At 65.6% G+C, this 56174-nt stretch carries 54 protein-coding genes (1 of these 54 running past the window's edge); 28 read left to right on the top strand and 26 right to left on the bottom strand.

What is annotated here, in order from left to right:
- From dnaK to BM167_RS13730, 4 genes are all read left to right on the top strand, one after another.
- Positions 1–1445, top strand: partial view of a molecular chaperone DnaK gene (gene dnaK / locus BM167_RS13745; RefSeq protein WP_092893300.1) — the 3' portion only. It extends 472 nt beyond the left edge of the window; 1445 of the gene's 1917 nt are visible here — the last part of the coding sequence; the start codon falls outside the window, past its left edge; its stop codon occupies positions 1443–1445.
- A gap of 137 nt (positions 1446–1582) precedes the next feature.
- Positions 1583–2722, top strand: coding sequence for a molecular chaperone DnaJ (gene dnaJ, locus BM167_RS13740; protein ID WP_092893299.1), 1140 nt, complete (start codon positions 1583–1585; stop codon positions 2720–2722).
- Between the two features lie 81 nt (positions 2723–2803).
- Positions 2804–3124, top strand: a complete 321-nt coding sequence (locus BM167_RS13735; RefSeq protein ID WP_092893298.1) for a cupin domain-containing protein — start codon at positions 2804–2806, stop codon at positions 3122–3124.
- Positions 3125–3191: 67 nt separating this feature from the next.
- Entirely contained in the window at positions 3192–4328 is a 1137-nt protein-coding gene (locus BM167_RS13730) for a CobW family GTP-binding protein (RefSeq protein ID WP_092893297.1), read from the top strand.
- Here the strand turns inward: BM167_RS13730 and BM167_RS18580 are convergent.
- Positions 4303–4473, bottom strand: a complete 171-nt coding sequence (locus BM167_RS18580) for a hypothetical protein (RefSeq protein ID WP_177213378.1) — start codon at positions 4471–4473, stop codon at positions 4303–4305. The genes BM167_RS13730 and BM167_RS18580 overlap by 26 nt on opposite strands.
- A 96-nt stretch (positions 4474–4569) precedes the next feature.
- On the opposite strand from BM167_RS18580, the gene BM167_RS18575 reads away from it, so the two are divergent.
- A complete protein-coding gene (locus BM167_RS18575; protein WP_177213377.1) occupies positions 4570–4725 on the top strand; it encodes a hypothetical protein in 156 nt (51 codons plus the stop codon).
- A gap of 13 nt (positions 4726–4738) precedes the next feature.
- Here BM167_RS18575 and BM167_RS13720 read toward each other — a convergent pair whose 3' ends face one another.
- The gene (locus tag BM167_RS13720) at positions 4739–5905 is read right to left on the bottom strand and encodes a glutathione-independent formaldehyde dehydrogenase (protein ID WP_092893295.1); all 1167 of its coding nucleotides are present in this window, start codon (positions 5903–5905) and stop codon (positions 4739–4741) included.
- Positions 5906–6106: 201 nt separating this feature from the next.
- On the opposite strand from BM167_RS13720, the gene BM167_RS13715 reads away from it, so the two are divergent.
- A complete protein-coding gene (locus BM167_RS13715) occupies positions 6107–6853 on the top strand; it encodes an AMP-binding protein (protein ID WP_143095516.1) in 747 nt (248 codons plus the stop codon).
- Positions 6854–6877: 24 nt separating this feature from the next.
- Here the strand turns inward: BM167_RS13715 and BM167_RS13710 are convergent, their stop codons facing one another.
- A complete protein-coding gene (locus BM167_RS13710) occupies positions 6878–8860 on the bottom strand; it encodes an AMP-binding protein (protein ID WP_092893294.1) in 1983 nt (660 codons plus the stop codon).
- A gap of 129 nt (positions 8861–8989) precedes the next feature.
- Between BM167_RS13710 and BM167_RS13705 the strand changes: the two genes are divergently transcribed.
- Positions 8990–9604, top strand: coding sequence for a GNAT family N-acetyltransferase (locus BM167_RS13705; RefSeq protein WP_092893293.1), 615 nt, complete (start codon positions 8990–8992; stop codon positions 9602–9604).
- A 6-nt stretch (positions 9605–9610) separates the two neighbouring features.
- Here the strand turns inward: BM167_RS13705 and BM167_RS13700 are convergent, their stop codons facing one another.
- The gene (locus tag BM167_RS13700) at positions 9611–9877 is read right to left on the bottom strand and encodes a DUF8142 family protein (RefSeq protein WP_092893292.1); all 267 of its coding nucleotides are present in this window, start codon (positions 9875–9877) and stop codon (positions 9611–9613) included.
- Between the two features lie 49 nt (positions 9878–9926).
- Positions 9927–10226: a DUF7520 family protein gene (locus BM167_RS13695; RefSeq protein WP_092893291.1), complete on the bottom strand. Its 300-nt coding sequence runs from the start codon at positions 10224–10226 to the stop codon at positions 9927–9929.
- Between the two features lie 91 nt (positions 10227–10317).
- Here BM167_RS13695 and cdd point away from each other — a divergent pair, with 91 nt between their 5' ends.
- From cdd to BM167_RS13680, 3 genes are all read left to right on the top strand, one after another.
- Complete coding sequence (gene cdd, locus BM167_RS13690) at positions 10318–10737, top strand: cytidine deaminase (protein WP_092893290.1); 420 nt, start codon at positions 10318–10320, stop codon at positions 10735–10737.
- A gap of 76 nt (positions 10738–10813) precedes the next feature.
- Positions 10814–11632, top strand: coding sequence for a nucleoside phosphorylase (locus tag BM167_RS13685; RefSeq protein WP_092893289.1), 819 nt, complete (start codon positions 10814–10816; stop codon positions 11630–11632).
- A gap of 133 nt (positions 11633–11765) precedes the next feature.
- The gene (locus BM167_RS13680; RefSeq protein WP_092893288.1) at positions 11766–12956 is read left to right on the top strand and encodes an NAD(P)/FAD-dependent oxidoreductase; all 1191 of its coding nucleotides are present in this window, start codon (positions 11766–11768) and stop codon (positions 12954–12956) included.
- Between the two features lie 150 nt (positions 12957–13106).
- On the opposite strand, the gene BM167_RS13675 is transcribed toward BM167_RS13680, so the two are convergent.
- Positions 13107–13640 carry an Rrf2 family transcriptional regulator gene (locus BM167_RS13675; RefSeq protein ID WP_092893287.1) on the bottom strand — a complete coding sequence of 178 codons (534 nt, stop codon included), beginning with the start codon at positions 13638–13640 and terminating at the stop codon, positions 13107–13109.
- 173 nt (positions 13641–13813) lie between these two features.
- Between BM167_RS13675 and BM167_RS13670 the strand changes: the two genes are divergently transcribed.
- Positions 13814–14731 (top strand): NAD-dependent epimerase/dehydratase family protein, encoded by a 918-nt coding sequence (locus BM167_RS13670; protein WP_092893286.1) that lies wholly within the window; start codon positions 13814–13816, stop codon positions 14729–14731.
- On the opposite strand, the gene BM167_RS13665 is transcribed toward BM167_RS13670, so the two are convergent.
- Positions 14719–16110, bottom strand: a complete 1392-nt coding sequence (locus BM167_RS13665; protein ID WP_092893285.1) for a TIGR00341 family protein — start codon at positions 16108–16110, stop codon at positions 14719–14721. The genes BM167_RS13670 and BM167_RS13665 overlap by 13 nt on opposite strands.
- 141 nt (positions 16111–16251) lie before the next feature.
- Between BM167_RS13665 and BM167_RS13660 the strand changes: the two genes are divergently transcribed.
- Both BM167_RS13660 and rocF read left to right on the top strand, forming a co-directional pair.
- Positions 16252–17652 (top strand): DUF389 domain-containing protein, encoded by a 1401-nt coding sequence (locus tag BM167_RS13660; RefSeq protein WP_092893284.1) that lies wholly within the window; start codon positions 16252–16254, stop codon positions 17650–17652.
- Between the two features lie 39 nt (positions 17653–17691).
- The gene (gene rocF, locus BM167_RS13655) at positions 17692–18600 is read left to right on the top strand and encodes an arginase (RefSeq protein WP_092893283.1); all 909 of its coding nucleotides are present in this window, start codon (positions 17692–17694) and stop codon (positions 18598–18600) included.
- Positions 18601–18738: 138 nt separating this feature from the next.
- On the opposite strand, the gene gyrA is transcribed toward rocF, so the two are convergent.
- Positions 18739–21390: a DNA gyrase subunit A gene (gene gyrA / locus BM167_RS13650; RefSeq protein ID WP_092893282.1), complete on the bottom strand. Its 2652-nt coding sequence runs from the start codon at positions 21388–21390 to the stop codon at positions 18739–18741.
- Position 21391: 1 nt separating this feature from the next.
- Positions 21392–23305 (bottom strand): DNA topoisomerase (ATP-hydrolyzing) subunit B, encoded by a 1914-nt coding sequence (gene gyrB / locus BM167_RS13645; RefSeq protein ID WP_092893281.1) that lies wholly within the window; start codon positions 23303–23305, stop codon positions 21392–21394.
- 213 nt (positions 23306–23518) lie between these two features.
- On the opposite strand from gyrB, the gene BM167_RS13640 reads away from it, so the two are divergent.
- Both BM167_RS13640 and BM167_RS13635 read left to right on the top strand, forming a co-directional pair.
- Positions 23519–25939, top strand: coding sequence for a DNA topoisomerase VI subunit B (locus BM167_RS13640; RefSeq protein WP_092893280.1), 2421 nt, complete (start codon positions 23519–23521; stop codon positions 25937–25939).
- Between the two features lie 4 nt (positions 25940–25943).
- Complete coding sequence (locus BM167_RS13635; RefSeq protein WP_092893279.1) at positions 25944–27038, top strand: DNA topoisomerase IV subunit A; 1095 nt, start codon at positions 25944–25946, stop codon at positions 27036–27038.
- Between the two features lie 27 nt (positions 27039–27065).
- On the opposite strand, the gene BM167_RS13630 is transcribed toward BM167_RS13635, so the two are convergent.
- The 4 genes from BM167_RS13630 to ligA all read right to left on the bottom strand — a co-directional run bounded on the left by BM167_RS13630 (position 27066) and on the right by ligA (position 30863).
- Entirely contained in the window at positions 27066–27323 is a 258-nt protein-coding gene (locus BM167_RS13630) for a CDGSH iron-sulfur domain-containing protein (RefSeq protein ID WP_092893278.1), read from the bottom strand.
- A gap of 41 nt (positions 27324–27364) precedes the next feature.
- Positions 27365–28189, bottom strand: a complete 825-nt coding sequence (locus BM167_RS13625) for an alpha/beta fold hydrolase (RefSeq protein ID WP_092893277.1) — start codon at positions 28187–28189, stop codon at positions 27365–27367.
- A 65-nt stretch (positions 28190–28254) separates the two neighbouring features.
- Positions 28255–28971, bottom strand: a complete 717-nt coding sequence (locus tag BM167_RS13620; protein ID WP_092893276.1) for an MBL fold metallo-hydrolase — start codon at positions 28969–28971, stop codon at positions 28255–28257.
- Positions 28972–29063: 92 nt separating this feature from the next.
- Positions 29064–30863, bottom strand: a complete 1800-nt coding sequence (gene ligA / locus BM167_RS13615) for an ATP-dependent DNA ligase LigA (protein ID WP_092893275.1) — start codon at positions 30861–30863, stop codon at positions 29064–29066.
- A 162-nt stretch (positions 30864–31025) separates the two neighbouring features.
- Between ligA and BM167_RS13610 the strand changes: the two genes are divergently transcribed.
- Positions 31026–32558, top strand: a complete 1533-nt coding sequence (locus tag BM167_RS13610) for a glutamate-cysteine ligase family protein (RefSeq protein WP_092893274.1) — start codon at positions 31026–31028, stop codon at positions 32556–32558.
- A 36-nt stretch (positions 32559–32594) separates the two neighbouring features.
- Here the strand turns inward: BM167_RS13610 and psmB are convergent, their stop codons facing one another.
- Together psmB and BM167_RS13600 are read right to left on the bottom strand one after the other, a co-directional pair.
- Positions 32595–33323, bottom strand: coding sequence for an archaeal proteasome endopeptidase complex subunit beta (gene psmB, locus BM167_RS13605; RefSeq protein WP_092893273.1), 729 nt, complete (start codon positions 33321–33323; stop codon positions 32595–32597).
- Between the two features lie 164 nt (positions 33324–33487).
- Positions 33488–33667, bottom strand: a complete 180-nt coding sequence (locus BM167_RS13600) for a hypothetical protein (protein ID WP_394327245.1) — start codon at positions 33665–33667, stop codon at positions 33488–33490.
- A 358-nt stretch (positions 33668–34025) separates the two neighbouring features.
- Here BM167_RS13600 and BM167_RS13595 point away from each other — a divergent pair, with 358 nt between their 5' ends.
- Both BM167_RS13595 and BM167_RS13590 read left to right on the top strand, forming a co-directional pair.
- Complete coding sequence (locus tag BM167_RS13595) at positions 34026–34388, top strand: DUF555 domain-containing protein (RefSeq protein WP_092893411.1); 363 nt, start codon at positions 34026–34028, stop codon at positions 34386–34388.
- Between the two features lie 51 nt (positions 34389–34439).
- Positions 34440–34979 carry a CBS domain-containing protein gene (locus BM167_RS13590; protein ID WP_092893271.1) on the top strand — a complete coding sequence of 180 codons (540 nt, stop codon included), beginning with the start codon at positions 34440–34442 and terminating at the stop codon, positions 34977–34979.
- Between the two features lie 135 nt (positions 34980–35114).
- Here the strand turns inward: BM167_RS13590 and purM are convergent, their stop codons facing one another.
- The gene (gene purM, locus BM167_RS13585; RefSeq protein WP_092893270.1) at positions 35115–36119 is read right to left on the bottom strand and encodes a phosphoribosylformylglycinamidine cyclo-ligase; all 1005 of its coding nucleotides are present in this window, start codon (positions 36117–36119) and stop codon (positions 35115–35117) included.
- Positions 36120–36410: 291 nt separating this feature from the next.
- Between purM and BM167_RS13580 the strand changes: the two genes are divergently transcribed.
- Positions 36411–36659 carry a DUF8028 family protein gene (locus tag BM167_RS13580; RefSeq protein ID WP_092893269.1) on the top strand — a complete coding sequence of 83 codons (249 nt, stop codon included), beginning with the start codon at positions 36411–36413 and terminating at the stop codon, positions 36657–36659.
- A gap of 129 nt (positions 36660–36788) precedes the next feature.
- Here BM167_RS13580 and BM167_RS13575 read toward each other — a convergent pair whose 3' ends face one another.
- Positions 36789–37427 carry a zinc metalloprotease gene (locus BM167_RS13575; protein WP_092893268.1) on the bottom strand — a complete coding sequence of 213 codons (639 nt, stop codon included), beginning with the start codon at positions 37425–37427 and terminating at the stop codon, positions 36789–36791.
- Between the two features lie 52 nt (positions 37428–37479).
- Positions 37480–39150, bottom strand: a complete 1671-nt coding sequence (locus tag BM167_RS13570; RefSeq protein ID WP_092893267.1) for a TraB/GumN family protein — start codon at positions 39148–39150, stop codon at positions 37480–37482.
- A gap of 53 nt (positions 39151–39203) precedes the next feature.
- Between BM167_RS13570 and BM167_RS13565 the strand changes: the two genes are divergently transcribed.
- The 3 genes from BM167_RS13565 to BM167_RS13555 all read left to right on the top strand — a co-directional run bounded on the left by BM167_RS13565 (position 39204) and on the right by BM167_RS13555 (position 41749).
- Positions 39204–40556 carry a glycerate kinase type-2 family protein gene (locus tag BM167_RS13565; protein WP_092893266.1) on the top strand — a complete coding sequence of 451 codons (1353 nt, stop codon included), beginning with the start codon at positions 39204–39206 and terminating at the stop codon, positions 40554–40556.
- A gap of 49 nt (positions 40557–40605) precedes the next feature.
- Complete coding sequence (locus BM167_RS13560; RefSeq protein ID WP_092893265.1) at positions 40606–41211, top strand: ArsR/SmtB family transcription factor; 606 nt, start codon at positions 40606–40608, stop codon at positions 41209–41211.
- Between the two features lie 73 nt (positions 41212–41284).
- Positions 41285–41749 (top strand): bifunctional nuclease family protein, encoded by a 465-nt coding sequence (locus tag BM167_RS13555; protein ID WP_092893264.1) that lies wholly within the window; start codon positions 41285–41287, stop codon positions 41747–41749.
- A 4-nt stretch (positions 41750–41753) separates the two neighbouring features.
- On the opposite strand, the gene BM167_RS13550 is transcribed toward BM167_RS13555, so the two are convergent.
- Both BM167_RS13550 and BM167_RS13545 read right to left on the bottom strand, forming a co-directional pair.
- Entirely contained in the window at positions 41754–42215 is a 462-nt protein-coding gene (locus BM167_RS13550; protein WP_092893410.1) for an acyl-CoA thioesterase, read from the bottom strand.
- 74 nt (positions 42216–42289) lie between these two features.
- Positions 42290–43444 carry a S1C family serine protease gene (locus tag BM167_RS13545; protein ID WP_092893263.1) on the bottom strand — a complete coding sequence of 385 codons (1155 nt, stop codon included), beginning with the start codon at positions 43442–43444 and terminating at the stop codon, positions 42290–42292.
- Between the two features lie 80 nt (positions 43445–43524).
- Here BM167_RS13545 and BM167_RS13540 point away from each other — a divergent pair, with 80 nt between their 5' ends.
- On the top strand, positions 43525–43983 hold the full coding sequence (locus BM167_RS13540) for a DUF7992 family protein (RefSeq protein ID WP_092893409.1): 459 nt from the start codon (positions 43525–43527) through the stop codon (positions 43981–43983).
- Positions 43984–44065: 82 nt separating this feature from the next.
- Here the strand turns inward: BM167_RS13540 and BM167_RS13535 are convergent, their stop codons facing one another.
- The 3 genes from BM167_RS13535 to BM167_RS13525 form a co-directional block, all read right to left on the bottom strand.
- Positions 44066–45208, bottom strand: a complete 1143-nt coding sequence (locus BM167_RS13535) for a Kelch repeat-containing protein (protein WP_092893262.1) — start codon at positions 45206–45208, stop codon at positions 44066–44068.
- Positions 45209–45211: 3 nt separating this feature from the next.
- Positions 45212–47077, bottom strand: coding sequence for a VWA domain-containing protein (locus BM167_RS13530; RefSeq protein ID WP_092893261.1), 1866 nt, complete (start codon positions 47075–47077; stop codon positions 45212–45214).
- Between the two features lie 133 nt (positions 47078–47210).
- On the bottom strand, positions 47211–48005 hold the full coding sequence (locus tag BM167_RS13525) for a helix-turn-helix transcriptional regulator (RefSeq protein ID WP_143095515.1): 795 nt from the start codon (positions 48003–48005) through the stop codon (positions 47211–47213).
- Between the two features lie 179 nt (positions 48006–48184).
- Between BM167_RS13525 and BM167_RS13520 the strand changes: the two genes are divergently transcribed.
- From BM167_RS13520 to dhaM, 5 genes are all read left to right on the top strand, one after another.
- Positions 48185–48781: a hypothetical protein gene (locus tag BM167_RS13520; RefSeq protein WP_092893259.1), complete on the top strand. Its 597-nt coding sequence runs from the start codon at positions 48185–48187 to the stop codon at positions 48779–48781.
- 47 nt (positions 48782–48828) lie between these two features.
- Positions 48829–51960 carry an isoleucine--tRNA ligase gene (ileS, locus tag BM167_RS13515; protein WP_092893258.1) on the top strand — a complete coding sequence of 1044 codons (3132 nt, stop codon included), beginning with the start codon at positions 48829–48831 and terminating at the stop codon, positions 51958–51960.
- Positions 51961–52062: 102 nt separating this feature from the next.
- Positions 52063–53058, top strand: coding sequence for a dihydroxyacetone kinase subunit DhaK (dhaK, locus tag BM167_RS13510; protein WP_092893257.1), 996 nt, complete (start codon positions 52063–52065; stop codon positions 53056–53058).
- 69 nt (positions 53059–53127) lie between these two features.
- Positions 53128–53838 carry a dihydroxyacetone kinase subunit DhaL gene (gene dhaL / locus BM167_RS13505; protein ID WP_092893256.1) on the top strand — a complete coding sequence of 237 codons (711 nt, stop codon included), beginning with the start codon at positions 53128–53130 and terminating at the stop codon, positions 53836–53838.
- Positions 53835–54221: a dihydroxyacetone kinase phosphoryl donor subunit DhaM gene (dhaM, locus tag BM167_RS13500; protein WP_092893255.1), complete on the top strand. Its 387-nt coding sequence runs from the start codon at positions 53835–53837 to the stop codon at positions 54219–54221. The genes dhaL and dhaM overlap by 4 nt, the downstream gene beginning before the upstream one ends.
- A 27-nt stretch (positions 54222–54248) precedes the next feature.
- On the opposite strand, the gene ptsH1 is transcribed toward dhaM, so the two are convergent.
- The 3 genes from ptsH1 to BM167_RS13485 form a co-directional block, all read right to left on the bottom strand.
- On the bottom strand, positions 54249–54515 hold the full coding sequence (gene ptsH1, locus BM167_RS13495; RefSeq protein ID WP_092893254.1) for a phosphocarrier protein HPr: 267 nt from the start codon (positions 54513–54515) through the stop codon (positions 54249–54251).
- Between the two features lie 67 nt (positions 54516–54582).
- Positions 54583–55629 carry a DUF7973 family transport facilitator gene (locus BM167_RS13490; protein WP_092893253.1) on the bottom strand — a complete coding sequence of 349 codons (1047 nt, stop codon included), beginning with the start codon at positions 55627–55629 and terminating at the stop codon, positions 54583–54585.
- Between the two features lie 2 nt (positions 55630–55631).
- A partial coding sequence (locus tag BM167_RS13485) for an FGGY-family carbohydrate kinase (protein ID WP_245781368.1) occupies positions 55632–56174 on the bottom strand: 543 nt, incomplete at its 5' end.

Raw genomic sequence — 56174 nt, 5'->3', positions numbered from 1 at the left:
ACGGCCTCGACGACGACTCCGACCAGACGGTCCTCGTCTACGACCTCGGCGGCGGGACGTTCGACGTCTCGGTCCTTGACCTCGGCGGCGGCGTCTACGAAGTCGTCGCGACGAACGGGGACAACGACCTCGGCGGCGACGACTGGGACGACGCGGTCATCGAATGGCTCGCAGACGAGTTCGAGAACAACCACGGCATCGACCTCCGCGAGGACCGACAGGCTCTCCAGCGTCTGAAAGACGCCGCGGAAGAGGCGAAGATAGAGCTCTCCTCGCGCAAGGAAACGACCATCAACCTGCCGTTCATCACGGCGACGGACTCCGGCCCGGTCCACCTCGAAGAGAAACTGACGCGCGCGAAGTTCGAGTCGCTCACGTCCGACCTCATCGAACGGACCGTCGGCCCGACGGAGCAGGCCCTCGAAGACGCCGGGTACTCGAAGGACGAAATCGACGAGGTCATCCTCGTCGGCGGGTCCACACGGATGCCGCAGGTCCACGAGAAGGTGTCCGAGATAATCGGCTCGGAGCCGAAGAAGAACGTCAACCCCGACGAGGCCGTCGCACTCGGCGCGGCCATCCAAGGCGGCGTCCTCGGCGGCGAAGTCGACGACATCGTCCTGCTCGACGTGACGCCGCTTTCGCTCGGTATCGAGGTGAAGGGCGGTCTGTTCGAGCGTCTCATAGAGAAGAACACCACCATCCCCACGGAGGAGTCGAAGGTGTTCACCACGGCCGCGGACAACCAGACGTCCGTGCAGGTCCGCGTCTTCCAGGGCGAACGCGAAATCGCCGCGGAGAACGAACTGCTCGGCGAGTTCCAACTGACGGGCATCCCGCCCGCGCCCGCCGGAACGCCGCAGATCGAGGTCGGATTCAACATCGACGAGAACGGTATCGTCAACGTCGAAGCCGAGGACAAAGGCTCCGGTAACGCAGAATCCATCACCATCGAAGGCGGCGCCGGCCTCTCCGACGACCAGATAGAACAGATGCAAGAAGAGGCAGAACAGCACGCAGAAGAGGACCAACAGCGCCGCGAACGCATCGAGGCCCGAAACGAGGCCGAAAGCGCGGTTCAGCGCGCGGAAACCCTCCTCGAAGAGAACGAGGAGGAGGTCTCAGACGACGTCGTCGCCGACGTGGAAGCGGCGATGGACGACGTGGAGGACCTCCTCGAAGAGGAGGACGCCACGACGGAGGAACTCGAAGAGGCGACCGAAGCGCTCTCGACCGAACTCCAAGAGATCGGCAAGCAGATGTACCAAGAGCAGGCCCAAGCGGGCGCAGGCGGCGCCGGTGCCGGTGCCGGTGCCGGCGGAATGGGCGGCATGGGCGGTGCCGGTCCCGGCGGTGCGGGCGCAGGCCCCGACGCCGGCGCGGCGGACGGCGACGAGTACGTCGACGCCGACTTCGAGGACGTGGACGACGAAGACGAGCAGTAATCTGAGCGCCCGACGCTCCGACGCCGCATTTTTCGTTTCGGTGCCGTAATCTCCCGACGAGCGAGTTCGTTCGACGAAACCTGTCGTCCGCGAGGCGCGATTTTCAAGTGGGTCGCCGGATTATGGACGTGTAACCGATGAGTGAGGACTTCTACGACGTGCTCGGGGTCTCCCGGGACGCCGGCGAGGACGAGATAAAGAATGCGTATCGAAAGAAGGCCGCAGAGTACCACCCGGACGTCTCCGACGACCCCGACGCAGAAGAGAAGTTCAAGAAGGTCCAGAAGGCAAAGGAGGTGCTCTCGGACGACGAGAAGCGCCAGATGTACGACCAGATGGGCCACGACCGCTTCGAGCAAGCCGAGAAACGCGGCGGCGTCGGCGGCGGTGCCGGACGCGGCGGCATGGGCGGGATGGGCGGCGGCGGAAACCCCTTCGAGGACATCTTCAGCCAGTTCTTCGGCGGCGGCGGACAGGGCCGGAGTCGCAACCAACCCCGGCAGGGACAGAACATCCGCACGCGGGTATCGTTGGACCTCGAAGAGGCGTACGACGGCGTCGAAAAGAAGTTCACCGTCACGCGACCCGAACGGTGTCCGGAGTGCGACGGCGAGGGCCACCCGCCCGACGCCGACGTGAACACCTGCCCGCAGTGTAACGGCCAAGGCCAACAGACCACCGTCCGCGACACGCCGCTCGGCCGCGTCCAGCAGACCCAGACGTGTCGCGCCTGCGGCGGCGAGGGGCAGACGTACAGCGAGTCCTGCCCGGAGTGTAACGGCGACGGCACCGTCCGAAACGACGCGAAACTGTCGGTGGACATCCCCGCGGGTATCCGCGACGGGCAGACCCTCCGGATGGAACGCGAGGGCGCGCCCGGCGAGAACGGCGGGCCGAAAGGTGACCTCCTCATCGACGTCAACATCCGCGACCACGCTGAGTTCGACCGCGAGGGCGACGACCTACACCACCACCACCCGCTTTCGTTCCCGCAGGCCGTCTTCGGCGACACCGTCACGGTGCCGACGGTGGACGGCGAGGCGGAGGTCGACGTGCCCGCCGGAACCCAAAGCGGCGAGACGTTCCGCCTGAAGGGGAAGGGCATGCCCCACCTCCGCGGACGCGGAAGCGGCGACCTGTACGTACAGATGCAGGTGGTCACGCCCGAGCAACTCAACGAGGAACAGAGAGACGCCCTCGAAGCGTTCGCCGAGGCGGGCGGCGAAGAGGTAGACGTCAAGAAAGGCTTCTTCGAGAAGATAAAAAGCTCCTTCTGAGCCCCCGGCGAAGTCCCCACTCGCGTTTCGGTCGCCTCGTTCGCCCCTAGTTTGATTCGCGTCCCGACCGATGGTCCGCGTATGTCGCACACGACTGTCGCTTACGAAGACGTCGATCCGGTCGGCGGGGGACTGCACTTCCTCCGCGACGAACTCGACTGCGAGAACCTCGGGTTCTCGGTTCTGGAAGCCGACCCGGGATGGGTCGGCAAGGAACACGACCACGCCGAAGACGGCCAAGAAGAGGTGTACTTCCTCGTAGACGGCGAAGCGACGCTGACCGTCGACGGCGACGAGGTTCGGATGAAAGCGGGCGAGGCGGTCAGAATTCCCCCGGAGGCGACGCGCCAACTAGAGAACGGGTCTGTCGAGAGCACGTTCGTCCTCGCCGGCGCGCCCTGAGTCGCGGTCCTTTCACCGAATCTGACAGTTCGCAGAGATTATCCTCCGCGAACGAGTACGAGAGGCAATGCCACAGTTGGAGGACGATAGAATCCCGGTCACACTCGTCAGCGGAACGCTCGGCGCGGGGAAGACGACGCTCGTGAACAACGTGCTCAGGAACGCCGGAGAGTACGACGTGGCGGTTCTCGTCAACGACATGGGCGAGGTGAACATCGACGCGGAACTCATCGCCGGGTCCGCCGACGACGACGTGATAGACCTCACGAACGGCTGTATCTGCTGTCAGTTGCAGGGTGACCTGGTCTCGGAGGTGAACCGGTTGGCCAGAGAGCGGTCGTTCGACGTTCTCCTCGTCGAGGCGTCGGGAATCAGCGACCCCGTCCCCGTCGCTCGGACGTTCCTCGGCGACACGGCGGACGGCGAGGACCCGACTGCCCACTATCGGCTGGATACGGTCGTCAGCGTCGTCGACGCCTACGGGTTCTGGAAGGAGTTCGACCCCGACGCCGAGAGGCCCGCGGAGTTGGACGCCCCGGGCCGAACCCTCGCGGACGTCCTCGTCGACCAAGTGGAGTTCTGCGACGTGTTGGTGTTGAACAAGTGTGACCTCGTCCCCGACGACGAACTCGACGAGATGGAACGCGTCGTCCGAGAACTCCAACCGCGCGCGACCGTCTACCGGGAGACGTACGCCGACGTGAGTCCGGACGCGGTTCTCGCGACCGGACTGTTCGACTACGAGGAGGTGAGTCGCTCCAGCGGGTGGAAACGCCGTCTCAGAGAGGGTGACGGCGATGAGGGCCACGGCGGAGAGAGCCACGAGGGCCACGACCACGCGGACCACGACCACGCCGCGGCGCACGGCGTCACCTCGTTTCTCTACGAGTCCGACCGGCCGTTTCACCCCGGACGCCTCGACGACTACCTGACCGAGTGGCCCGACGGCGTCGTCAGGGCGAAGGGATTCTTCCGACTCGCCACGCGCCCGGAGACGGTGATGGGGTTGAACCGCGCGGGGCCGTCGGTCACCGCCGGTCCCATCGGTCGGTGGGGTGAGGGCGACGACAGGCGGACGCGACTCGTCTTCATCGGCAGGGACGTCCCCGAGGAGTCGGTTCGGAGCGCTCTCGACGACTGTCTGACGACGGAGGCGGAACTCGAAGACGCGGGCGAACTCAGCGACCCGTTCCCGTCGGAGTGACCTGCTCTTTCAGGTCGTCCCACGACTCGTCGAACCCGTAGTTCGACCGTTCGGCCTCCGCGGCGGCGAGAGCCTCTTGGTACACGTCGTCGTAGTCCAGTAGTTGCTCCCACCCCGAATCCCGCATGGCGCAGTAGAGACACATCGGTACCGATATTCTGCCCGCGTAGCGTCATAATCGTTTCGAGCGGATTACATCATGCTAGAAAAGACTATAATACGTGCTACCAAGACCCTCACGATGGCAAGAAAGATGATGTCGGGATTCCGAGCAACCGTCTCCGGTCGGTGCGACCACTGCGAGTGGGAAGCGCTCGCCACCTCGTACACCGAGATGGTGAAGATGTATCAGGACCACCTCCGGGGCGAACATCCGACCGCGTGGGTGCGGTCCTGAGTCGCCGCCTCGATTACGGTTCGAGGACGACTTTCGTCACGCCTTCTTCGCGTTGGTCGAACCGTTCGTACATCTCGGGCGCGTCGTCGAGACTGACGCGGTCGGAGACGACCCAACTCGGGTCGGCTTTGCCCTCGATTATCAGGTCGCGCAGTTCCCGGTTGTACTCTTTGACGTTACACTGGCCGGTTCCGAACTTGTGGCCCTTCTCGAACAGTTTCCCGAAGTCGATTCCGAGACGGCCCTGCGCGGCCATGTCGTCGGGCGCGCCGGGGTCCGAGGGAACGTACAGGCCGGGGACGCCGATTTGGCCCGTCGGTCGAACCGTCTGGACCAGTTGGTTGAGAACCACGGCCGGGTTCTCCCTCGCGGGGTCGTACGGTTCGTCGGGGTTCTCCCGCACCGATTCGGGGTCGACGGCCTGATAGCCGACGGCGTCTACGCCCTTATCGACGCCGCCGCCGTGTGCGTCCTTTATCTGGTCTACCGGGTCGCCCTCTTGGAAGTTGATGGCCGTCGCGTTCGCGTGTTCCTCCGCGAGGTCGAGGCGACTCTCGACTCGGTCGACGACGTATATCTCCGAGGCCCCCTTGATATCCGCGCTGTAGGCGGCCATCAGTCCGACCGGTCCCGCGCCGTAGATGGCTATCGACTCGCCCGGTTTTAGGTTCGCCAGTTCGGTGCCGTGCCACCCCGTCGGGAAGATGTCCGCCAGCATCGCGAACGCGTCCTCGTGTTCGTTGCCCTCGGGGAGTTTCAGGGCGTTGAAGTCCGCGTACGGGATGCGGAGTTGCTCCGCCTGTCCGCCCTGATACGGTCCCATCGCCACGTAGCCGTAGGCCCCGCCGGCGAACCCGGGGTTGACGTTGGTACAGAACCCCGTATAGCCGTTCTCGCAGTTCCGACAGAATCCGCAGGCGACGTTGAACGGGGCGACGACTCTGTCGCCCTCCTCTAGTGTGCTGACTCCGTCGCCCACTTCGGTGACGACGCCCATGTTCTCGTGTCCGAACACGAGGCCCGGGTCCGCGTCCGTTCGGCCCTCGTACATGTGCAGGTCGGACCCGCAGATGGCAGTCGTCGTGATGTCGATGACCACGTCGTTCGGGTGTTGAATCTCCGGTTCGTCCACGTCCTCTACGGCCACGTCCTTTGGCCCCTGATAAACTACTGCGCGCATTGTTACTTGGTACCTCTACCCATCTGTGGGTGCGGCCGTCAAATATATCATTTTAAATACAAAATAGACTGTCACTTCCTTTGTTATCAAATTATCATTTCGTTTTGCCAACCCCGTCCCTTCCGGCTATTTTTGCCCGTTTTCGGACGGCGACAGCGAGGCGACGACGGGATTTTGACCGCGGAGTGCGTCGTCTCGGACATGACCGCCAACGCCGGACCCGAACCGGTGACCGACCCCGATATCCTCGGCGACGTGGTGTCGCGTGACCGGCGCGCGCCCTCGCCCGCACTTCGCGCGGACGCGCCGGGTCGGTCGTACAGCTATCACGACTTCGTCACCACGTCGTACAAAGCCGGGAACGTCCTCCGGTATCTGGGCGTTCGAGGGGGCGACCGAGTGGAGATAGAACCGGACCCCCTCCCGGAACCGGTGTTGACGTTCTACGGTGCGGCGCAGTTGGGTGCTGTCGTCTCGTTCGACCCCGGCGGGTCGGAGAGGCCGCGCGCCACCGTCGTTCCGCAGTCGCGGGAACCGGCGTTCGCTCCCGAACCGGGGAGCAAACTCGCCGTCTACGGCGGCCCGCCGGAGAACCCGACGACGACGCACTGGGAGAAAGAAGTCTGGAGCGAGAACCCGGCGGTCCACCCCGCGTCGGTGTCGCCTTCGGACGCCCTACTCGATGCGGACCGGACGTACACCCACGCGGACGTTCTCTCGGCCGCGGCCGGCGCCGTCGGCGCCGCCGACATCGAACCGGGCGACGACGTCGTCGTTCGCGCCTCTCTGTCGGACCCGGGCGTCGTCGCCGCCGGAGTGGTCGCGCCGTTGCTCGTCGGCGCGACGATACGGTTCCCCGACGACGACACCGTCGGCGACGTTCGAGTCGGCGGCGACGGCCCGGAGCGTCGGCGTATCGACCCTCGGACGGTTTTCGACGGCGAGTGAGTCAGACGCGGCCCGGAGCGTCGATTACCGCGCCTCGCGGAGTTCGTCGAGGGCGGCGGGGTTCTCGATACTGCTCGTGTCGCCGACGTCCGCTCCCTCGTGGACCGCCGCGATGGCGCGCCGGATGACCTTCCCCGACTGCGTCTTCGGGAACTCCGAGACGAAGCGCAGTTCTCGCGGTCGGAACGGCTTGCCCTGCTTTTCGCCGACGAGTTCGCGGAGTTCCTCGCGGAGTTCGTCGGACGGTTCGGCGTCGGCTTCGAGGACGACGTAGGCGACGACGGCAGTTCCGGTCGTCTCGTCGTCGACGCCGACGACGGCCGCCTGATTCACCGCGTCGTGTTCGACGAGGACGCCCTCTATCTCGGCGGGGCCGACTTTCCGTCCGGCGACGTTGAGAGCGTCGTCGGCGCGCCCGTGGAGGAACCAAAAGCCGTCTTCGTCTTTCTGCGCCCAGTCGCCGTGGTTCCAAAGCGGCGGCTCTTCGAACGTACTCCAGTACGCCTCCAGGTAGCGGTCGTCGCCCGACCAAAGCGACTTCGTCATCGACGGACAGGAGTCGCGGGCGACGAGGTAGCCGCGTTCGTGGTCGTCCGCGACGCTTCTCCCGTCGGCGTCTACGATGTCTACGTCCATCCCCAGTCCGGGGCCGCCGAGACTGCACGGCTTCAGCGGTTGGTCCGGCATCGGCATGAGGAAACAGCCGCAGATTTCGGTGCCGCCGGAGATGTTCAACACGGGCGCTTCCCGGCCACCGATTCGGTCGTAGAACCACATCCACGATTCGGGGTCCCACGGTTCGCCCGTCGACCCGAGCAAGCGAAGCGACGACAGGTCGTGTTTCTCCACCCACTCGTCGCCGTGTTTTCTGAGCGCTCTGACGGCCGTCGGCGAGATGCCGAACACCGTCAGGCCGTGGCGGTCTATCATCTCCCAGAACCTGTCGGGGTTCGGGTAGTCGGGCGCGCCCTCGTACATGAAGGTGGTGCCGCCGAACGTGTGGTTGCCGACGAGCGTCCACGGCCCCATCATCCACCCGATGTCGGACACCCAAAAGAAGCGGTCCTCGGGTTTGTGGTCGAAGCCGAAGTAGATCTCTTTTGCACACTGCATCTGGAGTCCGGCGTGGGTGTGGACGATACCTTTCGGTTCGCCGGTCGTCCCCGACGAGTAGAGCAACATCGACTCCTGACTCGCGTCGAGTTCCTTCGTCTCGTACTCCGGCGACGCCTCGCCCACCGCCTCGTCCCACCAGTCGTCGCGGGCGGTCCACCTGATCGTCTTGTCGTCGCTGTCGGCGATACCCAGACGGTCGTAGACGACGGTGTGTTCGACGCCGCCCACCTCCGATATCGCCTCGTCGGCGGCGTCTTTCAGGGTGATTTCGCTTCCCCGGCGGTAGAAGCCGTCGGCCGTAAACAGCACGGAACAGCCCGAGTCCTCGATTCGCGTCGCCGTCGCGTCCACGCCGAACCCCGAGAAGATGGGCACGGCGATGGCCCCGACTTTGAAACAGCCGTAGAGAATGGAGATGACCTCCGGCACCATCGGCATGTAGAGACCGACCGTATCGCCCGTCTCGACGCCGTACGATTCGAGCAGGTTCGCCACCCGGTTGGCCTCGCGGTAGACGTCGTGATAGGTCACCTGCCGCGTGTCGCCGGGTTCGCCCTCCCAGATGCACGCGACCCGGTTTCGGTCCGGACTATCGACCGCACCGTGTCTGTCGAGGACGTTGTGCGCGATGTTTATTCTCCCGCCGGGGTACCACTCCGTGAACTGCGGTCCCTCCGCGTCGTCTCGCACCGCGTCGTACTCCTCGTAGAACTCGATTCCGAGGTAGTCTACGAGTTCGTCCCAGAACCACTCGACGTCCGAACAGGTCCGGTCTATCAGCGACTCGTAGTCCTCGATGCCGTACTCCCGCATGAACGCCCGGACGTTCGTCGCCTCCGCGAACTCCGGGGACGGCCGGTGGACCACCTCGTCGGTATCGGGTACCTCCATATCGTCCGTTCCTTGCGCGGCCCCCACGAAGTAACTTACCCGAACGATGGTGCAGAACGACCGGGCGGGCGGGGGATTTCCGCCCCGTCTCGCAGAATACTTTTTCGCGCTCGGGTCTTACGTGGTCGCATGTACGTCCGGGACGCCAAGAACCGAGACGAGGTCTGGTTGCTCGACCGAATCGAGGAGATGGACCTCACAGACCCCGCGTTCCGCTCTCGTGACTACGTCGTCGCTCTGGACGAAGAAACCGGCCAACGGGCGGGACTCGGTCGTATCCGCGTTCACCGGGACGGCGCGGACGACACGGACGATGCGGACGACGCCGACGCGGAGTTCTGCGAACTCGCCCTCGTCGCGACGCCGGAACGCTGGCGCGGACAGGGCGTCGGAGCGCACGTCGTCGAACGACTGGTCACGAAGGCGGGCGACGCGGGGTTCGACGACGTCTACGCCGTCGCGGCGCAACCGGAGTATCTCCTCCAGTTCGGGTTCTCTCCGGTCGACAGCGAGAGACTCCCCTCGCCCATCGCGGACCGACTGTCCGCCGTCCGCGAGGAACGCGGCGACGACGCCATCGCCGTCCGCGTGGCCGTCGGGGAGTTCGAGATGCCGTCGCGACTCAGAGATAGATTCAAGAACGCTACGCCCGGCGACGACGCGGACGGCGTCTCCGTCGAGGAGACGGCCGAGGACTTCGGGATCGACCCCGACGAGGTCACCTACAAATACGACACCGGGTAGCGAGAGTCACGTCCGGTCGTCGAGGAAGTCGGTGCTGAAGACGATGTACGCGAGCACCGAACAGAAGAGGACGGGCGGGAGGATGGCGAACCCCCAGAGCGGTTCGGTGCCCATGCCGACGATGAGGACGACGTTTCCGAGACCGATAGCGAGGAACGGAAGCACCGCCAACACCGCCCGCCGTCGGTTCTTCCCGCCGGTCTCGGGTTGAAGCGGTTCCTCGAACTCGTCTGTCTCCGACTCGTCGTCTGGAGACGTAGCGGACGCGGCCATACCGGAACTGCGGGCGTCCAGCGACAAAAGCGACGCGCCTGACTCTCGGTCACGCGGCGTCTTCGTACCGCGAGGCGAGAGCGACCAGACCGAACAACGTCGCGAGTATCGCCGTCGCGAGGAGGGCGGCGTACAGCGTCATCGAGAGCGGCGTCGTCGGCACCGTCACCAGACCGCCGAGCAACGGCACCTCCGGGACGGACTCGGCCCCGTTGCTCCCGACGAAAAAGCCGACCATCCCCGCGAGGGCGACGACGACGGCTCCCACGAAAAGCAGGATACGCCGGCCGAGTCCGGGGCGGCCGGGTGGCGCGTCCGCGTCGTTCGCCGAGTCGGGTTCTGCTGACACGCCGTTCTCTACGGCCGCCGTCGGTTTGGCGCTTGCCCTTCCGTCCCGCCGGACGGAAACTACAAGCGGTTCCCTCGGGAACCGTGAGGCGATGCCAGAGGAACTTCTCACTCGCGCCCGCGCCGCCCTCGACGACGCCTACGTCCCGTACTCTGAGTACACGGTCGGTGCCGCGCTTCGAACCGCGGACGGCGAGGTGTACGTCGGATGCAACATCGAGAACGCGAACTACTCGAACAGTCTCCACGCCGAGGAAGTCGCCGTCGCGGACGCGGTGAAAAGCGGGTCGACGGAGTTCGACCGCCTCGCCGTCACCTCGGGCGCGAAAGACGGCGTCACCCCCTGCGGGATGTGCCGCCAGACGCTCGCGGAGTTCGCAGACGAGAGCCTCGTCGTCGTCTGCGACGAGGGCGGCGAGGAGACGACGGAGTACACCCTCGGCGAACTCCTGCCGGACACCATCTCGTTGGACACGCTGAACGCCGCGGCGGACGCGCGCGAGGACGCGTAACTCGGGGACTTCGGTGGGCGTCCGTCGCGTCCGTTCGAAGGGGTGATTATTTTTGTCGGGCGGCCGCACATCCGTCATGAGCGACAGCGAGGACCCGAACGACGAGGTCCAGTACCACATCGAAGTCGGACCCGAAGACGTCGCAGACACCGTCCTTCTCCCCGGGAACCCCGAGCGAGTGGACAAGATAACCGCCCTCTGGGACGAGTTCGAAGAACGCGCCTCCCACCGCGAGTACCGCACCGCCACGGGCGAGTACGAGGGGACGCCCATCTCGGTCACCTCGACGGGCATCGGCGGTCCCTCCGCGGCCATCGCCGCCGAGGAACTCGCCCGCGTCGGCGCGGACACGTTCGTCCGCGTCGGTTCCTGCGGCGCGATTCAACCCGAGATGGACGTCGGTGACCTCGTCATCACGTCCGGCGCGGTTCGACAGGAGGGCACCTCGAAAGAGTACGTCCGCGAGGATTACCCGGCCGTCGCGGACCACGAAGTCGTCTGCGCACTCGTCGCCGCCGCCGAACGCCTCGGCTACGACTACCACGTCGGACTGACGATGAGCGCGGACTCCTTTTACGCGGGGCAGGGCCGCCCCGGGTTCGAGGGGTTCGAGGCCGCGGGGTCGGATTCGCTGGTCGAGGACCTCCGCGAGGCGAACGTCAAGAACATCGAGATGGAGGCGGCGACGCTTCTGACCGTCGCGAACGTCTACGGCCTCCGGGCGGGCGCGGTCTGTACCGTCTACGCGAACCGCGTCACCGGGGAGTTCCGAACGGAGGGCGAGTCGCGCGCGGCGAAGACGGCGAGTCTCGCCGTCCACCTCCTCGCGCGCATGGACGAAGTCAAGCGCGAGGCGGGCGTCGACCGTTGGCACGCCGGACTCTCGCTCGACTGACTGTCGTCTGTTGAGAACGGTCGGGCGCTCTATCTCACTGCATGCGACTGCGTGGCAGCTATCGCCGCCTGCGGGCGGTTTCCGGTCTGTTCGTTTCAAAGGCCCTTTATCTGATGCCTACGAGAACTCTGATATGAGCACGCAGGTCGTCGTCCTCGGCTCCGGCTATGCGGGTACCGGTGCCGTCAAACGCCTCGAAGAAGAACTCGGCTCGGACGCTGAACTGACGTGGGTCTCGGAGAACGACTACCACCTCGTCCTCCACGAGGCGCACCGGTGCATCCGCGACCCGAGCGTCGAGTCGAAAATCGCGCTCCCCGTCGACGACATCAAAGCGCCCGAGACGAAGTTCGTCAAAGGCCACGTCGAGAACGTCGACGTCGACGAACGCGTCGTCGAACTCGACGACGACGAAGTCGACTACGACTACCTCCTCGTCTGTCTCGGCTCCGCCACCGCGTTCTACGGCATCGAAGGCCTCGAAGAGTACTCCTACGAACTGAAGGGCCTCGACGACGCACGCGAGATTCACACCGCCATCAAATCGGCCGCCGAAGACGCCTCCCGCGACGACCCCGCACAGGTCATCGTCGGCGGTGCGGGCCTGTCGGGAATCCAATCGGCGGGCGAGATAGCCGAGTACCGCGACATCCACCGCGCGCCCATCGACATCACCATCGTCGAGGGCCTCGACGAGGTGTTCCCCGGTAACGACCCCGAACTGCAGGGTGCGCTCCGAAAGCGCCTCGTCAACAAGGACATCGATATCCTGACGGGCGACTTCATCTCGAAAGTCGACGAGGAGAACATCTACCTCGGCGGCGGCGAGGACGAAGAACCCGACACGCTCGATTACGACGTCCTCATCTGGACCGGCGGAATTACGGGCCAAAAAGAGGTCGCAGAGGCCGACATCGACAAAGACGAGCGTTCGAACCGCATCTACGCGGACGCGGACTTCCAGACGAGCGACGACCGGGTGTTCTCTCTCGGCGACTCCGCTCTCGTCGAACAGGGGACGGACTCCGTCGCCCCGCCGACGGCGCAAGCCGCCTGGCAGGCCGCCGACGTGGCGGGCGAGAACGTCTCCCGCGCCGTCAAGGGCCAACCGCTGAAGACCTGGAACCACGAGGACAAGGGGACGCTCATCTCCGTCGGCGACGACGCCGTCGCCCACGGCGTGAAACTGCCGATGTTCGGCGACGTGCCCATCAACGTGTTCGGCGGCCCCGCCGCCCGGACGCTGAAAAAGAGCGTCGCGACCCGCTGGATTGCGGACATCACCTCCCCCCGCCGCGCGTTCGAGGCGTGGGGCGACATGTGAGATAGTCCCCGACGCGAACCCGACGCGCGGTTCTTTTCCGACGGACGACCGTTCGAGTGGCGACGACGGACGCGCCGTCGCTACGACGCGAACGCTGACGCTGCGTGGGTAGAAACAGAGAGAAGAGCGGTAACGAGCGCGAAGAGAGCGTCAGTGGTTCGGCTCGCCGACGGGCGCGCGCATGTCGTCGATGCGGAGGATGAGGATGTTGCTGGTGTCGTCTTTGCCGTCGACGATACCCTCGACGACGAGTTTCGAGAGGGGGGTCGGACCGACTTTCACCTCGTCGCCCTCGTGGAAGTCTCGGACGGAGCCTTGGACGTGAATCTCGGCGCGGCAGAGTTCCGGGTGGTGAACCGACGAGAGGTCTATCCCGTCGACGTTGACGCCCGTCACCGTCTCACCGTTGTGCGTGAGGGGGACCGAGGCGGGTTCGTCCATCTGGTCGACGTCGAGTGCCTCGTAGGCGTTCGCCGTCGGTTTGTAGCCGCCCTTCGGTCCGGGGACGCCCTCGACGAGTTGAAGCGCCTTCAGACTCTGCATCTGGTTGCGGATGGTGCCCGGGTTCCGGTTTACCTCTTCTGCGATGTCCTCACCCTTGACGGCGTCCTCACTCTGCCGATAGAGGTTTATCAGCGCCGTGAGGATGGTTTTCTGACTCGAAGTCAATTCGATTGATGACATGGTAATTCGTTCGAAGTATACCTCCTTAAATGCGATGGATGAACGGTCGAAACTCGGTCACGTCTGACAATTTTCGGGCCGAGACGTGTGATATTTTCACAAATGGAGTCCCGATGCGACCTTTCGCGTCTCGTCCCGACACTAATTTACTCGCCGGTTACAGTTTGGTAGCCATGAACGGAAAGCGGGTCCTCGTCACCGGGGGTGCCGGGTTCATCGGATCGAATCTCGCGAACCACCTCGCAGCGGAGAACGACGTCGTCGCCGTCGACGACCTTCACCTCGGGACGCCCGAGAACTTGAACGACGACGTCGAGTTCGTCGACGCCAGCGTCCTCGACGACGACTTACCGACCGACGGCGTGGACGTGTTGTTCCACCTCGCGGCGTACTCCTCGTACACGATGGCCGAGGAGAACAAACGCGAGGCGACGCGCGTGAACGTCGAAGGTTTCGTCAACGCCGTCGAACAAGCGCGCGAAGACGGCTGTGACACCGTCGTCTACGCCACCACCTCCTCCATCTACGGGTCGCGGACCGACCCGTCGCCCGAGGATATGCCGGTGGAGGCCCGAACCTGCTACGAGGCGTCGAAACTCGCCCGCGAACAGTACGGCGAGTACTTCCACCACCACTACGACATGACGCTCGCCGGTCTCCGCTTTTTCTCCGTCTATCAGGGGTACGGCGGGGCCGAAGAGCACAAAGGCGAGTACGCGAACACGGTCGCGCAGTTCGCCCACCAGATTGCGAACGGAGAACGCCCCGAACTGTTCGGTGACGGCTCTCAGACCCGCGATTTCACGCACGTCGACGACATCGTCCGCGGAATCGAACTCGCCGGGGAACACGAACTCCAAGGCATCTACAACCTCGGCACCGGCGAGAGCTACGACTTCAACACGATGGTCGAGATGATAAACGAGGAACTCGGAACGGATATCGACCCCACGTACGTCGAAAACCCCCTCGACGTCTACGTCCACGACACGAAGGCGGACGCCTCGAAGATGCGAGACGCCACCGGCTGGGAGCCCCAGATTTCCTTCGAGGAGGGCGTCGGGCGGGTGTGTGCGCCCTACACGGAGTAGGCGGCGTTCGCGGCGGCCGGGTTCGAGACGGCGGCCTGCGGTCGTATGCGCGTCCGTTGGTCACCGGCCCGTTGTCCCTCGACGAACTCGACGGAGACGCTCACCTCCCGGTCCGTCTCCTCTTGGATCTGTCGCCGAACCGTCTCCGCGAGGTCGGGGTAGGGCGTGTCGACGGGTCGTCTGACCACGATGCTCACCTCCGGCGTCCGGTCGACGAACCTGACCATACCGACCTCGGTACTGACCGATTCGAGTTGGAGTTCGGCGAACCGGTCCTGTTCTATCGCGTCCTCGACGGCGTCGTTGACGGAGTTGTCGAAGGCTATCTGTCCCATCAACAGACCGCCCGCGCCGACGAAGACGGCCAGGAGGACGGCGAGGGCGGCGGCCGCCGGGACGTACCTCGCGAGTCCGTCGTCGTCGGACTCTACGTCGCCGTTCGTTATCTCGGTTCTGCCCTCGGACCACTCTTGCGGACGGTATCCGAGATACCAAAGGACCAGAAACGCGGCGACGTTGACGGCGACGGCGTTCACCACGAGGAGGAGAATCGCACCGAGAGCGACGCTCGGGAGTCCCCACGCCAGTCCGATACCGACGGCGGCGGCCGCGGGGATGAGCGCCGCCGCGATCATCACGCCGACGAGCGAGACGGGGAGCGCCGTCGCCAGGCCGAACGCGCCCGCGCCGCCGGCACAGAGCGCGACCAACACCGAGAGCAGTCCGGGCGATATCCGCTTCGATATCTGACCGATGGTCGATACGTCGAGGACGGCGGTGACTATCTGTCCGGACTGTATCGCCACTCCGAGAACGAACGACCCCGCGATGGCCGCACCGAATCCGAACAGTTGCTGTCCGAACCCCATGCGGATCATCCGACGGTCGTTCAGGGAGATGCCGACGCTGGCGATGAGCGCGGAGCCGACCTGCGGGGCGATGACCATCGCACCGACGACGACGGCGGGCGAGTCCAACAGTAGTCCCGCCGCCGCGACGATGGCGCTGAAGAGAGTCAGCGAGTAGTACGTCAGTTTGTTCCGGTGCATGTCGAGCGCCTTCGCGCGAATCTCCTCGGGAGCGACCGCGTCGTCCTCTTCGACGCCCGCGACGAACCGGTCTTCGAGTTCGTGATAGTTCCGCGTCTTCGCCGTCTCCGCACTCGAGATGATCGTGTACTCGTGGTCGTCTATCCCCGCCTCTTGGAGTTCGTTCATGACGAACTCCACCGCCTGCGTCGGAAGCGGGAACTCGACGAGTACGTGGTCTCCTCGTTCTGCCGCGTCTTTCGTGACGACGAAGTCGATGTTTTCGGCCCGCAAGATATCGATGACCGTCGTCCGCGACTCCTCGGAGACGAGGAGCTTTATCAGCCGCATCTACCCGGTAAACGACTGTCGCCGCCTTCAGGGTACTGGGCGATGGCGTCGCGCGCAACTCGCTACAGTGCGCCGTTTCCGTCCCGGTGACGGCGACGTTTCGGCCGGAATGCTAAACTTTCGAGGCCGTGTCCTCCCCTCGTGCGACTCATACGTGTCCGCGTGGACGACGACGCGCGGGACGCAGTCATCGGCGCCCTCGACGGGTTGGAGGCGACGTACGCCGTCTTACCCGACGGCGAACGCGTCGACAGCGCGTTCGTCGAAGTACCGGTCGCGGACGGCGCCGTCGACCCCGTCCTCGCTCATCTCCACGACAGCGGACTCGACCGCGACGCGTACACCGTCGTCGTCGATGCCGACCGCTCCGAACCGGTCAACGAGAACCTCACCGAACGGTTCGTCGAAGGCCCCGTCGGCGACCGAGGTATCTCGCACCCCGAGATACGCGAACGCGCCGACGACCTGCGACCCGAACGGGTGACGTACCTCGCGTTCGCGATGCTCTCTGCGACTCTCGCCACCGCCGGGTTGCTGTTGAACTCGGCCATCGTCATCGTCGGCGCGATGGTCATCGCGCCGTTCGCCGGGTCGGCGCTGTCGGCGTCGGTCGGTGCGGTCATCGACGACCGCGGGATGTTGATTCGGAGCGTCGTCTCCCAGACGCTCGGCCTCGCCGTCGCCTACGCCAGCGCCGTTTTCGTCAGTTACGCCGTTCGCGAGACGTTCTTCGTCTCCGCCGCACTCGCCGTCTCGCGCGTCGAACAGGTCGGGTTCTTCATAACGCCGACGCTTCTCGCTCTCGCTATCGCTATCGCCGCCGGTGCGGCGGGCGCGTTGGCGTTGGCCTCGGACCTCCCCGTCTCCATCGCCGGCGTCGCCGTCGCCGCGGCCATCGTTCCGTCCGTCGCCGCGGCGGCCATCGGGACGGTCTGGTCTCGCCCGATTCTCGTACTCGGCGCGGTAGTGCTTCTGTTCATGAACATCGTGTTCATCAACATCTCCGCGTACGTCGCGTTGGTGGCGATGGGCTACCGGTCGTCCGTCGTCGCCGACACGTGGAACGACCTCGGGCCGAGCCTTCGCATCGGCGCGTACGCCCTCGTCGTCGTCGTCTTCGTCGCGGTGACGGCGGCGACTGCCGCCGCGACCTACTCTCACATCGCCTTCGAACAGGACGTCAACGCCGGCGTCCAGACGACGCTCTCGGAGGACGACTACGGGAACCTCGAACTCGTCGGCGTCCGGACCCAGTACGACGACGCGGGACTCATCGGTTCGACCGAGAGCGTCACCGTCACCGTCGTCAGCGACGCCGACCGGGCCTACCCGGAACTCGCCGACGACGTCCGCGAACGGGTGCAAGAACGGGCCGGACGGGGGGTGACAGTCGAGGTGCGCGTCCTCGACTACCGTCGTTCGACCGCCCCGGAGAGCGTAGAGACCGACCTCGTCGACCGCTGGCTCTCGACCGCTTCGCAGTGGGTCTCCGACCTGTTCGGCGCGGCGGCCGACTCGGTCGCCGGACGCGTCGCTCGGTGAATCGCAACCACTACACGTCTACTCCCGGCAGTTCGAGGTATGACGCGACCAACCCGAATCATCGGCGCTCCCATCGACTACGGAGCGAACCGACGCGGCGTGGACATGGGGCCGTCTGCCATCCGCTACGGCGGACTCGCGGCGAAACTGGAAGGCGCGGGCGTCTCCGTCGTCGACGACGGAGACGTTCGGGCACCCCGCGCGGAGGAACGCGACCCGGAGGCCGAGATGCCGACGGAGGGCAGAGCGAAGTTCCTCCGCGAGACCAAGGCGGTGTGTACGTCGCTCGCGGACCGCGTCGCGGAGACGCTCTCGTCGGACGAGTTGCCTCTCGTCCTCGGCGGTGACCACTCCATCGCCATCGGGTCCGTCACCGGAAGCGCCCGCGACGCCGACATCGGTGCCGTCTGGTTCGACGCCCACGGCGACTTCAACACCCCGGCCACGTCGCCGTCGGGCAACGTCCACGGGATGCCGCTTGCCGCCCTCCTCGGCGTCGGCGACTTCGCGGGCGTCGAGTGGGCGAACGCCGCCGGACTCCGCGAGGAGAACGTCGCCATCGTCGGCCTGCGCTCTCTCGACGCCGCGGAACGGGCGGCGATTCGCGACAGCGACGTGACCGCCTTCACCATGTCCGACATCGACGAGGAGGGAATTACGGCCGTCGTAGAGGAGGCACTCGACGTCGCGACGGCGGGCACCGACGGCATCCACGTGAGCCTCGATTTGGACTGGCTCGACCCCCGGGAAGCGCCCGGCGTCGGGACGCCCGTCCGCGGCGGCGTCACCTACCGCGAGGCGCACTCCGCGTTGGAAACCGTCGCAGAGAGCGGTTCGCTCCGCTCTCTGGAACTCGTCGAAGTCAACCCCATCCTCGACGAACAGAACGAGACGGCGTCGCTCGCGACCGAACTCGCCGCGAGCGCACTCGGACAGCGCATCCTCTGACGCTCCGACGCGCACCGCACTTTCGTTTTCACCGGTTCTCGACGCGGGCGATACGAAACCGCCCCACACCTCGTTTCCGGTGAACGAACGCGCTCTTTGTCGGGTGAGGCGGAGACGCGAAAAGAGACCGCGGGGGGCTTACTCGGCGCCGAGTTCGCCGTCTTCGAGACCTTCCGTGGTGATGTCTCCGACGTCGTCTTCGTCTATCTCTTCGAGTTCGACGGTGTCGGCTTCTCCGTCCGTCTCGGCGTCGTCGTCCGCCTCCGCGTCGGCGTCGGCGTCGGCGTCTACGGCCGTCGAACGCTCCTCGTTGTAGACGTCCACGGACGCGACGGCGTCGCCGGCGTCTAAGTCCATCACGATGACGCCCATCGTGTTCCGCCCGACGGTGGAGACGTCCTCGACGGGCGTGCGGACGATCTGGCCGTCGGAACTCATGACGAACAGGTGGTCGCCGTATCCGACAGTCTCCATCGCGCAGACGGGGCCGTTGCGTTCGTTCGTCTTGATGTCTATCAGACCCTTCCCGTTGCGCGACTGCGGGCGGTAGTTCTCGATATCGGTGCGCTTTCCGTACCCGTTCTTCGTGACGGTCAACACCCAGTTGTGTATCTCCTCGTCGACGGCGGCGACGCCCGCCACCGTGTCGTCGCCTTCGAGTTTGATGCCTCGGACGCCCCGGGCGGACCGACCCATCGGGCGCACCTCGTCCTCGTGGAAGCGGATGGACATCCCCTCTCGGGTGGCGAGTATCAGGTCGCGTTCGCCGTCCGTCACCTCCACGTCTTCGAGTTCGTCGCCCTCGTCTAGCGTGGTGGCGATGATGCCGGTAGAGAGGATGTTCTGGAAGTTATCGACGCTCGTCCGCTTGATGTACCCCTCGCGGGTGACCATCGTGAGGAACTTGTCCGTCTCGTCTTCGATGTCGGTGCAGTTGACGACGGCGGTAATCTCCTCGCCGTCGTCCAAGTCCAACAGGTTCACCGCGGACTTGCCGCGGGCGGTCCGACTCATCTCCGGAATCTGGTACGTCTTCAGTTGGTACACCTGCCCGTGGTTCGTGAAGTAAAGCAGGTAGTCGTGGGTACTGGCGACGAACACCGAGGAGACTCGGTCGCCCTCTTTGAGTTCGGTGCCGATAATCCCCTTCCCGCCGCGCCGTTGGGCGCGGAACCTGTCGAGGGACATCCGCTTTATGTAGTCTTCCTCGGTGACGACGACGACGGTGTCCTCTTCGGCGATGAGGTCCTCGTGGGTGACGTTACCCGTGTCCTCGATGAACGAGGTGCGGCGTTCGTCGGCGTACTGGTCTTTGATGTCGAGGAGTTCCTCCTCTATGACGGCGTCGAGTTCGGAGGTGTCCGAGAGAATCTCGTTGAGGCGGTCGATTCGCGCCTGCACGTCCTCGTACTCGGACTGAATCTCGGCCGCCTCCATCGAGGTCAGAGAGCCGAGTTGCATCGCGACGATGTGGTCCGCTTGGTCCTCGGAGAACTCGAACGTCGGAAGCGGTTCGCCGTCGACTTCCGCGACCTGTTCGCCGCGGAGTGCGGCCTTCGCGTCGTCTCGACTCTCGGAGTTGCGGATGGTCTCGACCACCGCGTCGATGTTGTCGAGTGCTGTGAGTCGGCCTTCGAGGATGTGCGCTCTGTCTTCCGCCTCGGCGAGTTCGTACTCGGAGCGACGGCGCACGACCGTCCGCCGGTGGTCGAGATACTCCGCGAGCGTCTCTTTCAGCGTGAGAACCCGGGGTTGGCCGTCCACGAGGGCGAGGTTGATGACGCCGAACGTGGATTCGAGGTGGTGTTCGAGCAGTTGGTTCTTCACCACCTCGGCGTTCGCGCCGCGCTTGAGTTCGACGACGACGCGGATGCCGTCGCGGTCTGACTCGTCGCGCAGGTCGCGGATTCCCTCTATCTTCCCCTCGTTTACGTTGTCAGCGATGCGTTCGATGAGGCGCGCCTTGTTCGTCTGGTAAGGCAGTTCCGTGATGACGATTCGGTCGTCGTCTTCGACTTCGAACTCGGCGCGAACGCGGACGCGCCCGCGTCCGGTCTTGTACGCCTTGTGGACGGCGTTGCGTCCGACGATGTTCGCGCCAGTCGGGAAGTCCGGTCCCTTCACGTGCTCCATCAGGTCCTCGACCGTACAGTCGGGGTTGTGGATGAGGTGGACCGTCGCGTCGATGACCTCTCCGAGGTTGTGTGGCGGGATGTTCGTCGACATCCCGACTGCGATACCCGAAGAGCCGTTGACGAGCAGGTTCGGGAACGAAGCGGGCAGCACCGACGGTTCCCGTTTCCGGTCGTCGTAGTTCGGTTGGAAGTCGACGGTGTCTTTGTCGATGTCGGCGAGGAGTTCCTGCGTGATGGAGTCCATCCGCGCCTCGGTGTACCGCATCGCGGCCGGCGGGTCGCCGTCGATGGACCCGAAGTTCCCCTGTCCGTCGACGAGGGGGTATCGCATCGAGAAGTCCTGCGCCATCCGGGCGAGGGCGTCGTAGATGGCCGAGTCGCCGTGCGGGTGGTAGTCACCCATCGTCTCGCCGACGATGGAGGAGGACTTCCGGTGAGAGGTCCGGGGGGTGACCCCCGCCTCGTGCATCGCATAGAGGATGCGCCGGTGGACGGGCTTGAGTCCGTCGCGGACGTCCGGCAGTGCGCGCCCCGCGATGACGGACATCGCGTAGTCGATGTACGACTGCTCCATCTCCTGTTCGATGCGGGCGTTCTCGACTGTCGCGGCGATGCCCGACCCGGGTTCGAATTCGTCTGGTGCGTCCGAACTCATATCAGATGTCCACCCACTCTGCGTCGTCCGAGTGCTCTTTGATGAACTGCTTTCGCGGTTCGACGGCGTCGCCCATCAGGATGTTGAACATCCGGTCCGCGGCGGCGGCGTCCTCGATGCTTATCTGCTTTAACACCCTGTTCTCGGGGTCCATCGTCGTGTCCCACAGTTGGTCGGGGTTCATCTCGCCGAGACCCTTGAACCGTTGGACCTGAGTCGGGTTGCCGTTGCATTTCTCCTCGATTATCCTGTCGCGTTCTTCTTCGGTCATCGCGTCGTACGTCTCGCCTCGGTAGCGAACGCGGTAGAGCGGTGGTTTCGCTGCGTAGACGTATCCCGCCTCCAAAAGCGGCCGCATGTGGCGATAGAGGAGCGTGAGAAGCAGCGTCCGGATGTGCGCGCCGTCGACGTCGGCGTCGGTCATCAGGATGATTCGGTGGTACCGCGCCTCTTCGATGTCGAACTCCTCTCCGACGCCCGCGCCGATTGCGGTGATGAGAGAGCGAACCTCGTTGTTCTCTAACACCCGGTCCAAGCGGTGTTTCTCGACGTTCAGAATCTTCCCCTTCAGGGGGAGAATGGCCTGGAACCGCCGGTTGCGGCCCTGCTTTGCGGACCCGCCCGCGGAGTCGCCCTCGACGATGACGAGTTCCGACTCCTCTGGGTCGCGAGACTGACAGTCCGCGAGTTTGCCCGGGAGCGCGGTGGATTCGAGCGCGGACTTCCGGCGCGTGAGTTCCTCCGCTTTCTTCGCGGCCTTCCGCGCCTTCGCCGCCTCGACGGCCTTCATGATTATCGACTGGGCGGTGCCCGGGTTCTCCTCGAAGTAGGTCCCGAGTTGCTCGTGGGTGACGGACTCGACGATGCCTCGGACTTCGCTGTTTCCGAGTTTCGTCTTCGTCTGCCCCTCGAACTGCGGGTCGGGGTGCTTGATGGAGATGACCGCGGTCAGACCCTCGCGGACGTCCTCGCCCTTCAGCGAGTCGAGGTCGTCGAGCAGGTCGTTGGTCTTGGCGTAGTCGTTGACGACGCGTGTGAGCGCGGTCTTAAAGCCCGTGAGGTGCGTCCCGCCCTCTCTGGTGTTTATGTTGTTCGCGAAGGCGTGGATGGAGCCCTGCAACTCCTCTGTGGCCTGCATCGCCACCTCGACTTCGATGCCCTGCGCTTCGTCGTCGTAGTAGATGACGTCCTCGTGGAGGAGCGTCTTCGTCTCGTTGAGGTAGCCGACGAACTCGCGGATTCCGCCCTCGAAGCGGAAACTGCTCTCTTCGTCTCCGACCTCGTCTCGGAGGGATATCTGGACGCCGGAGTTGAGAAACGCCAGTTCCCGGAGGCGGTTTTCGAGCGTGGAGAAGTCGAACTCCGTCGTCTCGAAGATATCCTCGTCGGGCCAGAACTGGATCGTCGTGCCCGTATCTTCGTCCGGTTCGAGGTCGCGGACGCGTTCGAAGGCGTCGGCCACGGGTTCGCCGTGGTCGAACTCGTGTTCCCAGACCGCGCCGTCGCGCTTTATCTCGACTTTCAGACTCTGCGAGAGGGCGTTGACGACGGAGACGCCGACGCCGTGGAGGCCGCCGGAGACCTGATACGACTTGTTGTCGAACTTTCCGCCCGCGTGGAGGACGGTCATGATGACTTCGACTGCGGGCCGGTCGTACTGCTCGTGCGTATCGACCGGGATGCCGCGGCCGTTGTCTGTGACTGAGACGGACCCGTCTTCGTGGACTGCGACGTCGATGTCGTCGCAGTACCCCGCGAGAGCCTCGTCGATAGAGTTGTCCACGACTTCGTACACGAGGTGGTGTAATCCCCGTGCGTCCGTGGACCCGATGTACATCGCCGGACGTTTTCGGACCGCTTCTAGCCCTTCGAGGACCTGAATTTGTCCGGCCCCGTACTCGTTTTCTCGTGACATAGAACCTATCTCCGCCTAAGCCATCTCCGCCCTTAAACCCCTCGTACGCGGGCGCGCGTAAGTGAACATACCGTACTGTGGGTACCGCCCACCCCGTCTCGGTACCGCGATTTTCTCTCGCTCGCTCGACAGGTTCTCGGCGCGCCGTCGCGTTCACTTTCACTCCGCTCCCGAACACGTTTTAACTGTCCATCGGGAACTTCTCGGCACAGAATGACCTCGTTCCAGTCGACGCTCGGCGAAGAGGCGGGGATCGCCGAGGAGCTGGCGGAGAGCCAGCGAGCAATCTCCATCGCCGAGTTCTTCGAGAAGAACAAGCACATGCTCGGCTTCGATTCGGGCGCCAGAGGGATGGTGACCGCCGTCAAGGAAGCGGTGGACAACGCCCTCGACGCGACCGAGGAAGCCGGAATCATGCCCGACATCTCCATCGAGATTCGCGAGTCGGGCGACTACTACACGCTCGTCGTCGAAGACAACGGCCCCGGAATAACGCGCGAACAGATTCCGAAAGTATTCGGGAAACTGCTCTACGGCTCTCGTTTCCACGCCCGCGAACAGTCCCGCGGTCAGCAGGGTATCGGTATCTCCGCGGCGGTTCTCTACGCGCAACTCACGTCCGGCAAGCCCGCGAAGGTGACGAGTCGAACGCAGGGGTCCGAGACCGCTCAGTACTTCGAACTCATCATCGACACGGACACGAACGAACCCGAGATTCAGGTCGAAGAGGAGCGTTCGCCCGCGGAGTCGGAACTGTCGCCGACCCACGGCACCAGAATCGAAGTCGAGATGGAGGCGAACATGCGCGCCCGCCAGCAACTACACGACTACGTGAAACACACGGCGGTCGTCAACCCCCACGCGCGACTCACCCTCGACGAACCCGGCCTCGACGAAGCGCGCCGGTACGAACGCGTCGAGGGCGCGAGTCTCCCGAAAGAGACAGAGGAGATTCGACCCCACCCCCACGGCGTCGAACTCGGGACGCTCATCAAGATGCTCGGGGCGACTGAGTCGTACTCGGTTTCGGGCTTCCTGCAAGAGGAGTTCACCCGCGTCGGCGCGAAGACGTCCCAGAAGGTGTTGAACAACTTCCGCGACCGGCACTTCGGCCGGGAGATGGCGTGGCGCGCCGCCGAACCGAGAGCGGAGGCGGAGACGGACCTCGAAAACGCGATCGAGGACGCCGTCGTCAACAAGGGCGCGGCGGCGACGTCCGAGTTCGCCGCCCGCGTCGCGGACACCCTGCGGAACCGCGACCGGACCGCCCACGCCGAACTCGAATCTATCGTCGCCACCGTCGCGGAAGACGTCGGTGAGGACCACGACGTCACCTTCGGCGAGACGGTGCGGGAGAACGCTGTCGAAGCGGCGTGGGGCGCTCTCACCGCCGACGTGACCGCCGACCTCTACGGCCTCGTCGACGACGCGACGAGCACTCGGAAGGACGACGAGACGGTGTCGGGACTCGCGGCGCGAATCGGCGAGAAGTTCGCCGACGGCCCGGCGCGACACCGCGCGACGAAGTCGCAGGTGCGCGAGTACGTCGATCGGTCCGCGGACGTTCTCGTCTCTGCGAACGACGGGCTCTCCATCGGCGAGACGGCCCGCGAGAACGTCGTCGAGGCGGTCTGGTCCGCGATGCGGACCGTCCCCGACGAGGTTCCGAAAGTCTCGGAGGTGGCCGGTGACAGAGACACCGCCTCGGAACTGTTGGAGGCGATGCGAGAGACCGACATCCTCGCGCCGCCGACGAACTGCCTGTCGCCCATCACCGCCGAACTCGTCGAGGCGGGCCTCCGCAAGGAGTACGACGCCGACTTCTACGCCGCGGCGACGCGCGACGCGGACGTCCACGGCGGCGACCCGTTCATCGTCGAGGCGGGCATCGCCTACGGCGGCGAACTCGCGGACGGCGGGTCGGTGGACCTGCTTCGGTTCGCCAACCGCGTTCCCCTCGTCTACCAACGCGGGGCCTGCGCCACGACGGACGTGGTAAAACAGATCGGTTGGCGGAACTACGGCCTCGACCAACCCGGCGGGTCGGGGATGCCGAACGGCCCGGCGGTCATCATGGTCCACGTCGCCTCGACGAACGTGCCGTTCACGAGCGAATCGAAAGACGCCCTCGCGAACATCCCGGCCATCGAAGACGAGATAGAACTCGCCATCCGAGAGGCCGCCCGCGAACTGAAGTCCTACCTCAACAAGCGGCGGTCGATGCAGAAACGGCGGAAGAAACAGGACGTCCTCGGGAAGATTCTGCCCGACATGGCCGACAAACTCTCGGAAGTGACGGGCCGACAACGGCCGAACATCGACGGGGCGTTGGCGCGCATCATGAACAACGTCGGCGTCGAACGCGTCGTCGACGGCGACACCGTCACTCTGAGCGTCGAGAACCACTCGGACCGGACGGAGAACCCCGACATCACCGACATCGTCTCGGCGGAACCGGCTGACGTGCCCGACGACGCCACCGTCGTGGACTTAGACGGCGAGTGGTTCGTCAAGTGGAACCCCTCTGTCTCCGCCGGCGAGACGGCCGAACTCACCTACACCGTCGTATCGGACGCGTCGTTCGACATCAACGTCGACGGCGTCGAGACGGAGAAACTGACCATCAACACCTAAACAAATGAGCACGAAATCAGACGACGAACTCGCGCGCGAACGTCTCATCGACCTCGCGGTGAAGTTCTACGACCAGTTCGACGAGGGGGACATCCCCCACATGGACATCCCCACGCGGACGAAGAGCAACATCGTCTTCGACGAGGACTCGAAGGTGTGGGTGTACGGCGACCGGAAATCCACCCGTTCCGCGAACAGCGTTCGCGGCGCGCGGAAACTCCTGAAAGCGACGTACGCAATCGAGTTCCTCGTCCGCCAACTCGAAGAGAACCGCTCTTCGACGCTGCGTGAACTGTACTACCTCTCCGAGTCGTGGGACGCAGAAGAGGCGCACTTCAACGACCAAGACGAGTCGAACCAACTCATAGAGGACCTCGAAATCGTCTCGAAGGTCACCCGCGAGGACTTCCACATGCGCCCCGAGGAGTCCGGCGCGACGCTCATGGGACCGCTGAAACTCCGCGAACAGACGCGCCGCGGCGAGCGCGAGATTCACTGCCAAGAGGACGTCGGCGAGGGGGGCTACCAGATTCCGAACAACCCAGACACCATCGAGTTCATCGACCACGACATCGACTTCATCCTCTGCGTCGAAACCGGCGGGATGCGCGACCGACTCATCGAGAACGGCTTCGACACCCAGTACAACTGCCTCATCGTCCACCTGAAGGGACAACCCGCCCGCGCGACGCGACGCATCACAAAGCGCCTGCACGACGAACTCGACCTGCCGGTCGTGGTCTTTACCGACGGCGACCCGTGGTCGTACCGCATCTACGGTTCCGTCGCGTACGGGTCCATCAAGTCGGCGCACCTCTCGGAGTATCTCGCGACGCCCGAGGCGCAGTTCGTCGGCATCCAACCCGAGGATATCGTCGAGTACGACCTGCCGACCGACCCCCTCGCGGACTCTGACGTGAACGCCCTCCAGTCTGAACTCGACGACCCGCGCTTCCAGTCCGACTACTGGACGGAGCAGATAGAGCTCCAACTCGATATCGAGAAGAAAGCGGAACAGCAGGCGCTCGCCTCTCGCGGACTGGACTTCGTGACCGACGAGTATCTCCCCACCCGCCTCGACGAGATGGGCGTCATCTGAGGACGGCCCCGTCTCCTCTCCGTCGCCTCAGTCGCCGTCGCTCGACTCCTCGTCTACGTACACTATCTCGGCTATCTCGCGCCGCGGCTTTTCGTCGTCGTCGCCCTCGTACTTGTACACCGTCTCCTCGTCTTCGTCTTCGGTCGCTCTGTGCGACCCGTCGCAGAACGGTCGGTCCGACGAGAGCCCGCAGCGACAGACGGCGATATCGCCTTTCTGCTCGTCGACGTCGTCTTCGTCGAGTTTCGTCGGGCCGGTCGCGTCGTGGCGAACCTCTCGTGGCATGGCCGCGTCTACTCGGCGGGCGAAGGTAGATGTTCCCGGTCTCACCGGAGGGGTTCGTCCCGGAGGAACCGCCGCACGACATCGACGAACTGCCCGCGATGTTCGTCCATCGCGGCGTGCCCCGCCCCGCGGAGGAGCGCGAGTTTCGCACCGGGAACCGCCTCTTTAGTCGCGCGGAGGCGAGACTCCGGGAACAGTCGGTCTTCGGACCCGCCGACGACGAGCGTCGGAACGTCGATATCTCCGAGGACGTCGCTCGCGTCGTGTTCGAGACAGGCGTCGCAGGAGACGACGACGTCGGACGGAACCGGCGGGGCGGACACCGCGCCGAACGCCCGGGCCACCGGCGCGTAGACGCTCTTTCGCCACCCGACGTAGGAGTGGCGGGTGGTCGAACCGTAGAGGCGACTCCACTCGCCGTTCTCGGCCAACTCGCGCCACGCTTCGACGATGGAGACGCCCCCCTCGCCGAGTCTGTCCGCCGCCGCCCCGACGACGAGTCGGTCTACCAGTTCGGGGTAGTCCGCGGCGAGATGTTGGGCGACGAACCCTCCCATAGAGTAGCCGACGACGTGCCCGCCGCCGAGTTCGTCGAGGACCGTGGCGTACGTCCCGGCCATATCTCGGGTGGTCGTCCCCGGGTCCATGCCGTCGGGTCGGGGAACGGTCCAAACGGTGTAGTCGTCGGTCAATCCGTCGTACGTCCGCCCGAGCATCTGCGCGAGTCGCCAGTTCGGGTGCCTGTCGAACGCCTCGCTCAGACCGGGCACGAAAAGAAGCGTCTGCGGGCCGTCGCCGGTGCGGTAGTAGGGGACGCGTCCGTCGATAAACCCGGAGTCGGTCGGGGCAGTCGCCGGTTGTATCATCTACCGGCCACCACGGCCCGGCGGCGCAAAGTCCTTTCCGCGGTTCGCAGGTCCGGGGAGGCGACTCAGGCCGGTCGTTCTTCGGGGTCGTCGATGACGACGGGGACGCCGCGGGACGCCACGTCCGCCGCGAACGCCTTCGGGTCGGCGGTGAGGAGGTCGATGGTGTCGTAGTGAATCGGAACGACGAGTTCGGGGTCGAGCGCCTCCGCCAAGTCGGCCGCCTCGTGGCGGTCCATCACGACGCTTCCGCCGATGTTGGCGAGGAACACGTCCGCAGAGAGGCGTTCGAAGCCGTCGAGGGCGTCGGAGTCGCCGGGCCAAAAGAAGGCGGTGCCGTCCACCGAGAGGCGGAAACCGCAGCCGAACCCCTCGGGGTGAGTGACGCTCCCGTCGTCGTTCGCGTGGGGGCCGTCGGGTTCGTTGTACGCCGGAACGCTCCAGACGTCCGCCGGACCCACGGCGAGGTGGTCTTCGTCGCCCACGCGAACCGTCTCGTACGGGAGGTCCTCGACGGGCGTCACGTCGCGGTCGATGTTCGCGGCGTCGATGGCCTCGTACGCGACGACGGTGGCGTCCTCGCTCGCCACCTGTTCGACGGCGTCGGAGTCGTAGTGGTGGTCGTGCGTGATACAGACGACGTCGCCGTCTCGGGGGTAGTAGCCGTCGAGGACGCCGTACCGGCCGGGGTCGAGGTAGGCGACGAAGCCGTCGGGCGTCTCGATGCGGACGGTGGCGTAGCCGAGCCACGAAACCGAGAGGTCGCGGTGTCGAACGGTCATACCGTGCCCTACAGACCGCTCGTAGTAACCGATTGCGGAAGCGTCACCGACCCGGGACGCCCGTACGAACCGCGAGCGTCCGCCGTCACCGGCTACTGGGCGTCGGCGAGGCGTTCGACGCGTTCGAGAGAGTCCGCGTCTTCGGGGTCTTTGTCTCCGCGGACGGAGACGAATCGCGGGAATCGCAGGGCGTATCCCGAGGAGTACGTCGGCGACTCCTGTATCTCCTCGTAGCCCACCTCGAAGACGACAGACGGCCGCAGGTCCACCTCTTGGCCGTCTTCGGCCCGTATCTCCGGTTCGAGCAGGTCGGTCAGGTCCGCGAGTCTCTCGTCCGTGATGCCCGTCGCCACCTTCCCGATGGTCTCGTAGCCCTCGTCCGTCCGCGCCGAGAGCAGGAAGGTGCCGAGGAACTCCGCGCGCCGACCCTCGCCCCACTCGGCGCCCGTGACGACGAGGTCCAACGTCTCCACGTCGGGCTTTCGTTTCAGCCAGTTTTTCCCCCGGTTCCCGGGCGAGTACGTCGAGTCGGGGTTCTTCAGCATGATTCCTTCGTGTCCCGCCTCCAACGCGCGCTCTTCGAAAGCGGCTATCTCGTCTGCGTCCGACGAGACAAGCAGTTCCGAGACGGCGCCGGAATCGCCGAGAACGTCGGTCAATCGGTCGTGCCGGGCGGTCAACGGCGCGTCCAACAGGTCCTCGCCGTCGTCGTGCAGGCAGTCGAACGCGCAGAATTCGACGCGCACTTCCTCGCGCATCCGACTCACGTCGTGTTTGCGGCGGAAGCGGCGGAGAATCTCCTGAAACGGCAGGGGGTCGCCCTCGTCGTCTACGGCGACGACTTCGCCGTCCACGATGACCGACCGGTCGACGTTCGCCTCGACGAACTCGACCACTTCCGGAAGGGGGTCGGTCACGTCGTCCATGTTCCGCGAGAACAGAGACACCTCGCCCGCCGCCTCGTCGTAGTGGACTTGGACGCGCGCGCCGTCGAACTTCGTTTCGACCGCCGCCTCGTCCCACGCGTCTACGGCGTCCGTGACGGTGCCCGCCTGCGCCAACATCGCCTGCACCGGGCGGCCGACTTCGAGGTGCACCCCGGCGAGTCCGGACTCCCCGTCGGCGCGGGCCACCGTCGCCACCATCCCGTAGTCGTTCGACACCTGCAGGGCGCGTTCGACCGCTTCGAGTTCGTCGTCGGTCGCGAGAATCGTCGGATCCTCTCTCTCGTCTGCCTCCTCGTCGGTACCGTCCGCCCCCGTCGCTTCGTCCGCATCGCCGTCGTCCGTGTCCGCCGATTCGTCCGCGCCCGCCCCGTCGCCGTCGGCGGCGTCGGCCAGGAACGCTTCGGCGACGGCGTCGCGGACGGTTCCCTCGCCGACGCCGATTCGCATCTCGGAGAGGACGAGTCGCGCGAGGAACTTCGCCTCCTCGGGCGAACACCGGTTGAACAGACCGAACAGGGTGTTGAGCTTCCTGTCTTCGCTCCCCTCGCCGTCGGCGGCGGCGAGTTCGCGAAGCGTCTCGTCCACCTCGGCGACGGTGAGTCCGTCCGTGCCGCCGGCGAACGCGGCGAGTCCCCGTTGCCCGCCGAAGTCGTACCCCTCCGCGACGGCCCCGATTTCGCCCACGTCCGCGAGTTCGTCCTCCACGTCGTCGGCGGTGACGTTCGTCCCCGCCGCCCGGGCGATGGCCTCGTGGAGGAGGCGCGGCCCGACGTCGAGCGTGGTCGAATCCCACGCCGGGAACACCCGGCCTTGCACGAAACGGACGACGACGGGGAGGTCATCGCCCGCGTCGCGAAACAGGTTACGGACCAGCGCCACGGTGGCCAAATCCGCGGGCTCTGCTTCCATCTCCGACGCTCGGGCGGCGAACTCGGCGAACTCCATCGGCCCGACGTACCCGCCCGGAGCGAAAAAGTCCGCCGACTCGGTTCGGCGGGGCGACGCGGCGACCGATGGGCGTTTGTGAACGTCCCCCGTGGGTGCCGTTCGGTGGCAATACGCGGTGCAGCCACGGGATTCAAGCCGTTCGACTCCACAGGGGTGCCTATGAGCGACGACCTCGCGGCGCGCGTGCGGGACGTACTCTCCGTGGACCCGGAGGAGTACGAGGCGCAAGCGGAGGCCGACGCCGACGTCGTGAAGTCGGAACTGGCCGCCGGAACGTTCGACAACTACCAGTCCATCGTCGGGTTCGAGTACGAGTTTTACGCCGTCGCCGACGGCCGGTGGACCGCGAGCGAAGACGACGGCGTCCACGCTCTCATGCGGGTTCCGAGGCGACTCCTCGAACTCATGGGCTTCGAAAAGGAGTTGGGGCTTCACAACGCCGAGATGACGACGAGTCCCCAACCGTTGAACCCCCACGGCCTCCGCGCCCAAGAGTCCGAGATTCGGTCTCGCCTCTCTGCCGCACTCGACTGTACGAACGCCGAGGGGATACGTCTCGTCAGCGACGGTCTGTGGACCATCCCCCCGGCCGGAGAGACCGCCCGCGAGTATCTCACCGACAGCGTCAGTTTCGACGACGTGCGGATGGCGACGAACATGAGCGACTCCGTGCGGTACCACGCGATGGCAAACGGGCCGAACGTGCCGGACACGATGAGCATCGAAGCGCCGCACGTCGAACTCGAAGCGGACACGGTGATGCCCGAGTCTCTCATCACCTCCATCCAACCGCACTATCAGGTCGCACACGCCGCCGACCTCCCGCTTTACTTCAACTACGCGCTCCGCGTGGCCGGACCGCTTCTCGCACTCGGCGTGAACTCGCCGTTCTTCCCGCCCGACCTCTACGACGACGCGGACGCACAGGAGATTCTCGAAGATAGCCACATGGAGAACCGCATCGCCGTCTTCGAATCGGTCCTCAACACCGGCGACACCGAGAAAGTTCGCTTCCCGGAGGACCTCTCGGGCATAGAGGAGGCGGTCGACCGGGTCGCACAGGACGCGACCACGGTTCCGATGCCCGTCCCCCGCGGCGACCGGTTCGACGACCAGTTCGCCACTCTGCGCCGGAAACACGGAACCTTCTGGCGGTGGGTTCGGCCGGTGTTCGAGGGGGCGACGAAGTCCTCCGCGAACGCGCGAATCGAGTTCCGCCCCGTCGCGGCGCAACCGACGGTCCGCGACTCCGTCGCGTTCCAAGCGGCCTTCGCGGGGTTGATGGAGAGCCTCACGAAGCGCGAACACCCGGTCATCGACCAGAACTGGGAGACCGCACGCGAGAACTTCTACTCGGCGATGCGAGACGGTCTCGACGGCGGACAGCGCTGGATAACGAACGCCGGCGAGGAGACGGTGGACCGAGAACGCGTCTACGAGGACCTGTTGGCCCACGCCGCGGACGGACTTCGGTCGGCCGGCTGTTCCGAGGAGGAGGCCGACCGGTACATCGAACCGCTCCGCGCCCGCCTCGATGCGGGCTGTACGCCCGCGTCGTGGAAGGTGACGCGGGTTCGAGAGGAACTCGCGGACGGCGCGTCGTTCGAGGACGCAGTCACCTCGATGCAACGGGAGTACATCGGACGGCAAAGCGAGACGCTCGTCGACGGGTCGTTCGCGGACTGGTTGTAGAAGAGAGCGACTGCGGGTCTTCGGCGGCGGGCCGACTTACAGGAGGTCTTCGAAGTCTTTGTGCCGCGTGATGTCGACGCCGTCCTCGGTGACGACGGCGACGTTGATGCCGTTGCCGGACGCCAGGTCGCGTTCGACGGCGCTCTGGATGGCGCGGGCGGCCACCGTCTTGGCCTCGTCGACGCTCAGGTCGTCGTCGTACTCTTGTTCGAGCACACCCAGCGCGTACTGACTGCCCGACCCGGTGACGGTGTACTCCTCTTCGAGGATGGAACCCGCGGGGTCGATGCTGTAGATGTGCGCACCCTCGGAGTCGACGCCGCCGAGGATGGGCTGGACGATGTAGAACGCTCCCGAGCGCAGGAAGTTCCCGAGGAGCGTCGAAAGCGCCTGCATGCTCATGTCCTCGCCGCGGCGCGACTCGTAGAGGCGCACTTCCGCGCGGATAGACCGGATGAGAGACTGCGCCGCCGAGACGGATCCGGCGATGGTCAACGCGCCCGTCGGGTGAATCTCTTCGACCTTCTGGACGTCCTTCGAGGAGACCATGCGGCCCAGACTCGCGCGCATGTCCGTCGCGAGGACGACGCCGTCGTCCGTCTTCAGGCCGACGGTGGTCGTCCCCGTCTTCGTCTCTTTGTCGCCCATCTCACTTGCTCGTTCGTTCGCGTTGGGAAACTCGCCGAGTTCCGGCGCGAACACGTTGGAGTGGTCGCCGTTCAGCGGGTCGAGGCGGCCAGAGATATCGTCGCTCGGAGTTCGCATTATCAGACCTTACAGCCCTGCGCTGATAAATGCAACCCTTACCCCCGCTGTTGCCCGTTTCGTCTGTCGGCACACGCGAGCGAAGAAACCGCACGACGGAGCGCCGACGCGACTGCCGTCGCTCTCGGTGGTCGAGTGTGGAGTTCGGAGAACGGAGCGGTGGTTCAGTTCGACTGTGCGTGGGCTCCGGCGCTCGCGCGTTCGTACGCCGTCCCGGCGGCGTCGACGAGTCGGTTGACGGGGAGGGTGACGCCGAGTCGCCGCGTGAAGAGGGCGACTGGCATCATGAGGATTCCGAGCATCAGGGTGAGCTGATAGAGGACGAACGTAACGCCCCTGTGCATTGCGTGTATCATCGCGCTGTCTATCGAGCGAGCGGAGACGCCGCTATATAAACCTTCTCCGTCGCTCTCGACTCCGACACCGATGACGTCTGGCGATTAAACCGGACTTGTCTATCGAACAACTGTACTGGGGTTCGGGCGTCTCACTCGGTAGGAGTTCGGTTAGCCGTCCCGCTCGTCTGCATAAGTTATGGCGACGATTCCGGTCGCATCCGCATTCGCCGGGCACGCGCGGCAGTCCCTCGCCGAGGGCGGAATCGCGGCCGAAGCGCGGACGACGAGGAAGAGGGCGGGGGCGACGCTGTTTCTCGCGCGGGCGAACCACAAGACACGAAACCCCGCGGCGTCAGGACGTAGTATGAGCAACTATCTCGTGGCCATGGAAGCCGCTTGGCTCGTCCGGGACGTAGACGGAATCGACGACGCCATCGGCGTGGCAGTCAGCGAAGCGGGCAAGCGTCTGAACGACAAGAACAAAGAGTACGTCGAGGTGGAAGTCGGCGCGACGCCGTGTCCCGCCTGCGGCGAACCGTTCGACTCCGCGTTCATCGCGGCGAACACGGCGCTCGTCGGCCTCCTCCTCGAAATCGACGTGTTCAACGCCGACGGCGAAAAACACGCCTCCCGCATCGCAAAGAGCGAAGTCGGCGGCGCACTCCGCGACGTCCCCCTCGACATCATCGAGGTCGTCGAAACCGAAGACGACGACAGTTCGGAGTGAGGTAGCTCGGTCCCCGAAACCTTTTCGTATAACCTCCGGTAATCAGGAGATATGGAACTTCCGACCCCGCAGGACTTACGCGAACGCCGGAAGGCGCTCGACTTGACCCAGAGCAGTCTCGCCGAGATGGCGGGCGTGTCGCAACCGCTCATCGCCCGCATCGAGGGCGGTGACGTCGACCCGCGACTGTCGACGCTCCGCCGAATCGTCAACGCCCTCGACGAAGCGGAGGGAAGCGTCGTCCGCGCCCGCGACCTGATGAACGAGTCCGTCGTGAGCATCTCGCCGGACGACTCCGTCCGCCACGCCCGAGACAGGATGCTCGACGAGGGGTTCTCCCAACTGCCGGTCATCCGCGACGGGTCGCCGGTCGGCATCATCTCGAACAGCGACATCCGACACGTCCAGGAGGAGAACGTCGGCGAACTGCCCGTCGCGGAGGTGATGCGCGAGTCCTATACCACGGTCGAACCGACGGCGACGCTCGAAGAGATAGACGCCTACCTCGACCACAACGCCGCCATCCTCGTCGTCGAGGGCGGCCAGACGGTCGGTATCGTCACCGAAGCGGACGTGGCTGCCCATCTGTAACGGTCCACTGCGGGGTCGCACCGCCGCGGGTCGGTTCGCTTTCTCTCGCCGCCGCGCGTGACCGGCGAACGTCGCGCTACCGCGCGGGCGACGCGCACGTCTGAGTTAGTCGGACTCCTCGACGTCGGCCCTCCGCTACAGTTCCAGACCGCGGACGGAGACGCCCTCCCCGTCCTCTATGCGTCCGATGACTCGGCCCTCCGTCTCGGCGGCGAGTGCTTCGGCGTCCTCGGGCGGGAGTGCCGCGACGAACCCCGTTCCCATGTTGAACGTGCGGTACATCTCCTCCTCGGAGACGTTGCCCTCCGATCGGACGAACTCGAACACCGGGTGGGGGTCGAACGCGTCCTCTACGACGTACCGGAAATCGCCCATCCGCGAGAGGTTCGTCCATCCGCCGCCCGTGACGTGCGCCGCGGCGTGGACGCCGTGTTCCCGCATCGGGTCCAACAGGTGGGTGTAGATTCGCGTCGGTTCCAAGAGCGCCTCGCCGACCGTCTCGTACCCCTCGAACGGGCAGTCGTCGGTGTACTCGTGGTCTCTCGTCGCCGCCTTCCGCGCGAGGGTGAGACCGTTCGAGTGGATGCCCGACGAGCGGAACCCGACGAGTGCGTCGCCCGCTTTCGCCTCTCCCGGGAAGATGGCGTCTTTGCGCGCGAGTCCGGCGCAGGTGCCCGCGAGGTCAAGTCCCTTGATGACCTCCGGCATCACCGCCGTCTCGCCGCCGACGAGTTCCATCTCGGCCTCCTCGGCACCGGCGGAGAGGCCCTCGCCGACCTGCTGTGCGAACGTCTCGTCGGGTTCGTCCACGGCGAGGTAGTCGACGAACGCGACGGGCCGGACGCCCGCCGCGACCAGGTCGTTCACGTTCATCGCGATGCAGTCGATACCGACGGTCGAGTAGTCGGAGAGAGCCTCCGCGACGACGAGTTTCGTTCCGACGCCGTCCGTCGCGAGAGCGAGATACCGGTCGCCGATGTCGAGCAGTCCGGCGTAGTCGCCCTCGCTCTCGCCGACGGCCGAGACGAGTGCGGCCGTCGCCGCCTCGCTCGCGTCGATGTCCACGCCCGCGTCGGCGTAGGTCAGTTCGTCCGTCTCCTCGTCTTCGACGGGGTCTTCACCCGCGCCGGTACCAGTCATGTGCGAACCCGCGCGGTGGCAGAGCAAAAGATGCTCGGTCCGTCTCCGGTTTGGCCTCGCCTACGTCGGCTTCGGTCGCCGCTAACTGGTGGATATTTCACCTCCAGAATACGCCGGCGGTTTGAAGCGCTCTGATACGTTAGAAAGCTCCGTGAAACTTCTAACGACTTCTCAGCGGTCGATGAACGGTCGGTGAAACGTCCGTTTTCCGTGAATAGTCAGAAATTCAGGCCAACGCTCGTGCCCCTATATGTAGCCCCGACCCGTTGGATAGGATGACGGTTCCCAACTATGTCAAGCGTCTCTTCCCAACACAACGAAACGCCCCTTCGCCGAAGCATCGGCGTCGCCAGTACCGCCGCCAAGATGGGTCTCCGGTCCATGGAGGCAGTCACCTTTTGGGCGGCAGTTCTGCTACCCTTCGCCTACCTCCCTCTCCTCTTGGGCGGACTCGGCGAGGGTGAGCAGTTGGTCTTCACCGCGTTCGTCGCCGCGAACGTCTTCGCACTCGTCGTCGGCCACGACCACGGCCGCGAGTGAGGAGTTCGCTGACGTCGGCCCTCCCACCGAATCCGCGACTCTCCCTCCAATCTCTCTCGGCTTTCGGTCTTTCTCTGCCCTCCTCGTCTCTCCGTTCACTTCCACGAAGAGTCGACGGCTACGACCGGGTCAGAAGCCGAGTCCCGAGACGAACGCCCCGGCGGTCAGAACGACCGAGAGGGCGAACACGGCCAGAAACACGGTCTTGCTCCAGCCGAACACCGTCTTCCCGTCGAGAGAGCCGAACGGGAGCATGTTGAACGCCGCAAGAAAGAGATTGATGAGGAGTCCGCGGCTCCCGAGGAAGGTGAGAAACTCGGACCCCACGACGACGCCGCCGACGACGAGAGGGAGGAAGACGGCGGCCAAAAGGAGGTTCGTCACCGGTCCCGCGAGGGCGATGAGGCCGTGTTGACGCTCCGTGAGTCTGCCGCGGTGGTACACGGCACCGGGCGCAGCGAAGATGAATCCGACGAGCGCGCTCATTATCGCCAAAAACAGCATGCCGTAGTCGGCGCGGAACTCCGCCACCTGTCCGAACCGAACGGCGACGACTTTGTGCGCGAGTTCGTGGAGGAGAAAGCCCACCCCGGCGGTGAGGAGACTGACGAGAAGCGGACCGACGACGCCACCGCTCAGTACGGTCGCGACGGCGCGTTGGCCGCCCCCGGCGAAGAAGATGGCGAACGCCAGACCGAGCGCCACCCACGCGAAAAGCAGGTCGCGGAGTTCGCGAGAGCTGAATCTGAGTGTCGAGTTCGTACTCATGAGTGTGGTATCTCGTCGGACGTTAGGAGGGTGGGGAGTTGGGCCTTGTGGGTTACGCGCCGCCCGCCAGTGCGCCCCAGACGATGTTCCACCCGTTGCGCGCTCCCTCCAACATCAGCCGCGTGACGCCCTCCGCGCCGCCTAAGTCGAGCGCGAAAAGCGGGAGGACGTACGCGACGAAAAGCGCCGAGGCGACGATGCTTCCGACGTTCGTCGCCGCGACGACCATGATGAGGCGAAACAGCGGAACGTCGAACATCTCCGGGACCAACTCGCCGAGCGGTCTCTCCTCGTCGGCCATCAGGTCGTTCAGCCGACCGATGTCGGTGACGTTCACCGGCGTGCGGCGAAGTTCCATGTAGCCCGTGAACCACCCCGGTGCCAGCAAGGGGTTGATGGAGGTCATCCACGCGACGCCGCCGCCGACGAGCGCAGAGAGCCACCGCGCCCCGGCGGCCTTCGCGAGTCCGGCGGCGAAGACGCCGTTGATGAGGAACCACGCCGCGAACAGTTCGATGAGCGCGTCGTTGCCCACCGTAGAGAGCGCCAACAGGACGAACGACAGCACGACGAAAAGCGAGATGGCCGACCCGACTATCTTGCCCCACGGAAAGCGTCCCGACGTGGTCCCCGTGAGCGACGACATCGGCGGGAGTTGTTCGGGGTGTTCGAGATACCGTTCGATACCCTCTCTGTGACCCGCGCCGACGACGGCGACGACGTTCGCGCCCGACTGCCGGAGGCCGACGAGTTGGTGTGCGATGTACGCGTCCCGTTCGTCGATGAGGGCCTCCGCGCCGCCGGGAGAGAACTCGCGGAACTCCTCCATCATCGCGCTGACCACGTCCGTGTCGGTCATCTTCGACATGTCAATCTCCTCGGCGCCGCCGTCGGTACCGCCGCCGAACGCGTTGGCGACGACGCCGACGGTGGCTCCGAGAACCACGCCGGTCAGGAGTCCGATGGCCATGCTCCCGACGATGCGGACGAGAAACGGGCTGAACGACGCCACGACCGAATCGGCGACTCCGAGTCCGAATCCGGCGATGGCACCGGCCGCGACGCCGACGCCGACTGCGGCGATTGCGCGTTCCTCGGCGTCTAACGCCGCCGCGCCGAGCGTCCAGACGACGGCACCCGCGGCGACGGCGACGACGACGCCGCCGGTGATGCGGGCCAAAATCGGGAGTCCGACGCCGAGACTGCCGCCGAAGACGGCCACCAGCGGTCCGATGAGAAAGCCCAAGAACACGCCGAGGACGACGCCGACGCCCCGGGCGTCGCCGAGTCCGAAGGCGAGGCCGCCGACCATCCGCAGTTTCTCTAGCAGACTCATCCGCGACCAGAACCGCTGCATCGTCTCTTGGATGTCGCGGTCCACGAGAGCCACGTCGATGCCGAGTTTCTCGGCCGTCTCGACGGCGGCGAGCATGTCCGCGCCGGGTTCGACGTCGAACCGTTCGCCCAACTGCGCTTGGACGTACGAGAGCATCCAGTAGGCGATGAACTGAAACACCGTGTTCCCGCGGAGCAGGTCGCCGGGTTCGATGTCGTCGGGCGTCCCGCCCTTCATCGACCGGTAGCGCCCCTCGTCGAGTTCGACGGCGACGACGTCGGGACGGTCCTCTTCGATTGCGTCTTCGACCTCGCGGATGCTGTCGGCGGAGACGTGGGCGGTTCCCACGACCCGGACGCGACCCTCTCCGGCCGCTTCCTGACTCATTGCACACCGATTTCGGGGCACGCTTTTTACCCTTGTCGGAGCGTGTCGCACGTATGCGCAACGTCACGCTGGACGCCGACACGCCCACGTCGGCGCACCGGACGGCCGCGGCCTGCCTCGGAGACGCAATCGACGCGGTGCTTCCGGACCGAGTCGTCCGCGATTCGGTGTCGCTCCGCGGCGACACCCTCGCGATAGGCGAGGAGTCCTACGACCTCTCCGAGTTCGAACGCGTCGTCGTCGTCGGGGGCGGAAAGGCCGCAGACGGCGTCGCGGACGCCCTCGAAGCGGTCCTCGGCGACCGAATCGACGCCGGTGCCGTCGTCACGCCCACGCCCGGCGAGGGCGGCCGAATCGAGCGACTGCCGGGCGACCACCCCGTCCCCTCCGAACGCGGCGTCGAGAGCGCACGGAGACTCGTGGAACTCCTCGACGACGCCGACGAGGACACACTCGTTCTCGCCGTCGTCACCGGCGGTGCAAGCGCGGTGATACCGACGCCAGCCGAGGGCGTCTCGCTGTCGGACCTGCGGGCGACCACCGACGAACTCCTCCGGTCGGGCGCGGATATCTCCGAACTCAACGCCGTTCGCAAACATCTCTCGACGCTCAAAGGCGGGGGACTCGCCCGCCGCGCCGCCCCCGCGACGGTGGTGGGACTGGTGTTCAGCGACGTTGTCGGGAACGATTTGGGCGTCATCGCCTCCGGGCCGACGGCCCCAGACGAGACGACGTACGGCGACGCGCTGTCGGTTCTGGACCGCTACGACCTCTCGGTGCCCGACTCGGTCCGCGACAGACTCGAACGCGGGGCCGAGGGTGACCTCCCGGAGACGCCGACTCGGGGCGACCCGGTCTTCGAAAGCGTGCGGAACCACGTCCTCGCGGACGGCCACACGGCGCTCTCGGCCGCGAGAGAGACCGCCCGAGAGCGAGGGTACGACGCGTTCGTCCTCTCGTCTCGCGTCCGCGGCGAGGCGCGAGAGGCGGCCAAGACCCACGACGCCATCGCAGAGGAGATCGCGGCCACGGGCGACCCCGTCTCGCCGCCCGCAGTCGTCCTCTCGGGCGGGGAGTGCACCGTCACCGTTCGCGGCGACGGCGAGGGCGGCCCGAACCTGGAGTTCTGCCTCTCGGCGGCCCGCGAACTCGAAACCGCGGCGGTGGTCGCCGCCGTCGATAGCGACGGCGAGGACGGCGGCACCGACGTGGCGGGGGCGGTGGTGGACGACCGGACGGTCGAATCCGGAGACGAGGCGGCGGCGGCACTCGCCGACAACGACGCGCTCCCGTACCTCCGAGCGCGGAACGCGCTGGTTCGAACCGGCCCGACGGGGACGAACGTCAACGACCTGCGGGTGGTCGTGGTGGCGGGCGACGAGGGTTCCGACGCCGAAGAGACGTGACGACTCCGGTGACAACAAGTTTGTATCCCAGTACGTCGTAGGCGCTGTCATGGCCCCCCTGTTGCGTGACGCGTCGGACGCCGACGACGACGCGAGTCCCCGCGTCATCGGTTTAGACGACGAGGACGCCGACGAGATACTGTCGGTGCTCTCCTCGGCGACGGCGCGTCGCATACTCGCGACGCTTCACGAGGACCCCGCCAACGCCGCCGCCCTCGCAGACGAGGTGGGCACCTCCCTCCAGAACGTCCAGTACCATCTCGGACGGCTAGAGGACGCTGGCGCGGTCGCCGTGGTAGACACCGTTTACTCCGAGAAAGGCAGAGAGATGAAGGTGTACGCCCCGTCGGACAAACCGCTCGTCGTCGTCGCCACGGACTCGGCGGAGACGACCGGACTCGTCGCGTCGCTTCGGCGGTTGCTCGCGGCCGTCGGACTCGTCGGCGCGGCGAGTCTCCTCGTTCAGTGGGTCGCCACCGCGGGAACGAACGCGGGCGGAACCGTCGCGACGTCCGCCGGAGACGCCGGGACCGAGGCGGCGCGAGCGGCATCTTCCGCCGCGGCGTCCGGTCTGCCGCCGGGACTGCTCTTTTTCCTCGGCGGCCTGACCGTTCTGCTCGTTCTGTACGGCATCCGGTACCTCAGAACCGAGTAACGGCGGCGATTTTCGGCTCGCTACGTTCGACCGCTGGGGTAGGTATTCATACCCGGGCGACGAACGTTACGGTATGAATCACCGGGCCGAGGTGAAAGGAATCGGCGTCGGAATGGACTCCGAGGGAGGGAACGTCCCGGCGGTCATTTTGCGGGTGCGAGAGGAGTATCTCCCCATCATCATCACCACCGACCAAGCGCAGGCCATCCAACTGTCGCTGTCGGGCGAACCGTTCGAGCGACCGCTGACTCACGACCTGCTCGTGGAGATGATAACCGAGTTCGGCGGCGCGATCGACACCATCCGAATCGACGACTTGGCCGACGGGACGTTCTACGCGAAGATAGACGCCGAACGCTACGAGGACGGCGAACCGCGGAAGTTCGTCTTCGACGCTCGACCCAGCGACGCCGTGGCACTCGCGGTTCGGGTGGACTGTCCCATCCTCGTCTCCGACGAGGTGATAGACGACGCGGGGCAACCGCCCGAGAAGTTCGACCTCGGCGAGTCGGCGGGCGACGACGAGTTCGAGCTGTAACCGGTCAGTTCGTCTCGGACGCGGTTCGGCCCGTTTCGCCCGCGAGTGCCTCGTCGCGGAGGCGTTCTCCCTCCTCCGTGTCCACGGTCAGGTCGGGGACGGGCGTCGGTTCCCGCACGTCGTCTATGGCGACGTAGACGAAGTACGACTCCGTCGTCGGTTCTCTCTCTCCGGTCTGTGGGTCCTCGCGGAACGTTTTCAGTCGGACTTTGACGCTCGTCCGCCCGGCGTCGTAGACGTACGACTGGATCAGCGCCGTGTCGCCGCGGGGAATCGGCTGGACGAAGTCGACTTGGTTCATCCGGGCGGTGACGCACGTCTCGCCCGCAAAGCGCATCGCCGAAAGCGCGCCGACGATGTCCATCCACTTCATGACGTTGCCCCCGTGAGCCATGTCGTAGTTGTTCGTGTGGTTCGGTTGGACGAGTTGGCGGTTCTCGATGTAGGTGTCCATCAGGTCTGTCATGGATGCGCCTTGTCGCGCGGAGGGGATGAGCGTACTGCCCGTCGGAGTTCCGGAGGGGGCGTCCTCGACGCCCGTCACCGGTCCGGCGCGGTGCCGAACGTCAACTCCAGTTCGACGAGTTCGCCGTCGCGCCACACCTCGAACGTCGCCGTCTCGTTCGGTTGCGCCTCGGCCGCGAGGTACGACGACAGGTCGTCCTCCGTCTCGATGGGCGTGTCTTCGACGGCGCGAATCACGTCCGCACCGGTCGGCACCGTATCGCCGAGACTGCTTCGAGTGCCCGTCGCGCCGCGGAGGACGCCGTCGGCCGGACTCCCGGAGACGACGTCCGCGACGAGAACCCCGCTCGCCTCCTCGAACCCGTAGACGGAGGCGACGGCGGGGGTCACGGACTGCGCGCGGATTCCGATGTAGGCCGCTCGGTGACGCCCGTCCTCGACGAGAGACGGCACGACGTCGTCTACGACGGCGGCGGAGACGGCGAACGCCACGTTGTCGCCGCCGCCGGAGTTGATGACGCCGACGACGCGCCCGTCGAGGTCCACCAACGGCCCGCCGGAGTTGCCGGGGTTCACCGCGGCGTCCGTCTGGATTCCGTCGGCGACGAGAAATCCGGTCCGAGTTCGTATCGACCGGTCGAGGCCGCTGACGATGCCCGCGGAGGCGGACCCCGAAAGCGAGAACGGCGCGCCGAGAGCCATCACCTTGGTTCCGACCGGCGGTTCCTCGTCGACGAGCGACAACGGTTCCGCGTAGGAGGGGACGCGTTCGACTGAGAGAACCGCGAGGTCGGTTCGGGTGTCGCTCCCGACCACCTCCGCGCGCGACCAGTCGCCCTCGCGGAACTCCACCGTGATGTCGTCTCCTCCGGAGACGACGTGGGCGTTCGTGACGACGTAGTCGCCGTCGTACACCCACCCAGAACCCTGCGCGTCGCCGCGCGCCGTCGAGACGCGGATGAACGCCACGGAGGGGATGACCGCCTCGTAGACGGAGACGTACTGGCCTCCGCGCTGTCGAACCCGTGCCGGCGGGTCGGACGCGAACGCCGTCGCGCCCGTCCCCGCCTCGGTCCGTCCGGCGTCGTCGTTCCCGTCCGAACCGACCGTCTCGCCCTCGGACTGCGACGCCGAACATCCCGCGAGAAGCGTCGCCGCCCCGGCGAGCACCGCCCGTCTCGGTAGTCCGCCCTCGTACCCCGTCCGCTCTGCGCTCCCGTCGTGGTCCATGTTACCACCTTTTGTCCGGTGGCGGGAAAAAGCGCTGGCGGGTGACGGGGCTTATGCCTCGCGACGACGAACGTCCGCCCATGACCCTCGACGTGGAGACGCCCTCGCCGCCGACGTTGAAGTCCGCGGTGGACCCAAACGAGTACGACGACACGACCGTCTCGGCAGACGACGACTACCGACGGGGCCAACTCTCGACTCTCCTCCGTGAGGGAGCGTGGGAGGAGGCGTTCGAGATGTGGGCCGAGGAGACGTCGATGACCGAAGACGAGTGGCGCATCGTCACGGAACTCGACCTCGTCTCGCAGTTCGACTTCTTCTGGGACGACTTCGCCGACAGAGTCGGCTACCACGCGCCGGGTATCCCCGAGGACTGGAAGGTGCGGGAGGTCCATCCCGACTTGGCGTCGTGGAAGGAGGTTTCGAGCATCAACGCCGGACTCACCGAGTTCGGCCAACTCGTCTGCGAGGTGCTGAAAGACGACTACATCACGTGGGAGTCCGAGTACGACGCGCCGGACGACTTGCCGGAGTTCTGAGAGCGATTTCCCGGTTCGAAGCGCGGACGGAATCGCGGGCCACTCCGCCTCGGGCGAAGACGTTTCGACGGACGACGCCGACCTACACGGAGAACGTCTCGTTGTGTTCGACGCACTCGTGGAGGCCGTCCTCGTCGTAGCGTTTCACGTGTCCGCCGACGACGTAGAGCGTCCCGTCGATGACGGCGTCTACGGGCCCGGTGCGAGGGTATCGCGGCGACGACAGCCGACGGAACGCGTCCTCCTCGGGGTCGTACTGGTGACAGACCGTCCCGTAGATGTCCGTAGAGAGGTCGTCGCCGGGCGACCAGAAGATGCCGTGCGAGAGGTAGACGTCGTTGTCGACGACCGGGTTGTCCGTCGTCCCGTAGTTTCCGCCTCGCGGCGCGGGCGTCATCTCGGACCACTCGTGTCGGTCGAAATCGTACCGGTAGTTGGACGCCGTCGGTCCGGCCCCGCCGCGTCTCCCGGCGATGGCGTGGAGGAACTGCCTTCCACCGCTCGCGACGAGTGCGACCGCCGGCCACCGTTTGGCTTCGGGCATCCGCGCTAAGTCCGGGTCAGCGACCGTCTCGCGCTTCGGGTCGAACGCCCAGATTCGGCTCTCGTCGAAGGTGCCGGGCGTGCGGCTATCGGCGCCGTGGTTCGAGGCGCTCTCTCGGTCGGTGACGTTCGTTCCGCCGCCGACGCAGTACACGAGTCCGTCGTCCGGGTTGTACGCGCCCTTCATCCCCCAGTTCGGATACGGACAGCGCACGCCCGCCGCCTCGGTGAGGTTCGTCCACCCGTCGTCGGGCGTGTACCGAAAGACGACGTCCGACGGCGGGTTCTCGCCGCCGTAGGGGCCGTTCGACGGCGCGCCGCCGAAGCTAAACAGTTTCCTCTCCGACGCGACTCCGCAGGGTGCCCAGAGCGCTCTCGGCATCGGTTCGACCTCTCTCCAACCGTCACCGTCGTCCGCCTCCGGGTCGAAGACGAGCGTTCGCCGCACCGCGTCGAGTCCCGTTCCGGTCTCGAACCCTCCGAAGTAGTAGAGCTCTCCGTCGAGTACGCCGCCACCGGCGTCGCTCTGGAGCACCGGCAACGGCTCTCGTTCGCCCCACGAACCGGATTCTGCCGCCTCGGGCGGCAGTCGCTCGACTTCGGCCGACGCTCCCCCGGCCGCGGCCATCGTCGCTCCGACCCCGGTACCGACGAGGCGCAGATACGCTCGGCGAGAGTACATCGGTCAGGCACCACCGGAGGTGTACCGGTCTCCGTTGACGAGGACGTCCGCCGGACCGTCCAGTCGAACGTCGAGTATCTCCCCCGAGAACCGGAAGCTGTCTATCCCTCCCTTCGCCACGGAACCGGACGCCGTGCGTCCCTCGACGGAGTCCGGATAGTCGGCTCCGGTGAGATTTGCTCTGTCTCCCGGTTCGATTTCACCGTCGACGGTAATCTCGTAGAACGCGCGTTCGTCGGCGGTGCTGACGATTCTCAGTTCGTCGTCGAGTTCCCCGCCGCCGGAGTCGTCGCCGCCGTTGGAGTCCGACTCGTCGTCGGAGGTCACCTCGGAGGGGTCGACCCGTTCGCCGTTCACCGACACGTCCGCCGGTCCGTCGAGAGAGAAGTGGTCGATTCGACCGGTGAAGTAGAACTCGTCGGTACCGCGTTCGGCGACCGACCCCGTAACCTCGCTGCCGGGGAACGGTTCGGGGGACTCCATCTTCTCTACGTCCGCGCGCTCGCCGGGATAGATGCGGTCGCTGGCGCGAACGTCGTAGTACGCTCGTCGGTCCTCGGTGCTCGAAATCGCAATCGTGTTCATCGACTCGACTGTGTCGCCGCCCACGGACTCGCCGTCTATCTCGAACTCCGCCGGTCCGCCCACGCGGACGTTGGTGACCTCCCCCGAGAACCGGAGCCCGTCCGTTCCGCCCCCCGCGACCGACCCTATCGCGGTCGACCCCTCGACTGAATCGGGGAACTCGGCGTCTTTTGGGTCCGAGTTCTCTCCGAGTCTCATCTCTCCGGTGACGGCCATCTCGTAGAACGCTCGGGTGTCGCCGGTACTCCTCACGAGTGCGTCCCGGTCCACTTTCCCCGAGGGAACGTCCACGGTGGTTTCGTCGCTCCCGGTCCCTCTGTCGGGGTCGGTGACGGTCACCGTGAGGTCGTTGCTCTCGTTCGGAGCCGTGTCCGTGAGGTACTCGACCACGTACGTGGTCACGACGAGTCGCTCGATGCGTTCGAGAATCCGGCTGAAGTCGGCGCTTCGGATCTCCATCCAGAGTCCGCCCGTTCGCTCCGCGAGCGCCCGTTTGCTCGATTCGGGTGCGGTCGTCGCGGGGGCGACGGCGACGTACGCGACGCCGCTTTCCTCCACCATCGTCTGGACTTCGTCGATGGTGTAATCGGAGACGCCGCTTCCGTCGCCGCGGTAGTGAGAGACGCTGTCGGTGATGTCCACGACGATTTTCTGAGCCTCGGGCCTGAAGTCGAGACCGAGCGCTCGGACTATCGCGTCGAAGTTGTCCTCCGGTCCGTCGCCGCCCGCACTCGCGGTGAGTCTGTCGGTTCGCGACTTCAACGCGCTGGCGTCGTCGGTGAACTCGAGGTCGGTCTCGACCGAGTCTTTGAACGTCACGAGAGAGTATCTCGCGTCGATACCCGCCGCCTCTATCTCGTCTGTGAGGCCTTTGACTCCCGCTTGCATGTCCGCTATCTCTCCGTCCATGCTCCCCGTGTCGTCGAACAGAAAGACGATGTCGGCGCTCGCGCTGGTGAATCTGAAGCTCTGGATCGCTTTCTCGACGCCCGCCTCCGTTATCTGGAAGTCCTCCCGCGAGAGGTTCCCGTTCCGCCCCGCGTCCGTGTCGACGCTCACGTTGACGAGAATCGAGGGGTAGTTACTCGGGTCCGCACTCAACACGTCCACGAACCCCGCCGTCGAATCGGACTGCGCCGCCGCCCGAGCGGAGAACCCGTGCAGTCCGACCCCGAGGACCGCGGATTTCAGTACGGTTCGCCTCGGTATCCGCCCGAGTACGCCGCCCGACTCCTCTCTCCCCCGTTCGACTCTGTCGCCCGAACCTGCGAGGCCATCTGACATTATTTCACCTCGATTTCACTTCTTCGCCATCGCATATGACGCTACCTCGTGCCCGCTGTGCATACCGTGCACATCGGTACCTATTAACGTGAATCGGAGGCCCGCACGGAGAGAGCGACGGGAGGGCGTTCGGCTACCTGTCGAACGCCGTCGATTGGGCCCGGTAGTCGCGGTAGAGAGCCCTCACCCACTCTCGGGCCTCGTCGGCGTCGGTCTCCAAGAGGGCCTGCGGGACTCCCTTCCCGTCCGAGGCGCCGATCTGTACGACTCCGTCGAGAATACCCGCGTAGTACGGCACGTCTCTCGGGGAGACGCGGACGGCGATGCCGTCGGTCGACAACAGTGCGTCTATCGTCTCGTCCAAAGCGGGGTCCGTCCGAAGCGTTTCGGCGACGTTCTCGGTGACGATGAGTTCGTGGTCCCCTCCTCCGTCTCGGGCCGCAAAGCGGCGTTCGACGGTCCGCATCCCCTGTGGATCGACCGCCGGGAGGAGACACCGCGCCCGTTCGGCCGACGCGAGGGTCTCGACGTGTCTGTTGACCGGCGCGTACGGGTTTTCGGACGTCGAAACCGTCACGTCGGCGTCCAAAAGCACCTCGACGCTCAGTCCGAACGCGGCGGGAGGCATCCACTGGAAAAACGGCTGTAGCCGCTTTGCCTCGCGGACGGTCTCCAACAGGCCGGTCAACTCCTCGACCAGTAGTTCGCCACACGGGGTGATAGAGTACTGGTTGTTGCTGTTCTCTATCCACCCGCGTTCGACGAGCGCATCGGCGTTTCGAACGAGAGTCGTCCGCGCAACCTCGCTCGTGCCCCGAAGCTCCTCCTTACTCAGCGTCCCGGCTTTCCGCAACTCTTCGAGGATCTGTACCCGATTCTCCGAGCGAGCGATGAACTCGATCTCTTGGAGCTCGTCTTGATAGACCATCTCACCCACCCGGCGGTACGTATGTGTTAGTTCAGATATAAAACGCCGCATATAATGTATCGTTGACACCATCTCTCCGCGCGAGTTCTGGGTCCGAGCGCGGCCGGACGGTGGCGTCTCTCCGTCGATTCCCTTCTGTCCACTAGAGAGTTAAGGTCCCGCGAACGGCAGTACCGACAATGCGCCGCAGAGCCCTCCTCTCGGCCGTCGCAGCGAGCACCGTCGCCCTGTCGGGATGTCTCGCGGACGCGCGTAGAGAACTCGATGGACGGATTCTCGCCCGACACGGTAGTGCGACGCTCCGCCCGGCGGACGAACGGTGGGTCGTCGGTGGTCTGTCCGCCGAGACGGATGAGTACGCCCGCGCCGTCCTGTTTCCCGAAGCACCGCCGCGGGACGCCGACCTGTTCACCGACGCGTATCCGCGTGAGGAGCACTCCTTCGAGAACGAGATACTGAACGAGAACTACGAGAACGGATTCACGCTCCTCTGCGAGGTGAAGATGTCCGCAGAGGAGGCGTTCGTCGCGCTTCCGCGGAGTACCGCGGACGCGAAGTGGACGGGATGGGACCGGGCGACGCTTCCGATGGAGATGTCCCGGTACGACGAGTCGCGTCTCGACGAGGACGAACGGGCGGCGGAGGAACTCGTCGCCATCGTCGTCGCGTACTACGAATCCGACCGCGCGCCGTCTACGGCCGACGTCGAACTCTACGACGAAGAGGGGAACCGACGCGGCGGGTCCGCCGTCGCGGAGGCGTGGTCGTCGGACTGAGGCGCGGTTCCACGGATTTGATATACGTCCGCCGGTTGACCTCCTGTATGGACGAAGTCGAAGACCAGTACACGCCCGAGGACGTAGAGTCCACCGTCGGGGAGTACTGGGACGAGAACGACGCCTACGAGGCGACGAAGGAGGCCCACGCCGACGACCCGGCCTTCTTCTTCGTCGACGGGCCGCCGTACACGTCGGGGCAGATGCACCTCGGGACGGCGTGGAACAAGACGCTGAAAGACGCCATCATCCGCCACAAGCGCATGACGGGCCACCGGGTCACCGACCGTCCCGGATACGACATGCACGGCCTCCCCATCGAGGTCAAAGTCGAGGAGGAACTCGGCTTCGAGACCAAACGGGACATAGAGGAGTACGGGATGGAACCGTTCATCGACCGCTGTAAGGAGTTCGCCGTCCGCAACCGCGAGGCGATGGACGACGACTTCCAGTCCATCGGCGTGTGGATGGACTGGGACGACCCCTACCAGACGCTCTCGCCCGAGTACATGGAGGCGGCGTGGTGGGCGTTCCAACAGGTGAACGACCGCGGACTCGTCGAGCAGGGCAAACGCTCGGTCAACTACTGCCCGCGGTGTCAGACCGCAATCGCCGCGAACGAGGTCGAGTACGACCAGATAGAGTCGCCCTCCATCTACGTGAAATTCCCCCTCGCCGACAGAGAGGGGAGCCTCGTCATCTGGACGACGACGCCGTGGACCGTCCCCGCGAACACGTTCGTCGCCGTCGACGGCGAGATGACGTACCAAGCGGTCCGTGCCGAGAAAGACGGCGAAAGCGAGGTGCTCTACCTCGCGGAACCGTGCGTCGAAGACGTGCTGAAGAAGGGCCGGTACGACGACTACGAGGTCCTAGAGGAGGTTTCCGGCGACGAGATGGTGGGCTGGGAGTACGACCACCCGCTGGCCGCGAAACTCGACGCCTACGCCGACTTCGAGGGCGCGGGCGAGGTGTACACCGCGGAGTACGTCGAAGCCGACCGGACGGGGCTCGTCCACTCCGCGCCCGGCCACGGGCAGGAGGACTTCGCCCGCGGGCAGGAACTCGGACTCGACGTGTTCGTCCCGGTCGACCAACGCGGCGAGTTCACCGAGGAGGCCGGCGAGTACGCCGGTACGTTCGTCCGCGACGCGAACCCGGAGATAATCGAGGACTTGCGGTCCGAGGGATATCTGCTCCACTCGGGCGAACACCAACACCGCTACGGGCACTGTTGGCGGTGCGACACGGACATCATCTTCCTCGCCACCGACCAGTGGTTCATCACGGTCACCGACATCAAAGAGGAACTCCTCGACAACATCGAGGAGTCCGAATGGCACCCGCAGTGGGCGCGCGACAACCGCTTTCGCGACTTCGTCTCCGACGCGCCCGACTGGAACATCTCCCGGCAGCGATACTGGGGCATCCCGCTTCCCATCTGGCAGGCCGACGACGGCGAGTTCGTCGTCGTGGGCACGCGCGAGGAACTCGCGGAACGCGCCGACCAAGACGTAAACCCCGAGGAACTCGACTTGCACCGCCCGTCGGTGGACCCGATAACCATCACCGAGGACGGCACGACGTACGAACGCGTCCCGGACGTGTTCGACGTGTGGATAGACTCCTCCGTCGCGACGTGGGGAACGCTCGACTACCCGAGTCGAGAGGAGGCCTACGAGGAGTTGTGGCCCGCGGACCTCATCGTCGAGGCGCACGACCAGACCCGCGGGTGGTTCTGGTCGCAACTCGGCATGTCCACCGCGGCGACGGGAGAGAGCCCCTACAACGAGGTTCTCATGCACGGGTTCGCCAACGACGAGAACGGCCGGAAGATGTCGAAGTCCCTCGGCAACATCGTCACGCCCGAGGAGGCCATCGACCGGGCGGGGAGAGACCCCCTCCGCGCGTACCTCCTCAGCCACGACCAACAGGGGACCGACCTCTCGTTCGAGTGGGACGGCCTCGGCGACACGCAGTCGTCTCTCAACATCTTCTGGAACGTCTTCCGCTTCCCGCTTCCCTACATGGAGTTAGACGACTACGACCCCGCGGACGCCGACCTGTCTGCGGGTGACCTCTCGGTCGTCGACGAGTGGGTGCTGTCGCGCCTTCAGACCGTGAAAGCGGACGTCGAAGCGGCGTGGGACGACTACGAGGTCCACGACGCTCTCAACGCCGTCTTGGAGTTCGTCACGCAGGACGTCTCGCGCTTCTACGTGAAGGCCATCCGCGAACGGATGTGGGAGGAAGAGGACTCGGACTCGAAGCGCGGCGCGTACGCGACGCTCTCGACCGTGTTGCAGGAGACGGTGCGTCTCGTCGCTCCGTTCACTCCGTACCTCGCAGAGCGCATGTACCAGATACTCGACGGTCGAGAGACGACGGTTCACGCTCTCGACTACCCGACGGTCGACGAGGAGTGGCGCGACGAGGAACTCGAACGCCACATGGCCGTCCTCCGGGACGTCGAGGAGGCGGCAGCGAACGCCCGCCAACAGGGCGGTCGGAAACTCCGGTGGCCCGTCTCGCGCGTCGTCGTCGCCACCGAGGACGACGGGGTCAGAGAGGCGGTCGAAGCCCTCTCTGACCTCCTGACGGAACGGGTGAACGCCCGCGACCTGCAGGTGGTCGAGGCGTTCGACGAACTGGTCGAACACGCCGAACCGCAGATGGGCGTCATCGGCCCCGAGTTCGGCGCGGACGCCCAGAAGGTGATGGAAGCCGTCCGCGGCCTGCGTCGCGCGGAGGTCGAATCCGGCGTCGACGTCGACGGCGAGACGTACGACCTCACAGACGAGATGGTCGAGTACGTCGCGGAACCCCCGGAAGACGTCTCGGAAGCCGAGTTCGAAAACGGGGCGGTGTACGTCGATACCGCCCTCACCGAGGACATCGAAGCCGAGGGGTACGCCCGAGACGTCATCCGCCGCGTCCAAGAGATGCGAAAGCAACTCGACTTAGACGTCGAAGAGGAGATTCGGACGAGCATCGACGTGGCCGACGACAGAATCGCCGAACTCGTGGACCGTCACCGCGAGTACGTCGCCGAGGAGACGCGGACCGCGGAGTACGTCGCCGAGGACGACCAGATGGACCTCGTCGAAGAGTGGACCGTCGAGGGCGTCGCCGTCACCATCGGCATCGACCGACTCGAAACCGAACCGACCGCTCGGTAAGCGCCGCCGTTCGAGGCGGAGTCGCCCCCGATTTCCGCGACGCGCTGTTCACGTTACCTCACGAACATTTTTGTCGTCTTCTAGCATTCATAATCATGCACTATGAAGAAACTCATCAACGACCCGTCCGACTACGTCGACGAGATGTTGGACGGTATGGTGGCGGCGTACCCCGACAGAGTCCGGCGTCTCGACGGGACGAAGGTGTTGGTTCGCGCCGACGGTCCGGTAGAGGGGAAAGTCGCCGTCGTCTCCGGGGGCGGGAGCGGTCACGAACCGACGCACGCCGGATTCATCGGCGACGGGATGTTGGACGGCGCGGCGGCGGGCGAGGTGTTCACCTCGCCGACGGCGAACGAACTCGACGAGATGGTGCGGGCCGCCGACGCGGGCGAGGGCGTCCTCTGCGTGGTGAAAAACTACGAGGGCGACGTGATGAACTTCGACACGGCCGCGGAGATGGCAGAGATGGAGGACGTAGACGTCGCGCAGGTGGTCGTCAACGACGACGTGGCGGTCGAAGACTCCCTGTACACCTCCGGCCGTCGCGGCGTCGCGGGCACCATCTTCGTCCACAAAATCGCGGGCGCGAAGGCGGCGGAAGGCGGTAGCCTCGAAGAGGTCAGAGACGTCGCAGAGAAGGCCATCGACAACGTGCGGACGATGGGGATGGCTCTGACCTCGTGTATCACCCCCGAGAAGGGCGAGGAGACGTTCGACCTGGGCGACGACGAGATAGAACTCGGCATCGGCATCCACGGCGAACCCGGCACCGAACGGACAGACCACATGAGCGCAGACGAGGTGGCGGAACACCTCACGACGAACGTCCTCGACGACTTGGCGGTCGAAGACGGAGAGGAAGTCGTCGTCATGGTCAACGGCATGGGCGGAACGCCCCTCTCGGAACTGTTCATCGTCAACAAGAAAGTACAGGACGTGGTTTCGGACCGCGGACTCGACGTGTGGGACACGTGGGTCGGCGACTACATGACCTCCCTCGACATGGAGGGCTGTTCGATCACCGTCCTCCGCCTCGACGACGAACTGAAGGGCCTCCTCGAAGCCGACGTGGACACGCCCGCGCTGAAACGCTGAGCCGACCCGACTCGGCGGCACATCGACGGACGGCGTAGTTTCAAGCCGCCGGCGTTCGTCCTCGAACCTATGGCTGACGAATCCGTTCAACGCGAGGCGCTCGTCGCGGCCGTCGAAAACGTCGCGGCGCGAATCGAGGACGAGAAATCCTACCTGACGGAACTGGACTCCGCCATCGGCGACGCCGACCACGGTAACAACATGAACCGCGGGTTCCAGGCCGTCGCAGAGAAGACCGACGAGTTCGAGGAGATGTCGCCCGGCGACATCGTCAAGACGGTGGGAACGACCATCATCGGAAACGTCGGCGGCGCGGCGGGACCGCTCTACGGCGGGTCGCTCATGACCGCGAGTCAGGAACTCGAAGACGGAATTACGGCGGAGACGTCCGTGGCGTTCGCGGAGGCGTACTTAGAGAAGGTGAAAGACCGAGGCGACGCGCCCGTCGGCGCGAAGACGATGGTGGACGCACTCACGCCCGCGGTCCACACCTACAAGAAGTCCATCGAACACGACGACCTCTCGCCGTTGACGGCGTTCGCGAAGGCCGTAGACGCCGCCGAACGCGGCGTCGAGTTCACCGTCCCCATCAAGGCGATGAAGGGCCGCGCCTCGTTTCTCGGGTGGCGGTCCGTCGGCCACAGGGACCCGGGCGCGACGAGCACGCTCATCATCATGGAGGAGATTCTGAAGACCGCAGAGGAGTACCTCGACGGCGACGCCGACGCGCAAGCGGTCGCGGAGACGGTGCCCGACGAGACTCCCGAGGAGGAGCCATGATCGGACTCGTCGTCGTCTCGCACAGTTCGAAGGCCGCCGAGGGTATCCGCGACATCGCCGGCCAGATGGGCGGCGGCAAGGCACGAATCGAAGTCGCGGGCGGCGACGTGGACGGCGGCATCGGAACCGACCCGAACGCGATTCGGGAGGCCATAGAGTCGGCCGACGACGGCGACGGCGTCGTCGTCCTCGTCGATTTGGGAAGCGCCGTCATGAACGCGGAACTCGCGTTCGAGATGACCGACGTGGACGCGCAGATAGCCGACGCGCCCGTCTTGGAGGGCACGCTCAACGCCGCCGTCGAATCGACGAGCACGAAGGCGACGCTCGACTCGGTTATCTCCTCTGCGGAAGACGCCCGCGACTACCACAAGGTGGACTGAGACGGGTCGGCTCCGAGATTCCGGCTCTCACTCGCCGTCTTCGGGCGTCGTGAGGACCGCTTCGAGAGCGTCGAGTGCGTCTTCCGCGTCGTCGCCCTCGGCGGTGAGGACGACGTCGTCGCCGTGTCCCGCGCCGAGTCCCGTCACCGCGAGCATGCTCCGGGCGTCGACTCGGTCCCCGTCCGGGGGGCCGACCGTCACGTCCGCGTCGAACTCGTTTGCCGTCTCGACGAACTTCGAGGCCGGACGGGCGTGCAGGCCTGCTTCAGGGACGATGGTGACAGTTCGTTCCATAAAGGACGTTCCGAGTGGACGACTAAACGACTACCGATACGCACAAAATAGAGAGAAGAGGCCGTCCTCAGAGTCCGAGCGTCGGGACGTACGACGCACTCGGGAAGATGCCGACGGCGTACAGGACGAACACGAGGAACGACCCGAAGACGATAGCCGCCGCGGGCGGGTCCCAGTGGGTGTCCCCGTGCGCGTAGAAGACGCGCTGGAACAGTTCGCCGAACAGTCCCGATATCGTCCCTATCGCGCCCGCGGCCAAGAGGGCGACGAGAAGCGACCCCTCGCCGCCACCGCTGACCCCGAGGGCCGCGGCACTCCCCGTGATGGTCATGTGGTGGGTGACGGGGAACCGTTCGACGCCGAGGTTCAAGAACAGCAGCGACGCCGCGCTGATACCGAACGCGAGGAACGCGCTGCCCGTCGCCATCGCGATGTATCCGCCCATGAGACCGGCGACGAGGCTGATAACCGCGACGTTCCCCCACTCGTACTGCTGGGGAAGCCACGGTTCGACCGCCAGACGGTTCACCGCGCCGCCGTCGGTGGGCGTCTGACCTCCCTCCGTGACCGTCCCTCCTCCGGCGGGACGCATCTCTTCGCGTTCGAACGGCGTCATGTCGAGGATGCCGTCGCCGTGGACCGTCCCGATTATCGGATAGCCGAAGGCGACTCGGTGGAGGAGCGCAGAGAGCACGACGCCCATCGCGATCGAGTCGTACGGCAGGGCGAACGTGGCCGAAAGCACCGTCAGCCAGTAGCCGAGGATGCCGAACGCCCCCCCGACCGCGAGCACGTCGGGTTTCGTCCCGAGTGCGAAGGTGATGTCCTTTGCGTTGTGATAGTCGAAGCCAGACTGCATGTAGCCGCGTTTCGCGGCGTACGCGGCGGCGGCGGCGCCGCCGGCGAAACTGATGGCGGGCGAGAACGGCGCGCCGAACGCGACCGATCCCGTGATGGACCCGGCGTCGGCGTTCGCGATTGCGGCCGCTTCGCCCGCGATGACCATGAAGCCGGTGAAGACGAACGCCGGAAGCGCGCCGAGTGCGGCCCCGAACGCTCCGCCCGCGAAGGCGGCGATGAGCATGTCGATGGCCCAGAGTTCGGCGAGTGCCATGCTCACTCACCCCCGTCGCGCGCCCAGTCGAGAGACCGCTCGACGGCATCCGTCCAGCGACCGTAGCGCTGTTCGACGTCGCCCGGACTCTCGGGTTCGAACTCTCTGTCTATCTGCCAGTTGTCGCGGAGTTCGTCCGCCGTCTCCCAGTAGCCGACTGCGAGGCCCGCGGCGTACGCGGACCCGAGCGCCGTCGTCTCGTCGACGACGGGACGGACGATGTCGGTGCCGACGATGTTCGACTGAAGCTGACAGAGGAAGTTGTTCTTCACCGCACCGCCGTCGACGCGGAGGTCGGTGAGTTCGATGCCCGAATCGGACTCCATCGCCTCGGCCACGTCGCGCGTTTGGAACGCGATGGACTCCAGTGCGGCGCGGACGATATGCTCGCGCCGCGTGCCGCGCGTCATGCCGACGATGGTGCCGCGGGCGCGTTGGTCCCAGTGAGGCGCGCCGAGGCCGGTGAACGCCGGGACGAAGTAGACGCCGTCCGTCGAGTCCACAGAACGTGCGAGGTTCTCCGTCTCCGCGGCGTCCTCGATGAG

Origin of the sequence: Halopelagius inordinatus (assembly GCF_900113245.1) — an archaeon.
Lineage (GTDB): Archaea > Halobacteriota > Halobacteria > Halobacteriales > Haloferacaceae > Halopelagius > Halopelagius inordinatus.
The sequence above is the reverse complement of the archived record's forward strand: the minus strand, read 5'-3'. Positions and strand labels throughout refer to the sequence as shown.

Bases quoted from the DNA above. Each gene is read 5' to 3' on its own strand.
- gyrA (WP_092893282.1), bottom strand. From the start codon at position 21,390: ATGAGTTCGGACGCACCAGACGAATTCGAACCCGGGTCGGGCATCGCC.
- BM167_RS13565 (WP_092893266.1), top strand. From the start codon at position 39,204: ATGCGCAACGTCACGCTGGACGCCGACACGCCCACGTCGGCGCACCGG.
- BM167_RS13715 (WP_143095516.1), top strand. From the start codon at position 6,107: ATGACCGCCAACGCCGGACCCGAACCGGTGACCGACCCCGATATCCTC.
- psmB (WP_092893273.1), bottom strand. From the start codon at position 33,323: ATGCGAACTCCGAGCGACGATATCTCTGGCCGCCTCGACCCGCTGAAC.
- BM167_RS13710 (WP_092893294.1), bottom strand. From the start codon at position 8,860: ATGGAGGTACCCGATACCGACGAGGTGGTCCACCGGCCGTCCCCGGAG.
- BM167_RS13540 (WP_092893409.1), top strand. From the start codon at position 43,525: ATGACCCTCGACGTGGAGACGCCCTCGCCGCCGACGTTGAAGTCCGCG.
- dhaL (WP_092893256.1), top strand. From the start codon at position 53,128: ATGGCTGACGAATCCGTTCAACGCGAGGCGCTCGTCGCGGCCGTCGAA.
- gyrB (WP_092893281.1), bottom strand. From the start codon at position 23,305: ATGTCACGAGAAAACGAGTACGGGGCCGGACAAATTCAGGTCCTCGAA.
- BM167_RS13735 (WP_092893298.1), top strand. From the start codon at position 2,804: ATGTCGCACACGACTGTCGCTTACGAAGACGTCGATCCGGTCGGCGGG.
- BM167_RS13490 (WP_092893253.1), bottom strand. From the start codon at position 55,629: ATGGCACTCGCCGAACTCTGGGCCATCGACATGCTCATCGCCGCCTTC.
- BM167_RS13635 (WP_092893279.1), top strand. From the start codon at position 25,944: ATGAGCACGAAATCAGACGACGAACTCGCGCGCGAACGTCTCATCGAC.
- BM167_RS13600 (WP_394327245.1), bottom strand. From the start codon at position 33,667: ATGCACAGGGGCGTTACGTTCGTCCTCTATCAGCTCACCCTGATGCTC.
- BM167_RS13670 (WP_092893286.1), top strand. From the start codon at position 13,814: ATGAACGGAAAGCGGGTCCTCGTCACCGGGGGTGCCGGGTTCATCGGA.
- rocF (WP_092893283.1), top strand. From the start codon at position 17,692: ATGACGCGACCAACCCGAATCATCGGCGCTCCCATCGACTACGGAGCG.
- dhaK (WP_092893257.1), top strand. From the start codon at position 52,063: ATGAAGAAACTCATCAACGACCCGTCCGACTACGTCGACGAGATGTTG.
- BM167_RS13730 (WP_092893297.1), top strand. From the start codon at position 3,192: ATGCCACAGTTGGAGGACGATAGAATCCCGGTCACACTCGTCAGCGGA.
- dhaM (WP_092893255.1), top strand. From the start codon at position 53,835: ATGATCGGACTCGTCGTCGTCTCGCACAGTTCGAAGGCCGCCGAGGGT.
- BM167_RS18580 (WP_177213378.1), bottom strand. From the start codon at position 4,473: ATGTGTCTCTACTGCGCCATGCGGGATTCGGGGTGGGAGCAACTACTG.
- BM167_RS13535 (WP_092893262.1), bottom strand. From the start codon at position 45,208: ATGTACTCTCGCCGAGCGTATCTGCGCCTCGTCGGTACCGGGGTCGGA.
- BM167_RS13520 (WP_092893259.1), top strand. From the start codon at position 48,185: ATGCGCCGCAGAGCCCTCCTCTCGGCCGTCGCAGCGAGCACCGTCGCC.
- BM167_RS13685 (WP_092893289.1), top strand. From the start codon at position 10,814: ATGAGCGACAGCGAGGACCCGAACGACGAGGTCCAGTACCACATCGAA.
- BM167_RS13570 (WP_092893267.1), bottom strand. From the start codon at position 39,150: ATGAGTCAGGAAGCGGCCGGAGAGGGTCGCGTCCGGGTCGTGGGAACC.
- ileS (WP_092893258.1), top strand. From the start codon at position 48,829: ATGGACGAAGTCGAAGACCAGTACACGCCCGAGGACGTAGAGTCCACC.
- BM167_RS13675 (WP_092893287.1), bottom strand. From the start codon at position 13,640: ATGTCATCAATCGAATTGACTTCGAGTCAGAAAACCATCCTCACGGCG.
- BM167_RS13705 (WP_092893293.1), top strand. From the start codon at position 8,990: ATGTACGTCCGGGACGCCAAGAACCGAGACGAGGTCTGGTTGCTCGAC.
- BM167_RS13560 (WP_092893265.1), top strand. From the start codon at position 40,606: ATGGCCCCCCTGTTGCGTGACGCGTCGGACGCCGACGACGACGCGAGT.
- BM167_RS13575 (WP_092893268.1), bottom strand. From the start codon at position 37,427: ATGAGTACGAACTCGACACTCAGATTCAGCTCTCGCGAACTCCGCGAC.
- BM167_RS13720 (WP_092893295.1), bottom strand. From the start codon at position 5,905: ATGCGCGCAGTAGTTTATCAGGGGCCAAAGGACGTGGCCGTAGAGGAC.
- dnaJ (WP_092893299.1), top strand. From the start codon at position 1,583: ATGAGTGAGGACTTCTACGACGTGCTCGGGGTCTCCCGGGACGCCGGC.
- BM167_RS13530 (WP_092893261.1), bottom strand. From the start codon at position 47,077: ATGTCAGATGGCCTCGCAGGTTCGGGCGACAGAGTCGAACGGGGGAGA.
- cdd (WP_092893290.1), top strand. From the start codon at position 10,318: ATGCCAGAGGAACTTCTCACTCGCGCCCGCGCCGCCCTCGACGACGCC.
- BM167_RS13590 (WP_092893271.1), top strand. From the start codon at position 34,440: ATGGAACTTCCGACCCCGCAGGACTTACGCGAACGCCGGAAGGCGCTC.
- purM (WP_092893270.1), bottom strand. From the start codon at position 36,119: ATGACTGGTACCGGCGCGGGTGAAGACCCCGTCGAAGACGAGGAGACG.
- BM167_RS13525 (WP_143095515.1), bottom strand. From the start codon at position 48,005: ATGGTCTATCAAGACGAGCTCCAAGAGATCGAGTTCATCGCTCGCTCG.
- BM167_RS13550 (WP_092893410.1), bottom strand. From the start codon at position 42,215: ATGACAGACCTGATGGACACCTACATCGAGAACCGCCAACTCGTCCAA.
- BM167_RS13545 (WP_092893263.1), bottom strand. From the start codon at position 43,444: ATGGACCACGACGGGAGCGCAGAGCGGACGGGGTACGAGGGCGGACTA.
- BM167_RS13630 (WP_092893278.1), bottom strand. From the start codon at position 27,323: ATGCCACGAGAGGTTCGCCACGACGCGACCGGCCCGACGAAACTCGAC.
- BM167_RS13555 (WP_092893264.1), top strand. From the start codon at position 41,285: ATGAATCACCGGGCCGAGGTGAAAGGAATCGGCGTCGGAATGGACTCC.
- BM167_RS13610 (WP_092893274.1), top strand. From the start codon at position 31,026: ATGAGCGACGACCTCGCGGCGCGCGTGCGGGACGTACTCTCCGTGGAC.
- BM167_RS13620 (WP_092893276.1), bottom strand. From the start codon at position 28,971: ATGACCGTTCGACACCGCGACCTCTCGGTTTCGTGGCTCGGCTACGCC.
- BM167_RS13640 (WP_092893280.1), top strand. From the start codon at position 23,519: ATGACCTCGTTCCAGTCGACGCTCGGCGAAGAGGCGGGGATCGCCGAG.
- BM167_RS18575 (WP_177213377.1), top strand. From the start codon at position 4,570: ATGGCAAGAAAGATGATGTCGGGATTCCGAGCAACCGTCTCCGGTCGG.
- ligA (WP_092893275.1), bottom strand. From the start codon at position 30,863: ATGGAGTTCGCCGAGTTCGCCGCCCGAGCGTCGGAGATGGAAGCAGAG.
- BM167_RS13595 (WP_092893411.1), top strand. From the start codon at position 34,026: ATGAGCAACTATCTCGTGGCCATGGAAGCCGCTTGGCTCGTCCGGGAC.
- ptsH1 (WP_092893254.1), bottom strand. From the start codon at position 54,515: ATGGAACGAACTGTCACCATCGTCCCTGAAGCAGGCCTGCACGCCCGT.
- BM167_RS13700 (WP_092893292.1), bottom strand. From the start codon at position 9,877: ATGGCCGCGTCCGCTACGTCTCCAGACGACGAGTCGGAGACAGACGAG.
- BM167_RS13680 (WP_092893288.1), top strand. From the start codon at position 11,766: ATGAGCACGCAGGTCGTCGTCCTCGGCTCCGGCTATGCGGGTACCGGT.
- BM167_RS13625 (WP_092893277.1), bottom strand. From the start codon at position 28,189: ATGATACAACCGGCGACTGCCCCGACCGACTCCGGGTTTATCGACGGA.
- BM167_RS13665 (WP_092893285.1), bottom strand. From the start codon at position 16,110: ATGCGGCTGATAAAGCTCCTCGTCTCCGAGGAGTCGCGGACGACGGTC.
- BM167_RS13580 (WP_092893269.1), top strand. From the start codon at position 36,411: ATGTCAAGCGTCTCTTCCCAACACAACGAAACGCCCCTTCGCCGAAGC.